Below are 57,671 nucleotides of genomic sequence, written 5' to 3'. Positions count from 1 at the left end.
CGTACAGTACAAGGTCGTGTGGTTAGCAACAAGATGGATAAAACCATCACTGTTGTAGTTGAACGTTTTGTTAAGCACCCAATTTACGGGAAGTTCATCAAGCGCTCTACTAAGCTTCACGCCCACGACGAAAACAACGTGTGCAACCAAGGTGATGTAGTAACAGTACGTGAATGTCGCCCGCTATCTAAGAACAAATCTTGGATGCTAGTTGACGTTGTTGAAAAAGCTGGCGTTTAATCGCTAACTTTTTTCAAAGTCTTAAAAAAGCCGCTTTCGAGCGGCTTTTTTGTGTCTGTTTAACTCGGCTGGACGAGATTTTTAACCGTCTTATTAGTATCTTTGTCACCTTGAGTAAGAGAGGTGTATAGGTTTACGTAGGCATTAGCCATCTTCGTTATGCTGAATTTCTCTGCTACATGTTGGTATAGCGCATTTCCATACTGATAACGTAAAGTCGGTTGCTCAATTAAACTCACAAGACTTTCTCCAATGGCATCAATATCCCCAGGCGCCACCATTAAGCCCGTTTCTTTATGGGTAACAATCTCAGGAATACCGCCTACGGGGCTAGTTATCACAGCGCGCTTACTTGCCCCAGCCTGCAGTAAAATAACGCCGAGTCCTTCGGCGTAAGCAGGATGTATAACAATATCTACATTGGGGAGTATTTTTGCCACATCAGAAGTGAAACCGCATAGTTTGACATTATCGGCAAGCCCGTGACGCTCAATCAACGATTGATAACTCTCTTCAAGCCCTCCTTTACCAAACAACAAGCACGTTACCTTTTTGTGTTTATGCAGAACGTCGTGCATTGCGAGTATCACGTCTGCTTGACCTTTTCGAGAAATATACTGGGCAAAATTAGCGATTACCGTGTGGTCGCTTGGAATATCAAAGGTATCGTGGAGCCACTGTTTGTTTTTCGAAAGAGAGTATTCGTCTAAATCCACGGCAGAATGTATTACGAGTTGATGTTTCACTCCTTCGCAATGTTTAGCCACCACGCTTTGTACGCCCTCTGAAATACTGATGACAGCATCGAACTGTTTGTATTTATAGTATGAGAAACGTGACTCTAAGTTGTCGACACGACGGGTACAGACAGAAGGAATGCCGGTCATTTTAGCAATTATTGCTCCCCATACGTCAGCGCCTCGTCGACTATGAATATGGATGATGTTGGGCTTAGCCTCTTTTACTATTGAGAGTAAACGTTTGATAAATAGAAAGTCCGTTTCACCCGAATACTTTAAGGCGTGCACGTTACAACGCCCAAGAGGTGCGTTCTGAATCTCACTGTCTTGTGTGCATACTAGATGCTGTCGAATGTTATCGTGCTGTTCTAGCGCATTGATAAGGTAAGTGACCTGTTTTGCACCACCGTATAAATGTCTGCCTAGTTCAACGTGTAAAACACAAGTACTCAAATGTTGTCCTTAAAATTTATTTAATAATTTATATACGGAAGAAGCCTATTTAAGACTTCTTTGGGCGTAACTTCCTTCATACAGTCGAATTTGCCGCCACAGGTTGGCCGCCTTTTACACGGCGCGCAGGATAATTCCTTATAAATAATGTGAGTGTTAGCGCTGTCAGTTTTTATATAAGGGCGTGTAGAGCCAAATATCGCCACCGTGGGTTTATTGAAAACAGTACCCAAGTGAGTGAGTCCAGTATCCACACCAACAAGGGCATGGCATTTCGATGCTATAGCGACCGATTCCTCTAGTGTCAGATTCCCTGCTAACGACACTATGTTTTCTTGTCCAAACGTTAAGCTTTCAGCGTGTGCGGCATCACTTGGTCCACCTAAAATGACAATGGGCATTTGAGTATGCTTTCTTATTTCCTCTAGCAATGTCTCCCAGTGCTCCATAGGCCAATGTTTTTGTGGTCGAGTTGTAAAGGGCGCAATAACCATAAAAGGCTGTGTAATCCCCCTTAATGACAACTTATCAAACGCAGAGGCATTGACCGAGCTTAAGACTCTTACTTGCAGTTGATAGGGCTTTACGTTGTCAGCATTATCTCGCTGTTGCGTATCCGCTATAAATTTGGCTAGGTGACCATATTCACTGCTTATCTCGTCAGACATTGGCTTAGCCGTCACGTGAGTCAGCAGTAAGTGACTATTCTCTTTACTTTTAAAACCAAAGCGAACGGGCGCGCCACTTAAGAAAGCCAACAATGCGCTTTTTAAGAGGCCTTGCGCTTCAACGGCCACCGTAAACCTGTAGCTGCGAAGTTCTTGTCTAAGTTTCCACACTGCCTTAACTAATTGCCAATATTGGCGCCGCTTTGCTAATGCTTTCCATTCGGATTTTGGCCAAGCAATAACATTGTTAACGTGTGGGTGTGCGCTTACTAGCCCAGTGTAGGGAGCTTCTACCAACCATGTTATCTCAATGTTGGGGGCTGTTGACGTGTAAATGCTATTGATACTAGACGGAAGGCCTGAAGCCATTACAATATCGCCAATTGCGCTAAGACGAATAAAGAGAATACGTTGAACCTGTTGCGGCATTAGAATAGGCTTTCAAACACAAATAGAGTTTACTTGAGCCTAGTCAATCATACGTTCACGACAGTTTAATGACAGGCAGTGATACTGACTAATACCAAGTACTCACGTTAATAAACCAAATAAATTTTACCCAAAGGAAGTATTTATGCCTGCTGCCAAACGCAGTGACTACAAACCTAAATTTGTTGAAACGCTTTGTCGGTGGGGGTATTCATGTGTATTAGCACTTCTTATTCCTTTTGCTATCGCGCAACTTGTTATGAGGGGCTCTACAAGGAATAAAGATTATAATCGTCGTCGTTTCGAACGCTTTGGATTTGTTCGCCGTCCACCCAAAGAAAATGGCTATCTTTTTCATTGTGTTTCAGTAGGTGAGGTTGTAGCCGCGTCGTGCCTTATCAAGCGCATAATGCGCCTAGAGCCGGATGCGCAAGTCACTATCACTACCACAACGCCCACGGGGTCAGCACGAGTTCGCGACATCTTCAAAGATACCGTTCATCACTTCTACCTCCCTTATGATCTGCATATGGCAATGGCCGGCATGTTGAAGCGGGTAAAACCTAAAATGGTAATGATTACCGAGGTAGAGCTGTGGCCAAACCTGGTTCATGCGTGCTGGAAACGCCATATTCCCGTCGTGGTCATTAATGCCAGAATGACCGACCGTTCTGCAAAGCGTTATAAGAAGATAGGAAAACTTTTTAATCCTATGTTAGGTAAGCTGTCTCACGTATGTGCGCAGGGACAACGAGATTTTGATAACTATTCCTGGTTGGGTATGGATAACAATAGGCTTACTCTCACTAACAACATAAAGTTTGATCAAGCGAGTTCTGAAATAAACACCTCGAGCCACTTTATTGGAATTAGCCGTGGTGAGCGGCCACTTTTGGTCGCAGGCAGTACACACGAGCCTGAGGAAAAGGCTATTCTTGATGCGGCTTTGGAAGTATGGAAAGTATTACCTTCATTTCGAGTTGTTATCGTGCCAAGGCATCCGGAACGATTCGATACCGTCGCTAAAATTATAGAAAAATACAATCTATCTTTTGCAAGGACTTCAGAGGTTACATCGGTACCTGATGATATCAACGTTATACTTCTCGACGAAATGGGAAAACTCAACCAAGCGTACGCCGTAGCAAGTTTTGCTTTCGTGGGAGGGTCAATTGCAGAACGAGGCGGTCACAATGCACTTGAGCCTGCAGCTTTTTCTTTACCTATTTTGATGGGCCCTCACACCTATAATAACCCTGTTATATGTGAATACCTTCAAAACTGCGGTGCGCTAACGATCGTTGAGAATAGTGCCAACATGGCTTCAGCTTTAACAAGGTGGCTTCAAAAGCCCGACGAGGCTAGTACAGCGGGTAGTGCTGGTAATAAGGTATTACTGGATAATAGCGGAGCGTTAGATGCTACGTTATCGTGTATTTCCAAGTATCTTAAATGACGCGAGAAAGCGTTTTAAATGCCAGGTAATTAACTGTAATTGAATGAAAAACGAACCCCTGAATGGTGCATGGTGTGCACCAAAAGGGATTTCGCAATGAACCAAAGTACAGGTAGAGTTAGTGGGTGAATGTCTAATCCATTGATTTAACTGAGTTAATAAAAGTTGGTGTACCGTTTGCTATAAAGCGTACGACAGCGTAACGACGGTAAAATCAAAATTAAAACGCCCTTGCTAAAAGAGCACTGGGTTACGCGGTTTTCCAGGGAGAGACCTCCTGCCGGTGGGCAGGAGGTTTTCTTACCTCACGACTCTATGTGGTGGCCTTTGTTTGCACTCTCAGTTGTCCCTTCGTCACGCTCAGGCTCAATCAAGCTAATTAAACGCCATCCCGCTTTCGGTTCAATACTGTTTCCATTGATAAATGTATAGCTCTTACCTTCAGCATTTATAGCAATTAGCGGCGTTGCTCTCTCACCATATTGTTTAATATATTGCTCATAGCTAAACTCCTCAGACAGACGCGTTGTCTTAACCTGCGACTCACGGGCTATTGCCGAGGCCAAGTAACCATAAGTGACACCCTCATCAAACAAGGTTAACTTCTTGGCGTATTGTTCACTCACTTGGTGACTAGGGCGCGTGGACTGCTCATTATTCGTCAATGCCCACACTTTATCTTTACCCATTGTATATTCAAAGTGATAAGCAATGAGTGGATTGAGCTGCTTATAGGGCGACATGATAAGAACAGTACCAAACGTGTTTAGGTCTAGGTGTCGGGCGGCATGATCTGACATGGGGTTACCGAAATAGACGGGGATGTCCATCATGCGCGCTTCGCGAATGGCATCCCAGTTAGTATCAGCAATCGTCACATCTAATTTTTGATTTAACATTTCACACGCCAAAGCGCGATTGAACTTGCTTCCACCAAATATTAAATAGCCGGTAGGTGCAGGGGCTCTCACTTTTAATAGTGATGCAACGGTTCGAGAAGTTAAGCTCTGCACCACAACCGTGGCGATAATGACCATAAACACGATGGGGACAATGATACCCGCACCTTCATAACCTATTTCTTCTAGTTTTAACGAGAACAACGCTGATACCGCCGCCGCAACAATACCGCGAGGAGCTATCCAGCTAAGCAAGGCTAACTCGTTTAATTTAAGGCCGGTACCAATGGAGGAGGCCATGACTGATAACGGTCTAGCTACAAACATGATGGCGGCCAGCACTACAACAGAGCCCCAACCAACGTCTATAACCGATTGCAAATTCAAACGAGTAGCAAGCAGTATAAATAGCCCAGAGATAAGCAAGACACTCAAGGTTTCTTTAAACTCAAGTATGTCTTCCACATCAACGTCTTTCATATTGGCAAGTACCATACCGGCAATAGTAACAGCCAAGAGGCCGGACTCGTGTGCTACATAGTTAGATGCAGCAAAGACACCGAGAATAATCGTTAATACGGCAGTGTTGAGTAGGTAATGGGGGATCCATTCTTTTCTGATAGATAGCCCCAGTAAATAACCGGCAGCAAGGCCGAGCACTGAGCCAATACCTACGGTTTTACCAAAGGCAATTAACGTATGTGTAATAGCGGTTTCTTGTGACGCTACGATAAACTCGAACACCAGTACGGCAAGTAATGCGCCGATAGGGTCGATGACTATTCCTTCCCAGCGCAAAATGTTCGCGAGATTGGTTTTAGGTCGAACCGTCCGCAACATGGGAACAATAACCGTAGGGCCAGTAACGGTTACAATTGCTCCGAACAAAAAGGAGAGCTGCCATGACAGGTCTAGACTGTAATGGGCAGCCGTCGCTGCAACAATCCACGTCACCACAACCCCAATGGAACAGAGGTTTCTGACCATATTACCGTGACCCGCAATGTCGCTGAACTTAAGCGTTAATGAACCTTCAAAAAGAATGATGGCTACAGAGAGTGAAACAACGGGGAACAGCAAGTCGCCAAATAAACTGTCTGCGTTAAGTACACCGAAAACGGGCCCCACCACAATGCCAACAATTAAAAGAGGTAGTATGGCTGGAAGTCTAATTTTGTATGCCAAGTACTGACAGGCAATAGACAACAGTCCTACTGAAACGAGAGATAGTAGTGGGTCTGACAAAGGTAAATCCTTAACGTATTAATATAATTCCATCGTATATCAGTCTAAGCATTTGTCATACGGTAATGTTAGGACTAATTTACGTGTAGCAAGATACGCATGATGATCAAGTTTAGACCAGTATGTTCAGGTGTGCAGCGGGTAAAAATTCATTTTCAAATGGGGCAATAAGAATTGCCTATGCTGTTAAATAAACGGTTGAGCTAATGAAGAAACAATATGAATTTACGTGAGTTAATTCTTTAGTTTGATATTATCTTTGACGTAGAGATTATTTTGGAGTGTCTCATTGAGCAATTTATATCGGTTCATGGTTTTATCATTGGCACTTTTGCTAATTACAGCCTGTGCCGTTAATTATCCAACGCCTTTAGCATCGTTGAAAATCAATACCATGGTAACCTTACCTGATGAGCTTGCAGAAACTTCAGGTTTGTTCTGCGAAGAAGAAGGTATGGTTTCGCTGAACGACTCGGGTAACGCCCCACTAATATATCATGTCAATTACCAAGGCGAAGTAACAAAGCGTACGCGGCTGGCGCTTACCAATAAAGATTGGGAGGCCATTACTGCGGATCCGGATTTTTATTATATCGCTGACGTTGGGAATAATAAGGGTAAAAGAGAGCAGGTTGAAATTCATAAAGTGAATCGCCGCAACGTGAATGATATTAAAACGATTACGTTAAAATATGCAGGCAACAACGCTGACAATAATATTCCTTACGCTCATGATTTCGACTCAGAGGCCATGGTCAAGCTTGATAACAAGCTACTTCTATTTTCCAAAAGCTGGCGCACGGGGATAACGCATATTTATGACGTTAACGAGGCAGAGCCGCTTCAGACGTTACGTCCTTTCGCATCTATCGAGGGATTACCTGGTGTGGTAACGGGGGTAGATTTTGACGAACTTCAGCAGCGATTTGTGATAACCGGCTATAAGTCAGACCCTTTCGGCAATTTTGCTACCTTTTTGGCGCAAGTTTCAAAAGCGTTTTTACTTCTTGATATTTGGCCTTTAGATGAATACAAGCAAGTTGAGGGCGTGTGTGTCGATGGACAAGGCCTCTACTGGTTCAGTGAGGAAGCAACCGAAGGGCGCAGAGCATCGCTTTCAAGCGCTCGGGTTGAAGCTAACTAACAAGGTATATCATCGTTATTACATTCCAAATGTAATTCACTCACTGTCCGTCATACTTTCTTCGTTATTTTTTATCGGGTGTTAGTAATATGGCTAATACCCAACCTCCTATTTTCTTGTCTATACTGAGATTGAAGACGTTAACGTTTTAACCAACGATATTTCAAGAGGCAGCGAAAATGCGACGATTTACTCAGTCACTGTTATCAGCATGTATTTGCCCTTGCTTGCTAATAGCGGGCCCGGCGCAAGCCTCTGTAGTTGAAAAAGCGCAAGAATGGTTAAATCAATACGCAGATAGCGACGATACTTTTTCGCTTACCCTTACGAAGAACAAGATTAAATTTGATGGCTGTAAGCAAAAGCAATATCAACTCGCGTTTAGTCAACAAATTGCCCCCATGTTTAATATTGAAGCCATAGTCCATTACAATAAAGGCCTGCTTGATAATGGCGTATTGTCTCAACGGGTAAGAAGTCATGAATTTGAACTGGTAAGTTGGTGGGACAGCGGCGATTATCGTTTGGGCTTAAGCCATAAAGTTAGACCTCGACATGAAATGAGCATACCAGTCGCTGATACCATCCGTCTTCCTACCAGCACATCGGCAGGCATTTATTTAGAAATTCCGTTTAAAGAAGATAAGCATGTGCTGACCATTGGCGCACTGAGGGAATCATGGGAAAGCGATGGTGCATCCTTTCAATTACCTTGGCGTTCTAGCAGAGACAATCAGGTAAAACTCCAATACGCTATCAACTTCTGAACACAATGCGAAGTGAGTTGATTCATCATTCCCAATTCGGGTGAGGGTAAAGCGCTCGTCGTCTCCAATAGTCCGTGTCGAGCGCGTTATTTATGTTGCTTACTTTGAACTCACGTCGCGGCTAATAGCCGCTATAGCTTGAATCTGCTTACTTCAGAGGATAGCTCCTGCGCTAACTCATCAAGCTTGTCGCTCACGCTCACTAAAATTTGTGTAGCATTAAGGGTTTCTTCGCTCGACGCGCTAATATCGTTGATATTGCGACTGATATCTTCAACCACGGTTGCTTGTTCTTCAGTTGCAGTAGCCACTTGCGTATTTACATCGTTTATATGTGCGATTTCTTCAGCGATGTTTTGCAGTAGCGTATCAATTTCAGTAGTGGCAGCAACCACATCTGTAGTGCGTTCACGGCTAGATTCCATCTGTGAAACGGCTGACTTGGAGTCTTGTTGGAATTTATCAATCTTCACCTGAATCTCGTCTGTGGCTTGAGCAGCACGTTGAGCTAGAGTTCGAACTTCATCAGCAACCACAGAGAAGCCTCTGCCGTGATCACCAGCGCGCGCAGCTTCAATAGCTGCGTTAAGCGCTAGCAAGTTAGTTTGCTCTGAGATGCCTCGAATAGTATCTAAGATACCGCCAATTGCCGCTGTATGCTCGTCAAGTGACTGAATCACGCTGGAAACATCTTGTATTTGCTCTGACAGCCCCTGTATTGCATGTACGGCGCGTTGAGTGATTTCTCTTCCTTGGGCCGAATTAGTCGTCGCTAGGTTAGCATTTTGTGCCGCAAGGGTAGCTGATTGCGCGACCTCATTAACCGTGCTGCCCATCTCGGTTAGCGCTGCAGCTGCTTGTAGAGTTTGATCGCGCTGACTTTTTGTTGAACTTTCTGTTTGATGGGATTGCTTGGCTACGTCTTGCGCTGATGTTTTAAGTGCATGACTTGTTTTCGCTACCTGAGAAATGGTGCCGTGAAGGTGGTCTATAAAGTTATTAAACCCTTCCACCAAGCGCGCAATTTCTTTTTGTTCTGGTGTGGGAATACGAGAACGCAAATCACCTTGGCCTTGTCCAAGCTGCTGAAACACATCAGCAAGGGATTCTAAAGGCTTAGTTAACGTGCCCGCAAGCCAAATTCCGATAAGCGCAAACGCTCCTGCAATCGCTAACGCCCACACAATGATCTGACGGCTGCCCGCGTTCAATGACGCATAAAGCTCATGCTCGGGCACTTGAGCAACAACATACCAGCCTGCTTTATCTACATAGGTACTTGCAAACAACTGGGTGTCACCCTTCGAGTCGCTAGTGGCCATAGCAAAGCCCTGGCGATTGAGAAGTTTTCCTGCAGTGTTTGAGTCGCTAAGAGACGCAAGTTTAGCTTTACCCAGCAACTCCGTATTTGGATGTGCGATGATAGTACCGCTGCCGTCAACTAAAAAAACAAAACCGGTTTGCGCAATTTTTACGGCGTTTATTATCCCCAACAATTCATCAACGGATTTAGCAACGCCCGACATACCTCTGCCGTTAATTTGCTGATAGTTCGCAAACAGGCGATAGCCCTGACCAGGCTCGTTATACAGGCTTAAAGAAATAGGCTCTCCGCTGTCTTTATAGGCAAAAAACCATCCGTCGAATTCATCGTTTTTGAGAACCCGTAAAAAGCCCTCTTGATTCCAATATTTGTACGTTGTTCTATCGACAAATGAGGCCACGGTTAAATCGTTGAATTCAACAATATTGTTCAAGTAGCCTAGAAGGCGACGTTCACCAGCGCTGTCGGCACCTGCTGTCGACCATGCAAGAATATCTGGATTTGAAGCGATGCTGTGAGCGACAGTTAGCATTACGCTCGCTTCTCTATCAACACGATTGCCAACTTGTTTGAGAAGTGATGGAAGCTGTAGCTCTTCCATACTTTCTTTAACTAGATCGCGGGCAATCCACTGACTAATTGAACCGACGAGTACGGCAGCCGCAAGTACTGCTACGATAAGAGAAATAATGAGTTTTTGTTTTATACTGAAAGTCATGACTTTCGACCACGTAAGTTAATGCTGAAACTATGAATAAAAGATGACGTGGCATTGCAGGCACAACGACGTCTAATACCGGTCGTTATTACGACGCAGTACGGCGATTTCAATTTAGCGCTGGTTTTTATTATTCTTTTGGCCAAACATGTTATCGGCCTCTTACCAACAAAGTTTATACTTTTTGGTGGTAAAGGGCGCACTAAGATTGTGAATGACAACTGACCAGAAGGTCAATGAAAAGATGAGTGCTTTGTCGCGTAAAGCAAATAAAAAGGCCTTCAATTTAATAAATCAAACCGAAGGCCAGTATTTTTACTGTGTGTTGAATAATCTCAACTACAGCCTAAAAGCAATGGTGTTTATTCTTTCGCTTCTTTTGGGATCGGGAAACCGCGGTCACGCATTAACGCGTCTACCTTAGCATCGCGCCCACGGAATTTGCGGTACGCTTCTGCCGGGTCCATTGCGTTGCGTACAGCGAATAGATATTTCACTAAGCGATCGCCTACTTCTTTATCGTAGAAGCCGCCAGGTGCTTCCATAAAGGCTTCTGCCGCATCAGCAGTTAAAACTTCTGCCCACATATAGCCATAGTAAGCCGCTGCATAACCTTCGCCAGAGAAGACGTGTCCAAAGTGTGGAGAGCGATGACGCATAACGATTTCTTCTGGCATGCCTAGCTTTTTAAGCTCTTCACGTTCAAAAGTATCAGGGTCAATCTTGCTGGGGTCGGTAGTGTGATACTTGAGGTCCATGATTGCAGAGGCCATGTATTCTGTGGTCTTGAACCCTTCATTAAAGGTTGAAGCCTTCTTAATCTTCTCAACCAATTCTGCAGGGATCGGCTCGCCAGTTTCGTGGTGTACCAGGTAGTTATTAATAACTTCATCGGTGGTTAACCAACGCTCTAGTAACTGCGACTGAAACTCGGTGTAGTCGCGCACGCCCGAATGAGAAGATGGGTATTCTACATCAGACGCTAAGAAGTGTAGCGCGTGACCAAACTCATGGAAGTAGGTTTCAGCATCGTCCCACGAAATAAGCGTAGCTTCGCCATCGGCCCCTTTAACGAAGTTCGAGTTGTTAGAAGATAATACGGTTTTTTTGCCATCGAACGTGGTGTAAGAGCGATACGTCGTTGCCCAAGCACCAGAGCGTTTACCTTGGCGTGAGAATGGGTCAAGGTACCAAAGACCGATATGCTCACCGCTGTCTTTGTCAGTTACTTCCCATACTTTCACGTCTTCGTGGAAAACGGGTACTTTGCCTTCTTCAACAGGTGTGAAGTTGAAGTTGAACAAGCGACCTGCAACGTAAAACATCGCTTCGCGCAGCTTATCAAGCTGTAAGTACTGCTTTACTTCGTTTGAATCTAGGTCGTACTTCGCTTGGCGCACTTTTTCTGCATAGAAGCGGTAGTCCCATGGCGCAATAGTAATGTCTGCACCTTCTTCATCGGCAATGGCCTGCATGTCGGCCACTTCTTCTTCAACGCGAGCAATAGCGGTAGGCCATACTTTCATCATCAGATCCATGGCGTTTTCTGGGTTCTTCGCCATACGATCTTCTAAACGCCACTGTGCGTAATTTTCGTAACCTAACAGCTCAACGCGCTCATCTCGAAGGGTTAGGATGCGCTTGATAATGTCATTGTTATCAAACTCGTCGGCATTGTCACCGCGGTTGTAGTAAGTACGCCATACTTTTTCGCGAAGCTCACGATTGGTTGAGTAGGTCAAGAACGGGTCCATAGACGAACGCGTATTGGTAATCGCATACTTACCTTCTTCGCCGCGAGACTCTGCTGCCGCTTTAGCTGCCTTTACAAACGAAGCGGGTAGGCCGTCAAGCTGGTCTTCAGTAATATAAGTCACATAGTTTTCTTCGTCGGCAAGAACGTTGTTTGAAAACTTAGTGTGAAGCGTAGCAAGTTCTTCGTTTATTTCTGCGTAGCGTTTCTTTGCTTCGCTATCAAGCGTTGCGCCATTTCGAGCAAAACTATTGTACGTCATCCACGTAATACGCTGTTCTTCTGGCGTAAGTGACTTCAGCTCATCAGACTCATATACCGCTTTTACTCTTTCAAAAAGTTTTTCATTTTGCGTGATTTGAGTGAAGAATGCCGACATTTTAGGCGACATTTCGGCCTGAATCTCGCGGAATTCAGGGCTAGATTTGTTAGAGCTCCAAATACCGTAGTAGGTAAACACGCGGCCAAGCTCAGCGCCTGCGCGCTCCATCTCTACAATAACGTTATCAAATGTCGGTGGCGCTTCGTTGTTCGCGATAGCTTCAATTTCTTTAAGATTCAACTCCATGGCTTTTTCTAGCGCAGGTTTCAAATCTTCTAAATTCATTTTATCGAAAGCTGGCACGCCGCCATACGGGCCTTTAAATTCTTGAAGCAGCACATTATCAAATTGTGCTTGCTGAGATGCCGTTGTAGTTTGTGCATCTGCGCTGGTGGTCTCAGGTGCTTTTTGTTCTGAACATGCACCCAGTGCAACCACAACCGCCATAGCGGTAAGTGATGATTTAAATTTACCCATGAGTTTTCCTGTCTGTTTTTATCTATACGTTTTTGACGCTTATCATCTTAAGATAATGTAAAAATAAGTTAAATGCTCTTTAACGTAATTCCTTGCAGTACAGCGGTTTAAAGAGAAATCGCGCTGATATGCAATTCATCGAAATTGGTCAAATTTTGATTGGCTTTATGCTGTATGGAATTTACACTGCGCGCGTTTTCAAATGCTGGCTTCAGCAACCCTTCAACCTTTTATATTTTAACGTGCTCACTATGTTCGAAATTCTACTTCACGCGTTTCCTGTCGCTTTTGCATTAGCCTCTTTTTGGTCGAATACTGAACGTAAATTATTGCTACTGAATTTAGGGCTATGTATTGCTATTGGCTCACTTTTGGTTTTCGAGCAAGCGTGGGGAGGAGCCGTTGTTATTACGGTGGCAGGGCTGAGTACCAGTTACCGTTTAATAAAACAAAAGCTACTGTCTCCTTTGGCAACCTACATCACATTAATTTCTATGATGGTTATTGTACTGACGGTGAATAACCTAACCGGTAAAAGATCGTTAGTTGAAGCTATGCCTGTGTTAACTTTTATGGCTTACCGATTTGGTGAGCTTCACTGTAAAGAAGCGGGTCTTCGTGTGTGTATGATTATTGGCTCCATCAACTTCACAGCGTACGGCATAATTACGCAAACATGGGGGCTAGCTATTACGGAGGCGCTATTTGCTGCATCAAACCTGTGGTATTACATGAAACTAAGACGTGCCATGCGTACTAGCCCTGTATGAAGCATAAAGTAGTTCATGTCAGACCGATAAATGCACAAACCTAATGACAAGAAAGTGGACGTTTTGAAGCCGTTGTTTGTATTGAAACCAAAGCCGCTTTGTGATTTATTGCGTCTTTAAAGGGAATCAAAATTTCACAGGGAAGGCGATGCAACGCAAACCCATCGACAAGGCACTACTTCTTGGTGTTCCCGCTTTTCTACTAGCTCTTTTTGTTTTAAATATCACTGCAGAAGGTGAAGTGAAACTAGGGGCGACCCTAGGCAGTGTAGGGCTATGTATTGGCTTTTTCTCTTATTTAAGAAGCAGGCGCTTCGGTAATAGATATCCCATTGAAAAATTGATAGAAAAAGATGGTGATTTTGTGGTGTTTCACTTTTTACATGGACTTGAACGCCACCCCCTCAGGGTTAACGCCAATACTATCTATGCGCTTAATTTCTCTCACCATTACCTTGGCGTTATCTTGGAAAGCGGCAACGGCAAAGGGTTTGACTTTCACTATCCTCATAAGGAAGCCGTAATAAAAGCGAGACTTCAAGAGGTGCTTGGCGATGATGGATTTAACAACGTTAAAAAGAATGTCTAAATAAAGCGAAAAAAGTGTAGAACGAAAACAGTGTAAGGAGAAGCCCGAAAGTAATGCTTACTAGCGGGCTTTTTTAATTTATCAGTGTGAAGACTTACGCAAACACCACGGTCTTGTTTCTGTGAATAATCACGCGGTCTTCTAAGTGGTAGCGCACGCCATGAGCTAGTGCCGTTACTTCACAATCTTTACCCTTACGCACCATATCAGCTGCACTGTCACTGTGACTAATACGCTTAACGCTTTGCTCAATAATAGGGCCTTCATCTAAGTCTTTAGTAACGTAGTGACAGGTTGCGCCAATTAACTTTACGCCGCGATCATAGGCTTGCTGGTATGGCTTAGCACCTGCAAAGCTCGGCAAGAAGCTGTGGTGAATATTAATGGCTTTACCTTGCAACTCTTGGCAAAGCGTATCAGGTAAAATCTGCATAAAGCGGGCAAGCACGGTCAAATCAATCTTGTATTCTTGAAGTAAGGTCGTGATTTGCGCAAATGCAGCTTCTTTGCCGAGCGCTTTAAAGTCTACCCAGTGAAAAGGCACCTTGTACCAGTCTGCAAATTGCTTCATTTGCGGGTGGTTACCAATAATTACGGGAATATCACAGTGTAGTTCGCCTGTATGCCAGCGGTGAAGCAGGTCAACTAAACAGTGAGACTCAAGGCTGGCTAAAAGAGCCACGCGTTGCTTTTTGTTTGAATCACTCAGTTTCCAATTCATTTGATATTCATTGGCAAGGGGAGTGAACTCTTCCACAAAGCTTTTATGGTCTAATTTTAGCGAGTCGGTACTAATTTCATGACGCATGAAAAAGCGACCTGTCTGTAAATCAGTGTGATGGTTCGCTTCGACAATGGTGGCATTGTGGTCTGCTAAAAATTGCGAAACGCTGGCAACCAAACCAATTTGGTCGGGGCAGTCTATAACTAATCTAAATGTTTGTTGCATGAAGGCAGAATGAATTAAAAAACAGGTCCTCTTTTTACCCGTGCCGCAGCGCGTTGTAAAGGTGATAGGCCTCTTTAACCCAGCTTAAATTGGCATAAGTCATAATTACTAACTGTGGTGCAGATGTTTTTGCTCATTCATCAGTTATCCCTCTGCGCAATTTCTCCCTAACAGACATGTTATGTTTTAAAGACCACGACTGGCGAATTGGATAAGTCACTCCCTGTGGCGTGGAGACTGATTCGAATAAGTGAAAGGCAGATACATGCATATCTACACTCGGGCTGTAAAGTGGCAGGGGCAACATTGACGTGGCTTTTCTAACGATTGTAACGTGAGGTTTGTATTCTTTTCCTTCTACCTCAATTGCTGCTTTTCGCGCCGCTTTACGAGATAGTTTAGCGAGTTCCATTAGTGCCTTGGGTTTATTGCTGGGAGCAGCAAATAAAATTTTAGGGCCATTCCATAACCCGGTAGTATCGAGCGTTAGAGAAAAAGGCTCACTCACGAGGTGGTCGAGTTCGTAAATAAGTGCTTCATGCTGTCGATGGCTTATTTCGCCTAGAAAGCTCAGGGTTATGTGAAAATTTGCTGCTGGCACTGCATAGGGCAGGGGAGAACCTTGATGAATTTGTTGATGCTTTGAAGATTTTCGGGATATCGGAGCGGCAGCTCCTGTCCATTGCCTTGGCATGACTTCAGGTAAGGCTTGCTGACGCCAGCTATCAAGGGCGAGCTTTTCTGAAGTGCTAAGATCTAATCCAATAAAACATCGCATAGCTTTACCCTCTAATATGCATTTTTACATCAGTTTCTCGTATAAAGCCGTTCTATAGCAATAGCCAATATGTTTTCACTAAACACATAAACAAAGCAAACATATTAGTAAGCATGTACTTATCATGTCTCAATGATGGAGTTCTGACACACATGATAGGGCTTATCGGGTACACTTACGGCATTAGCTTACAATATTTTTTTGCCCCTTATGTTACAGCCGTTTTCTCATTTACCCGCTTATGAACTTGCAACACCGCTACAAAATGCGATTGTTGATAATAATGTCATTATCGGAGCTCCACCTGGCGCAGGTAAGTCGACCGTGCTGCCCTTGTCGTTGCTGCATTCTTCCCTCGAAGGAAAAATATTGCTTATGCAGCCCCGCCGAGTTGTTGTAAGAAGCCTTGCCGATTATTTGGCCAGACAGCTTAAGGAACATGTGGGAGAAACGGTTGGTTATCGTATCAAAGGCGAGTCGAAAACATCGCCTTCAACAAAATTAGAGATTATCACTGAAGGGGTGCTGAGCAGAATGATTCAGCAAGACCCTGAGTTAAGCGGCGTAGCTGCAATTGTTTTTGATGAATTTCACGAACGCAGTATTCACAGTGACTTTGGTTTAGCGTTAGCTCTGGAGGTGCAGGCAGGGCTGCGCGACGACCTTCGGCTAATCATCATGTCGGCAACCTTAGAGGTAGAGCCACTTAACAAACTGCTGTCCGAATACAGTGCATTGCCCGTGGTAAATCTGAACACGCAAGGGCGTATGTTTCCTGTAGATATTCGCTATATGCAAGATGTCTCTGCTCACGAACTCGTTCCCAAAGTTGGCAATGTCATTAAGCAGGCTGTCGCTGAACACCAAGGTGATATTTTGGTGTTTCTGCCAGGAAGGGGGAGCATCAACGCCGTAGCGCGGGACATAAAACCTTTGGCTGAGAGTGCCGATATCGCTCTTCATATGCTTTACGGCGCGCTTAGCAAATCTGCGCAGCAAGAGGCTATCTCTAAAGACGCAACCGGTCGGCGTAAAATTATTTTATCTACCAATATTGCTGAGACGAGTTTGACAATTGAGGGCGTGACGGTCGTCATTGATAGCCTTTGGGAAAATAGTGCGCAATATCACCCATCAAGCGATATTACAGCGCTTACGCAGCAGCGTATTTCTCAGGCTTCTGCGGTGCAAAGGGCCGGGCGAGCAGGGCGCGTCGCGGCTGGAACTTGCTATCGCCTATGCAGTAAAAGCAGTTTTGAGCGTTTGGCAAAGCATAGTGCTGCTCAAATAGAAAAAGAAGATTTGAGCGGCTTCCTACTCGACACCTATGCGTGGGGAAGTACGCCCGATACGCTTGCATTATTAACGAGGCCTTCACCAGCGCAGCAGCGCACAGCCCATAGTAAACTTCGCCGCTTAAATGCAATTACAAGTAAAACCGATGGGGCAAAGGATAGTAAACCCGACGCCCATCGCGTGACCGAAAATATCAATATTACCGCCTATGGCCGTTCGCTTGCCAAATTGCCGTGTCAGCCTCACTTAGCACACCTTCTATTAACAGTGAAAAGCGGCTTTGATGCGTTTTCAGATGAAGAGAATAATGCATTAAAACAGGCTGCCATTTTTGTTGTTGCTTTGAGTGAAAGCAATATAGGTACAAGCGGTTCGACAAGTGTGATGGACACGTTACTTCATGCGAGTGGCAATACACGAAGCCAATTGCTACATCAGGCCTCTCGCTATTTGCGATATGTATACAATGAAGATACTGATACTCAAGTGCGCAATGCTGACGTCAACCTACTGGATGAGCACGCGCTAGGTTTATGTATTGCTATTGCGTTCCCGATGCAGGTGGGATATTTGCGAACGTCGTTGCCGCCGAATAACGGTAGCGCGAAAAAAGCCTCAGGTATCGGCAAGGCATCTACGGTGGGTAAGCGCGTGTCTGATTTGCTTGAATATAAACTGGCAAGTGGCAAAGGCGCAGAGCTTACGGCGTCAAACAGTGCTAATTTTGCTAGGGGAGAGGAGGGTGAAAGTACGCCATGGTTAGCAGTACTTGATGGGCAACTGATAAAAAGCACGGTAACGATTCGCCTAGCGCAGCCAGTACCAGAACACTGGTTGCGTGTAGCGTTTCCCAACGCGTTCAGTGAGAAGCGCAGTGTGACGCTCAATGGTGACACGGGCCAGATGGAAGCGCGGAGGATCACAGGCTTTTTTGCGATAACGTTAAGTAGCTTGCCTGTATCAGGGCAAGAAAAAGCACGAGATAGTGACTTTTGGGATGATGCCTTTACTGACGGGTGGTTTTCTTATCTTGAAACCTTGCCGCTTTCAGCGTGGCCTCTTTCACAGTCCGATTGGCAGTGGTGGCGAAGGGTGGAATTAGCCGCAACGCTCAATTTGCCTCAGGAAAAAGCGTTTAACGATCCAGAACCATGGCCATCTTCCCTCAGTGAGTTGGTGTATAAAGCGAGAGACAACTTAAAACCGTCATTGAAAAACTGTAAGAATATTAAGTCGCTGCAGCAGTTACCGTGGAAAACCGCGTTAAATAATGGCTTGTCGTGGCCTCAACAAGATGCGTTGGCAACACTTTTACCCACGCATTTAACCGTTCCGTCTGGAAAAAAGGTTGCTCTGGACTATCGCGACAACGGCGATGTGGTGTTGTCTGTTAGGCTACAGGAAATGTATTTGCAGCAAGCGCCAATCACACTTGCAGCGGGCAGCATAACCTTGGTGTGTGAATTACTGTCACCGGCAGGGAGACCTTTGCAAACCACAAGTGACTTAGGCATGTTTTGGCAAGGTAGCTTCAAAGAAATTCAAAAGGAAATGAAAGGCCGCTATCCCAAGCACAACTGGGAGTTACCGGATTAAAAACAAGGTTGAAGTCTGAGAATAGTGTCTATTAGTTGTAAAGGGAGCAGCCATTCCTGCATTCCCACGCTTCGCTAGGAAACTTGCCAGCGCATTCTGAGTGGGTAATTATCTATGCGGTTCGGTAAAATTACGTTAAGTTGGTAATTAAATTGTTAAAACTCTCTGAGGTAACGTGAAGCTATGAAATCAAACAGACTAGGCACTGCCGCTCTTTTTCTAATGACATCGCTTAGCGCTCAAGCGCATGATTTCTGGTTAGAGCCTACCCACTACCACACCAAAACACCCAGCTCAATTGCCCTGCAGTTTAAAGTAGGTCATAAGGAAGACACCTCTCATTGGAGTCTTGCTTGGAATAAAATAGTGGCACTACGAACTTACTCGTCAGACGGTGTTACAGATATGGGGGCAAGTGTAGTGCCTAGAACGGCACTACTACCTGGTATGGCAAAAACCACTGAGCTAGCTCCCGGCAGTCACGTTATTGGGTTTGAAAGTTATCATGCCACGAGCGTACTAGACGCGAAGAAGTTTAACCAGTACGCAAAAGACGAAGGTTTAGCGGAAATACTGGCCTATCGAGAGTCTAGAGGTCAAAACGATATTGCGGGAGAGGAACTCTACTCTAGAAAAGCGAAAACCATTGTTCAGGTGGGTGACACCTTTACGGATAATGTATTAAAGCCTATTGGTCATACGTTAGAAATAGTACCGCTGAATCACCCTTATAAGCTGGACGATAATACGCTGGTTGTTCAAGTATTATTTAAAGGGAAACCACTTAGCAACGCACTGATTGATGCATTATCGCTTGCAGATCACAACGCTCAGGCGCAAGCCTTAACTACTGATAAAGACGGCAAGGCGACGTTTAAACTCGATACCAAAGGGCCGATGATGCTAAATACCGTGTGGGGCGTACCGTTAAAAAATAGCTCAGCCGCAGACTTTGAAACGTATTTTTCAAGCCTCACGTTCGAGTATCTTCCTTAACCGACACGCTTATATGCAGCGTTTTTGTCAGTAAATGCCGCCAGTGTTATGCACTTCAATGGCGGCATGCTTCCATTAGGATTGCGATGTTGTGCCGTTTTCAATCGAGATATCTAACGCAGCCATCACTTCAAGCCCTGGAAACCCGTCAGCAATCATGTTGTTGCTAATTTGATAGTTGCGAATACCTTCACGTGTGGCTGGGCCTATAATGCCATCGGGTTTGCCCACATCAAAACCTAAGTCATTGAGCTTGCTTTGCAGGGCAATAATATCTTTGCGGTTATATGCCGGAAGGTCAGGCAATGTGGCTTTGATACCAGTAGCACCAGATATACGATCGGCAAGCACGCCAACAGCGATGGCATAAAACTCAGAATTGTTCCAGCGCATGATCACTCGAAAATTCTGATACGCAATAAATGCTGGACCATTATGGCCCGCGGGAACGATTACGTATGCTGTGGTATCGCCTTCACCAAGTTCGCTGCCATCAGCTTTTTTCACGCCTTGGGCGTTCCATTCACTAAGAGGCTTTCTATTTTTATAGCCCGATTCCTGATAATCAAAGTTTTCTGGCAATTGCACTTCGCGGCCCCAGCGAAAGCTTCTCTTCCAACCCAAGCTTGCTAAGAAATTAGCTGCCGACGACAGCGCATCTTCTTCGCTTGCCCACAGGTTTATCTGGCCGTCACCATCGCCATCAATGGCATAATGCGTATATGCAGAAGGCATAAATTGAGTGTGGCCCATGGCACCGGCCCAAGAGCCAATCATATCTTCTTTTTGTAGCTTCTCTCTTTCCATAAGTTTGACGGCAACGAGGAATTCTTGCGTAAAGTATTTGCTTCTGCGTTTGTCGCAAGCAAGTGTAGCCAGTGAATCAAGTACTGGCATCTTTCCTTTATAAGACCCAAAGTTGGTTTCTAGGCCCCAAAAGGCAAGAAGATAGTGGGGTGGAACACCGTATTTATCGCTTAGTTCATGAAGTAGTTTCTCATGTTTAGCGTACATCTCTTTGCCTTTTTCAGTGCGCCAGTCAGTCACTCGCTTACTGAAATACCCTGGAAAGGTTTGAACAAATTCGGGCTGGCTTCTGTCCAGCTCTATAACTCTGTCTTGATGAATAAGGCGGGGAAACACATCGTCAATAATCTGCTGACTGACCCCTTCTTGTTTAGCCTTGTCGGCAAGCGCAGCGGTACAACTAGCAAATTGTTCATTTGCAGAAGCATTACTTACTAAGGCGCCTGAGAAAAGAATTGCAAATGACGTACGCAACAAGCCACCTTTGAGTGAGAATGTTGATAAAAAAGAAGACTGAAATGAAGCTAAGCGCATAGTACGGTTCCTGTGTTACTTCCCTGCATGCTATCGCATTGTGACCGCGAAACGCGAGTAAAATTCATTCCAAGTAGACGGCTTTTATGATCAGCACGCTTTTTACAATGGAGTAAGGTTTACAGTGTGCCTAAATGGAAACAGTTGTTGAGAAGCGGCCTCAGTGGTAATGTTTATGATATCAAAAACGACGTTTTTAAAGGCGCGCGTTAATCAATATCGCAAAGAATGCGATGTCATTTCAATGATCTTCATGGCGTTTTCACGTGGCAAAAAGACAGACTAAAGACAATACATCTTCAAATAGCAAAGCATCGAAAACATCCGCAAAGGGTAAAAGCTCATCCAAACGTTCGTGGATGTTCACCCTGTTCTGGCGTGTTAGTCTTATTGGGCTCGTGGTGCTTGGCGCTTATGCTTTTTATCTCGACGCGCAAATTAAACATGCCTTTTCAGGAAATAAATGGGAAGTGCCGGCACAGATATTTGCTCGCCCTCTAGAAATAAGCAAAGGCGAAGAAATTACCCCGCAAGAAGTTATTGATGAATTAAATCTGCTTGGCTACCGAAAGGTGACTTTTGCCGATAGCAGTGGTGAATACAGTTATCAAAATAAGGTGCTCAATGTGCAGCGCCGTGGCTTTCAATTTCCTGAGGGCGCTGAGCCGTTACGCCATCTAGTCATCACATGGGAAGGCCCTCGTATTGGTGAAATATACGACAAGACTCAAGGTCGCCCTTATGGCGCGGTAAAGCTAGAGCCTTGGCTCGTTACGCGCATGACAAGCGGATCGCAAGAAGACCGTATGTTGGTCAAGTTAGATTCTATACCTGAAATGCTGCCCAAAGCCTTAACCTTGGTTGAAGACCGTAATTTCTACAACCATCACGGGGTTGCACCGCTTTCTATTTTGCGAGCTCTTATGGCGAATATTGCTGCAGGAAGAACGGTTCAAGGCGGCAGCACGCTCACGCAACAGCTGGTTAAAAATATGTTTTTAACCCGCGAACGTTCCATCGTTCGCAAAGCTAAAGAAGCCATTATGGCGGTTATTATTGACGCGCGTTACAGCAAGTCAGAAATTATTGAAGCGTATTTGAATGAAGTATTTTTGGGGCAAAACGGCGATATGGCAGTCCATGGCTTTGGGCTTGCCAGCTACTTTTACTTTGACCGGCCTGCAAATGAATTAAGTACGGTAGAAATTGCAACGCTGGTAGCTATTATTAAGGGGCCGTCTTACTACAATCCGCGTAAATATCCTGAGCGTACCAAAGAACGTCGTGATCTCGTATTGCGCATGTTGTTTGACGAAAACGAAATTAATCGAGATGAGTACGAGCGCTACGTCAATATGCCGTTAGGATTAGCCAGTGGCGCAAGCTTAGCAAGCGGTAAACACCCAGCATTTATGGAGCAGGTTCGCCGCGAGTTAAACGAAATCTTGGCAGAGCCAAGCTTAAGAGATTCTGGCGTTAAAGTGTTTACAACACTTGATATTGTAGCGCAACGACGAGCTGAAAAAGCACTGTCGACCACCTTAGACGGTTTACAAAAAGACAGAAAAGTACCGTTGCAAGGTGCCATGGTAGTAACAAACAGTGCAAGTGGTGAAGTACGCGCCATTGTCGGTGGAAAAGACTTTGAGTTTAAAGGTTTTAACCGAGCGCTTGATGCAAAACGTCCTATCGGCTCGTTGATAAAACCAGCGGTGTATTTGACTGCACTAGAAGATCCAACGCAGTTCAATCTGGCAACGCCACTTAAAGATGAACCTATTACCCTTGAGAGTAAAAATGGGACAACGTGGTCGCCTCAAAACTACGACAAGGAGTTCAGAGGGCAAGTACCTTTGCTTCAAGGGCTGGTTGAGTCTCTCAATGTTCCCACGGTCAACCTGGGTATGCAGATAGGGCTTGATGCTTTGGCTGATACGATTGCGCGCTTAGGTGTAACCACGCCAGTTGATAAAGTGCCATCGCTTACTCTTGGCGCGTTTGAGCTAACACCGTTTAACACCAATCAAATGTACCAAACCCTGTCAAACGACGGTCGCTATATTCCTCTTCATACTGTGACTTCAGTGGTAACAAATGATAACGCATTGCTTTGGAAGAAAGCCGAGTTTTATGCGCAGCGTGCAGATGAGGCGGCAACTTATTTGCTCAACTATGCGCTTTATAAAGTGACTACGGAAGGAACGGCAAAACGCATAGGCTGGAACTTTGGAAACGTGAATATGGCGGGTAAAACCGGCACTACTGACGACTATCGAGATAGCTGGTTCAGCGGTTTTGATAGAAATAACGTGGTCACAGTTTGGGTCGGCAATGATGATAATAAACCAGTAAACTTAACGGGTGCAGGAGGCGCACTACCTGTCTTTGTAAACTACATGAAATCTCAATCACCCAAGTCACTATCTAGACGTTTTCCTAAAGGGTTAGGCATAGCGCATTTTGATGCTAAAACCGGTGCAGTTGTTGTTGCTGGGTGTGCAGGAAGTTTGAGTGTGCCTGCTATTCTAGATGTGCTCCCTCCGCCTCAACAAGATTGCTCAGGCCGGCCGGTCGATAAAGATGGCAACACGAAAGAAAAAAGCTGGTGGGGAAAAATATTTGGATAAAAAAACTCCAGTAAGAAGATAGAAAACACAATTACATTAAACATAAACTCTGTGCTTTCTATCTCCCTCTGGAGCAAAGGCCCAGGGAAGGCAAATCAGATAAATGAGTTAACAAGGCACCTATTTATTTTTATCGCGATTTCAGTGGCTTTTTTGAAGAAAGGTGCGCGCAGTTGAAAAGACTAGCGCACTCACTAAAAACGCGATAACAGGGCCGAGTACTACCATAAACAGTGTAGCGGCAGTTAACATGTGCAATCTCCTTATGCGTCGTTATCGTCTGAGTTCACCGGCTCTATCGGCGTTATCGTAATCTCCGCTACCAAGGTTTCGGCTTCCTCTACCTCTGGCTCGAATGTATGGCTAGCGGTAAGCACGTCGTACGTTACGCTAAGCGCTAATTCCTGCTTTACCTCTGTCATGGCGTTTTGAACCATAAAGTCAGTATGCAAAGCAATGTTGTTTTGAGAGTCATCAGCAAATGCTTGTGTACTTAGCACGCCAGCAACGAAAGAAAGTGCAGTGAAAGTTTTGCGACCGATAAACATAGTAATCTCCTAAAAAGTTATGTTAGACACTGCACTGGGACATACTGCGTGGCAGCTATCATATTGCTAAAGGTTTCGATAATAAGTCGTTATCAATTAACAATTAGTTTATAGCGAGGGATGTGCCAGTTTTGTAAAATGGTTTAAGCTTATGAAAAGTAAGAATTTTTATTTAAGCTGAAAGAGTGTAACTAAACTTACGAACTGACGAAATACTAAAAAGTGGTGAAATTTAAATTTAAGTGGTCAAAATGACTAATGGGGATGGGTGAAACGTCGCGTAGTCGAACGTTCAACTACGCGAGTGGTCTAAAAAACATGTTTATGCGCTCAATGCGAGCAACAGTATGCGAAGAGTACAGTACCTAGCGCTTCTTGTTTTTCAGTTGAGAGGCTAATGTAACAGTAATAGCGACAATTACGCCGGCAGCAATACCTACCGCGCCATCCGCCAGTATAGACATAACTAACGATGCATCGGGAATGAGGCCGGTAAACCAGTCGGTGATAACGTGCAAGAAACCTATGCTATGGGTCAGTATGCCACCACCCACTAAAAACATAGCCACAGTACCTACTACCGCCAGTGTTTTCATCAAAGCGGGTGCGGCTACTAACAATGCCCTTCCAATAAAACGCTGCAGAGTATTCATAGACCCTGTTAACGATTTTCGTAGCATATAAAGCCCTACATCATCCATTTTTACAAGTGCGGCTACAAGGCCATATACGCCTAGCGTTATTGCCAGACTCAACGCCACTAATACACCTATTTGGGTGGTAAGGCTTGCATCTGTAACTGTGCCCAATGCAATCACAATGATTTCAGCAGACAGAATAAAGTCAGTACGAATTGCACCTTTAATTTTATCTTTCTCAAAAGCCACCATATCCACATCTTCGTGGGAAAGTGCCTCTATTCTTGCTTCCCGAGTTTTTTCATCATCTTCGTGAGGAAGGTACTTGTGCAATAATTTTTCTGCACCTTCAAAACAAAGGTAAAGCCCGCCTAATACGAGTAGCACTGTAATAAGTGAAGGAACAAATGCACTTATGGCCAATGCCGCAGGAACCAATATGGCCTTATTTAAAAGTGAGCCTTTTGCAACGGCCCATACCACAGGCAGCTCGCGGTCTGCTTTAACGCCTTGAACCTGGTCTGCATTTACAGCGAGATCGTCGCCTAGTACGCCGGCGGTTTTTTGTGCAGCGACTTTTGACATGGTTGCGATGTCATCCATTAACGTTGCAATGTCGTCTAATAGAGCAAGTAAGTTGGCAGCGGCCACAGTAATATTCCTTTTAATTTGTATATGGTTACAGCGTCTGCGCTGTCTTCATTCATAACGTTATGAAAAAGCAAACGCGATGTGCAAAGAATACGTGCAGCATCTGACTTTTGGCAACCCATCAATTCACGATATGTAAAAATAAGATGGCTTCCTGTACGGGATGCAATAAAACACTATAAAAGTACGATGACAGTTAAGGAAGTTCCTACACTCTTTATTCATTTTTATGCAAGCACGACAAAGTGCAACGCTCTTGCTAATTGTAAGTTGATGCTACGTATTTGTGGGGCATAGTGATTTATCACAAGATTGGCGTAGCGAGTAACACGACTTAATCGAATTTGCCTCAATGCGTGATAATTAACGCCTAATTGTTCGTCTCTTCTACAGGGCGTTTATTAACCCTAGCGTCAATAAAACGATCGTGGTCGCCCATTTTGGTGCATTCTAAGGTACCACCTGTGAAGCCGCTTAATAATGCCAGCGTTTTGTTTGCAGTGCTGCTGCAGTTAACGCGTTTGGACGGGCGTTTATTTTCAATCGCTTCCCGTTGTAGCGTGCTCGGGCCCTTCAATTCAGGGCTATTTTTACTTCGTTGAAAGGCAGCAGCGGCACGCTCGGCATCTTCTGAAATTTGGTTGTTGTGATAGTCGTGAAAATATTGCGCAGCGCCGTCTTTAACTGACAAGTTGAGCGAGCCTGCTCGTCTATTTGCATCTATTGAAAGTGAAGGGGACGTTAAGACGTTAGGTGGTTCAGTTACGTCCGTCTTCGGCTCAACATCAGCGTTCTTTTTTTCCTGCGATTGCTTTTCAGGTTGTGTGTCTATTGTCATCTCAGATGCTTTATTAGTTACTGAAGTATCGGGCTCATACTGTAATTCAGATGTTGTCTTCTGCTTTTCTGCGTTATCTGAATCAGCTAGGTCGCTGGTCGCTTCTGCTGCTTCAGGGGGCACAACATCTTTTACTTTTTGAGATTGTGATATCGGTGGGAAGTATAGCCTCGCGCTAATTTCAGGCATTGGCACAGTGGCTTTATGTCGCGCGTTTTGACTATCAATATTTAGCTGAGAAAGAACAACAACTAGCACTACCCCGAGCACGTGAATCAAGGCTGAAATTAATAGAGGACGCCACGCAGTTTTCTTAGCAGCATGGTGCTCATTTAGCCTGTCGGGCGCAAAAAAAGCTGGGGTGAGAGTCGTCATAGTAAACAACAGACCATGCACTCAAACGAATAGTTCCCTCCTAATTTCATCGTACTTATTAGTCGCCTCAACTCAACGTTAACCATCTTCGCTTCATTCGAGGGCATTTCTTTAGCTATGCACCAAAATTGTGCGTTAATTTTGTTCTAACATGATGCTTTTTATCATATGTCCATGAAATATATATAAAAACATTTGTGGCATGGCTCTTGGTATGTCTTTTTACAGTTGGAAACACGACCATAAATCACAGATTAATAAAAACGAACTGGGAGCAACACATGAAACTAGTCACAGCGATCATCAAGCCGTTTAAGCTAGATGATGTTCGTGAAGCCATTTCAGAAATCGGTATCGACGGCTTGACCGTGACCGAGGTGAAAGGCTTTGGACGTCAAAAAGGACACACTGAACTATACCGCGGAGCGGAGTATCAGGTGGATTTTCTACCTAAAGTCAAACTGGAAATTGCTGTTCAGGATGATCAAGTAGAACGCCTGGTTGAAGCCATCGTTGGCGCTGCCAAGACAGGCAAAATTGGAGACGGCAAGGTGTTTGTTTACGACCTTGAACATGCCGTTCGTATTCGAACTGGTGAGTTGGATAGCGACGCGCTGTAAGCCACAACGATATATTTGCGGAGAAAACAATAATGGAAATCACTTTTGAACTTGGGTATGCGCTAGATACCTTTTATTTTCTAATTTGCGGTGCATTAGTTATGTGGATGGCTGCAGGTTTTGCAATGCTTGAAGCAGGTCTTGTTCGAGCGAAAAATACCACAGAAATCTTAACTAAAAACGTCGCGCTGTTCGCTATCGCTTGCACCATGTACATGATTTGCGGTTACGGCATTATGTACGGTGGTGGCGATTGGGGTCCTTTCCTAAGCGGTATCATGGCTGACGGCGCAACCGGTGTTGCTGAAGAGCCTGCTACTTACGCACCTTCTGCAGATTTCTTCTTCCAAGTAGTATTTGTTGCTACTGCGATGTCTATCGTATCTGGTGCGGTTGCTGAGCGTATGAAGCTTTGGGCGTTTCTTGCTTTTTCTGTCGTAATGACAGGCTTCATCTATCCGATGGAAGGCGCTTGGACATGGGGTGGTGAAGCTGTATTTGGCATGTATACCCTAGGCGACCTTGGTTTCTCTGACTTTGCTGGTTCTGGTATTGTTCACATGGCCGGTGCAGCAGCTGCCCTTTCTGGTGTACTTGTGCTAGGTGCTCGTAAAGGCAAATACACAGCAGACGGTAAAGTAAATGCTATCCCTGGTGCAAATCTACCGCTTGCTACTTTGGGCACATTCATTCTTTGGATGGGTTGGTTTGGCTTCAACGGTGGTTCTGTTCTAGCAACCGCTACGGTTGAAAGTGCAAACTCAGTGGCTATCGTATTTATGAACACTAATGCTGCCGCTGCTGGTGGTGCTATTGCTGCGCTTATCGTTGCACGTATTTTGTTTGGTAAAGCAGACCTTACAATGGTGCTTAACGGTGCGTTAGCTGGTCTTGTTGCAATCACTGCAGAGCCTTCAACACCAACGCCACTACAAGCTACGCTATTCGGCGGCCTAGGTGGTATCTTAGTAGTGCTTAGTATTGTTGCACTAGATAAAGTAAAAATTGACGACCCAGTGGGCGCTATCTCGGTTCACGGTGTTGTTGGTCTTCTAGGTCTAATCCTTGTTCCTTTCACAAACGATGGTTCAAGTATTTCTGGTCAGCTAATTGGCGCCGCGACTATCTTTGTATGGGTATTCGTAGTGAGCCTAGTGGTATGGCTAGTGATTAAAGCGGTAATGGGTGTACGTGTAAGCGAAGAAGAAGAATTCGACGGCGTAGACATGAGCGAGTGTGGTTTGGAAGCATACCCAGATTTCACAAGCAGCCGTTCGTAATAAAGTCCCGATTAGGCAGAATAAAGCAATAATAATGCCTTGTTACCATGTTTAAGCCCCGCCTAGCGGGGCTTTTTTCGTTATCTTTATCAGTGTTTACAAACAAGAGCGTTAAGGAAAGAAGCCTAGGCGTAATGTGACAATGAAGCTACACTAGAGAGTATTGTAGCTCTGTACATTAACGCCATATAACGTTTTAGATAAAAGGAACACTATGATTGCAAATGCGCGACTTCTCCCCTTGATACTTATTTTATTTAGTGTCAATTGTTTCAGTTATGACAGAATTACAGGGCATACATTTGCAAGTCGCTCAGAAGTGATTGCTAAAAATGGCATGGTAGCCACGAGTCAGCCATTAGCCACACAAGCCGCGTTAGATATCTTAAAGCAGGGAGGCAGTGCGGTCGATGCCGCCATTGCAGCCAATGCCATGTTAGGTTTAGTCGAGCCTACGGGTAGCGGTATAGGCGGTGACCTATTTGCCATAGTGTGGGATGCAAAAGAAGAAAAGCTAGTGGGCTTAAACGCCTCGGGTCGCTCGCCTAGACAATTAACGAAAGCGGTGTTTGCCGAGCGTGGCTTGCATCAAATTCCTAAATTTGGTCCGCTTCCCGTTTCAGTTCCTGGCGCTGTCGATGGCTGGTTTGCGCTACACGAAAAATTTGGCAAGCTGCCCATGTCAGCGTTGCTTACGCCGTCTATCAAATATGCCCGCGAAGGGTTCCCTGTTTCAGAAGTTATCGCCTATTACTGGCAAATGAATTACGAGCGAATTGGTCATTACGATGGCTTCGCCGAGACCTTCCTTATCGATGGTAAAGTACCGCAAAAAGGCGATATTTTTAAAAATCCCGGATTAGCGGTGACGTATGAAAAAATCGCAACCGGAGGGCGAGATGCTTTTTACAAAGGCGATATTGCGCGCACTATCGATGCCTACATGAAGTCTCAACGCGGCTTTTTGTCATATCAGGATTTATCGTCACATACCTCTGAGTGGGTCGAACCGGTTGCAGCTAATTATCGCGGGTTCGATGTGTGGGAACTTCCGCCGAACGGCCAAGGTATAGCAGCACTGCAAATCCTTAATGTTCTAGAGCGCTATGATATCGAAGGAATGGGTTTTAATTCGGCTGACTATATTCACACTTTTGTTGAAGCGAAAAAGCTTGCCTTTGAAGATCGCGCCAAGTTTTATGCTGACCCAGACTTCAACGACATTCCTGTCGATTGGTTAATATCAAAAGAATACGCAGCCAAACGCCAAAAGCTTATTGATAACGAACGCGCGGCGAACCGGGTAGACGCTGGTATTTATGAGGGGGATACCATCTATCTGACCGTTGCTGATAAAGATGGCAACATGGTGTCGTTAATTCAGAGTAACTATCGCGGAATGGGGTCAGGTATGACGCCGCCGGGGTTGGGGTTTATTCTGCAAAACCGAGGCGAGATGTTCACCCTTGAAGAAGGGCATTTCAATGAGTATCGCCCTGGCAAGCGACCTTTTCACACTATCATTCCTGCCTTTGTTACCAGAAATGGTAAACCAGTGATGAGCTTTGGTGTAATGGGCGGCGGCACGCAGCCTCAGATGCATGCGCAAATCATTGTAAATATTTTAGATTTTGGAATGAATCTGCAAGAGGCAGGTGACGCCCCAAGAATACTTCACAGCGGCTCAAGCAGTCCAACAGGAGCATTGATGACAGATGGCGGCTATGTAAGCTTAGAGTCGGGCTTTAGCGAGACCGTCCAGCGCGAACTAATGGAGCGGGGTCACAAGCTTCAGCGGGTTGTTGGCGCATTCGGCGGATATCAAGCTATCGCATGGGATGAGCAAAAAGGCGTATATTTTGGTGCCTCTGAAAGTCGAAAAGATGGACAAGCAGCAGGCTATTAAGCACACTAGAGCAAATAATGAACGGTGTAATTAACCAGAGTTATTAAAAGCAGCTTCGCTTGAAAAGGTTTTTAAGCTTGAAGTAGTTGCTACAATTTGTAGAAAGATTCGCAACGCAAATCGCGGCGTATAAACGCCCTTAGCGAAACGTCATAACAAGGCGTTAATAACAACAAGAGCGGCAATGACACAACCACAAAAAGGCCTCTGCGCTGAGCCAAACTTACATGCACAGTATTTATTACTGAATGTGATTGACGACGATAGTGAAGCGGTACGCGCTAAACTATCGCGAGTACTGGATATTTTTGAGCATTTCGAAAACGAACATTACGAAGCGATGGTGACCGGTGTTATTGCAATCGGCACGAGCTATTGGCCTGAGGTATACCCAGGCTTAATACCCGTAGAGCTCGCCCCTTTTCCAGACATGCAGTGTGAAGATAGAAGTGCGCCTACTATGCCATGCGATCTCTTCATTCAAATTCGCGCCGACCGTCTTGATATTTGTCATGCCGTGGGAATTGAAGTTATGGACCTTCTGCGCATCCACGTAGAGCTTGTTGAGCAGATTAGAGGGTTTAGATATTTAGATGGTCGTGATCTTAATGGCTTTCTCTACGGTGCCGATAACCCTCGCGGCATGAAACGCCGTCAAGTGGGCATAGTAGGAGAGGATGACCCTGATTTTAGCGGCGGTAGTTATGTTCATATTCAACGTTACCGGCATGACCTGCGACGCTGGAATAGCCTGTCTAACCGACAGCAAGAGCAGGTGATGGGTACGACCCAAGAACATAACTTAATTAGCAGTGAACAATCCCCTTCGTCTCATAACGTTCGAGCAAGCAGTGTCGCGCCAGATGGAGACGAACCAAGGTTGATTAAGCAGGGAATGCCCTATGGTGACATGGTCTGTCAGGGATTGTTTTTTGTAAGCTGTAGTGCAAGCTCGCGCCCTTTTAAGCAAATGCTTCATAGCCAAATTTATGGCAATGGTGAAGGTGACTATGATCGCTGGTTAGATTTCACCAGTGCTGAAACTGGCGCCGCGTTTTTCGCACCTTCCATCAATTTTATTCGTCAGCAAGCTAAGCTATCAGAAAGCTGACTTCGTAAGTTAGGTACAATAAATCAGCGACTTACTAATAAATTAATGCGCCGTCCCAATCGTCTTCGAGGTCCCGATTCTGATAGATCCTACATACATCTAAATGATGGTGGGCAAGGGGGTCATCTGGACTTATCGCAATAGCCGCTTCAAAGAAAGAAATGGCATCGTCCCACTGCTGATTGATGCGGCAGGCTACACCTGCTGCAATTTTAGCTTGTGACGCAAGTCTGCGCTCTTGCTCTTCCTGCGAAAGATGGCTAAGCACTTCATAAATCTCAATGGGTGTCTTTCGTCCTTTTACTCTTACCCAGTCAAGTAAGCGCGTTTTGATAGGGTATCCTGAGCCGATGGTTTTAAGTACTTGGGCGCTAACAATAATGTCTGCTTTATACTTAGGGCACAATGCCTCAAGTCTTGATGCGATGTTTACACTATCGCCGATAACGGTAGTATCCATCCGGTCTTCCGAACCTACTGTCCCCATAATCACTGGTCCAAAATGGATACCGATGCCCATATTGATTGCTTCGTAATTACTGTTTTTTCTGTGGCCGTTGTATATAACGAGGGCTTTGCGTAAATCCAGGGCTGCATTTACTGCATCCATCGCTTTCTGCTGAGGCGTACCGCCGGGATGATCAAAAAGCGACATAATAGCGTCACCCATGAACTTATCGATAAAACCATTGTTTTGATGAATAGGGTCATTCATCCTGGTGAAATAAGAGTTAAGAAAGTTCATTAACTCCTGTGGCGTTATACGCTCAGAAAAGCCTGCGAAGCCGCGTATATCGCAAAACATAATAGCCACATTGTTTTCAGCAGCATAGCCAAGACCCAGGGAATCCACATCCGAGTTTGCCATGTGTTCAACGAATTGTCGGGGTACGAACTTTTGAAAGGTTTGAGTTAACCGGAGAGCTTCGTCAGCGGCAGCTTGAAAGCGCGCATCGTCCTCTGTTTTCAATGCAGAGCGGTGAACGTCCACACGACGTGAGAGAGCCTTTCTAAATCGGTACTTTAGACGTCGACTACGCCTAACGTAAAGAATCGTAATGACAGCGCTATAAATGAAGAGCGCGCCCAATGCGCCTGTTTGCCAATCCATTGTGAATCACACCTTTCAACGTCTTTGTTTTTAAGGCTATTTATCTAGCCAAAGAGAATTTCCAGATACGTGTGAGAAAAGTATAAAGGAGATGGCGGCACTAACACATTACTTTTAATTACATTTACAAATATGTGAGTGCCGAACGTTAATTAGCAATTAATGGACATCAGCCTATAAAGTTGAGAACACTTTATCGGCCGCTGCAAGTGTCTTTTCAATGACGTCAGCATTATGCGCTTTTGAAACAAAGCCAGCTTCATAAGAAGCGGGGGCTAAATAAACACCTTGCTCTAACATACCGTGATAAAACTTATTGAACTGCTCGGTATTACAATTAATCGCTTGCTTGTAATTGGTAACTTTCTCAACCTCAGTAAAGAATATCCCAAACATGCTGCCCGCAATATTAGTAGTTAGGCTAATATTGTGTTTGTTGGCAAGAGATTGAAATCCGTCGACCAACGCTTGAGTATTTTCAAAAATTGAATCGTAGAGGCCGGGCTCTTTAATTTGCGTTAATGCAGCAAGGCCTGCAGCCATGGCTACAGGATTACCCGATAAGGTGCCCGCTTGGTATATTGGGCCAGTTGGCGCGATATGCGTAATAATATCTCGTCTGCCACCAAAGCAACCCACAGGCATACCGCCACCAATCACTTTTCCAAGACACGTTAAATCTGGTTTTACATTATAACGCTCTTGTGCACCACCGCGAGATACGCGAAAGCCCGTCATTACTTCATCGAAAATCAATACACTGCCGTACTGGTCACAGACGGCACGAAGCCCTTCTAAGAAGCCTTCTACAGGAGGTATGCAGTTCATATTACCTGCAACCGGCTCTACGATAATACATGCAATATCATCACCGTGAGCTTCGAAAACCTCTTTTACACTCTCGATATTATTGTATTCGACAGTAAGCGTGTGTTCTGCCACATTAGCCGGTACACCAGGCGAACTAGGTACGCCAAGTGTTAGTGCACCAGACCCTGCCTTTACAAGTAATGAGTCTGCATGGCCATGGTAGCAACCCTCGAATTTAACGATTTTATCTCTACCGGTGTAGCCACGGGCAAGACGTATTGCCGACATGGTGGCTTCGGTTCCAGAGTTCACCATACGTACCATTTCCATTGACGGTACGATTTCGCTTACCAACTCAGCCATAATAACTTCAGCTTCTGTTGGTGCGCCGAAAGAAAGGCCGTTGTACGAGGCCTCAATAACCGCTTCGCGGATCTTCGCGTTATTGTGACCGAGAACCATCGGCCCCCAAGACTGAATATAGTCGATGTATTGCTTTCCATCCGCATCCCACATATAAGCGCCGTCCGCTTTAGTAATAAAGCGTGGCGTTCCGCCAACCGCTTTAAAAGCGCGAACTGGTGAATTTACGCCACCTGGAATGGTTTTTTGGGCGCGGGTAAAAAGGGCTTCAGATTTTTGCATGTAATTACTTACTCTTATTGCTGAACCAAACCACATCACGCTCATACTTGGTTAATAGATTTTCTACCCCAAGGGTTAGCGCGAATAAAGCCATTCTTACCAACACACCGTTATCGGTTTGTCTGAAAATAGCGAGGTTCGGGTTAAGGTTTAGATCGTTATCCAATTCGTTGGCTTCCATACGTGAATCTCTTGGAAGTGGATGCATGATAACGGTCTTCGACTGAAAGTGTTTTGTGTAAATCGACTGATTGAGTCTGAATTTACCACGATACTTATTGGCTTCTTCTTGTGATGGGAAGCGTTCTTCTTGAATGCGAGTTTGATAGCAGATATCCGCATCCATATTGCCTTCGAGGGTTTCAGTAATAGTAAGCTGATGGCCCGCGTTTTCTATCGCATCAATAATGGGCTGTGGCATGGCTAATTCTTTGGGCGAGATCAGCGTAAATCGAATGTTTTTAAACAAACAAAGAAGGCGTGACAGGGAATGCACGGTTCGTCCGTAGCGTAAATCACCAATCATCGCGATGTGAAGCCCATCAATACCTTGGCCATTGTATTCAAGTTCGCTTTTGATAGTGAACAGGTCGAGCAATGCTTGCGTTGGGTGCTCGTTTGCACCGTCGCCACCGTTTATTACCGGAACTCGGCTTCCCTCTGCAAACTCGGCAACAGATCCCGCCGCGGGGTGACGCATCGCAATTATGTCTGAATACCCACTTAACACACGTGCTGTGTCGTATAAGGACTCACCTTTGGCAAGTGCTGAGCTAGACATTCCCGTGGTTTCTCTTACTTCGCCACCGAGAAGGTTAAAGGCAGTGCCAAAGCTGACTCGTGTACGGGTACTTGGCTCAAAAAACAAATTACCGAGAATAGCACCATCAAGCACCGTGGTTCGCTTCTGGCGCCTAGCATAGGGCTTCATGGAGTTGGCGACGGAGAATACTTTCTCGATAGCCTCGCGCTCGAATTGATTAACCGAAAGAATGTGGTTACCGGTAAAGTCAGACATACGCTTCTCAATCATCAACGAAAACGGCGCTAGTGTATAATACCGCTTCATTTAAGTCATTAGAACAAGACGAACTTTGCACTACGTTTTTGTAAGGTTACCGGATGGTAGCGACGCTTTTTCTGGTAAGCGCGCTTGCGGCAATTCTTCTAAACCGCAAAGCAATCTATGTAGTGATATTTTGCAGCGGTAACCACCTTAGCGTTCGGGCTTGTGTCGGCTGAATATGTGGGTTTATTAAAGGCTGGGTTTACCTTCGTGAGTAATGGGTAAAGAGTAACAGTATCTTTTCGGCAGCGCGCCTCACATGTGCATCAATTTCTATATCTGAAAGTGGTGACTGTATGCCACAAAGCATCATAGTATGAAACTCACCTTTCAGCAGTGCACAGTAATCTACCGCGAGTTGCTGCGCTATGTGTCGGTCTAAGTTGCCTTCGCCAAATTTTTCAATGACATTGCTTAAGGTTTCGAGTGACGCTTCGGGACCAGCTTGGTAAAACAGTGTTGCCACATGAGGGCTATGCACAGCCTCTGCAATAATAACCCGAAAAATGGCGATGGCTTCAGGGTCTTGTAACAAGCGCATAAACTGGCTACCAACTTTGATTAAACAATCAGTGAGTGAAAGCGCGTGCGCCGTTGAGCTAACAAGTTGCTGAGTATCAAGTTGATATGAACGACATTTTGACGTGATTGCTGCCTTGAACAGTGCATCTTTACTATCAAAGTGTGAATAGACGGTTTGTTTAGACACACCTGATGCTTTTGCCACAGTGTCCATTGACGTATTAGCAAACCCTTCTTTTAGAAAGAGACAAGACGCCGCGTGCAAAATCAAGTGATATTTCTCTTCGCTTTTTGGACGGCCTTGTTTTTTTGTAGTAGCCAAATGAACACTCGCTTAAAAATAGATATATCAAACTGGACGGTCTAGTATTTATATACTAGCATAGCACAATAAGTATGCAAATATAGCCTAGGGTGCGCTCTAGAACGGTAAAGGGACTCGTTATGACAGCTTCAGCGTCGGCCTCAACAAAAAGTGGCAAACTCACGCTTATTATTTCCATCGTTGGTTTTACCGCGGCTTTAATCATTCTGTTAACAACAGCAGGCCTCGGCAATGCGACGCAAAGCCCAGAGGCAAGACTCCCCGTTGCAGTGTCTACAGGAACTATTAGCATACAGTCGGGCTTCGAAACGCCAGTCAATGTTTTTGGTCTCATTGAATCGCCAAAGGCCACCACACTTTCTTTTGATGTGGCAGGACAGGTCACAACCCTTCTTGTTGAGGAAGGGGACGTGGTTCGCCAAGGCGATAAACTTGCCTATCAAGACGTTAAAAGACTGAGCGCAAGACAGCGAGAGCTTCAGGCTTCACTTGAACGAGCTAATGCTGATCTGGCACTTGCTAAAGTGAATAACGAACGCACTATTTCCTTAGTTGAGAAAAAACTTGAGTCTGCACAACGTCTTGATGAAGCAAAAGCAAGCTTGAATGTGGCAAAAGCGCAGGTGAGCGAAATTAAGGCTGCACTTAATTCCCTAGATGTGGAAATAGAAAAAGCTACGCTAATTGCTCCGTTTGAAGGCGTTGTAAATCGTCGCTTTTTCGATGAAGGGAGTGTAGTGAGTGCAGGCAGCCCAGTTTTTGGCATTACAAGTATAGACAACTACCAAGCTCGTTTTGCTGTACCCGCTGACGTGGTCGAGCAGTTCGATATAAACGAACCTGTTCTTGTAAAAGTCGGCGACATAAACGTAGCAGGCACCGTCACTCAGCGCCTTCCTGTTCGTAATGTTCAAACCCGTACCATTGATATTCTTGTTACATTGAACAGTAATGAACGTGTCCGACCGGGCGATATGGCTATTTTATCTGGCTTTCGTTCTCATACTGAGACCGGAGCTTGGCTCCCTGTTAATGCGTTAAGTAACGGTTTACGTGGGTTGTGGCGCGTATTTGTGCTAACCAATCAGCAGAACGCCCAGCTTGAGGCTCGAGTTGTTGAGGTGGTATATACCGACGGAAACAAAGCATTTGTTCGTGGTGCACTTAAAGACGGTGAAATGTATGTGAGTGAAGGCACCCATAAATTGGCCCCTGGGCAAATGGTATCAGTGCCCAGTCAACATCAAGCCGGAGCGCGCTAGTGAAGACGTTCAATTTTGATAACGATAAGCCGTACCCTTGGTATACACTCTTTTATCGAAGAGGGCACCTGCTTGTATTAAGTCTGCTTATTCTGATCACCGCTGGCCTTTCCGCTTTAGGTTCACTGCCTCGAATAGAAGACCCCCGAATAGATACGCGCAACGCCTTAATTATTACGCAGTACCCAGGCGCATCTGCTGAACGGGTTGAAGCGTTAGTAAGCGATGTACTCGAAGACAGGCTAAGAGAAATTTTTGAGATCAAAGAAGTTAAGTCTACATCGCGTGCCGGAATCTCTATTATTCTAATTGAGACACAAGATTGGATTGATAACACCAGTAACGAGCAGCTGTTCAGCGAAATACGCGATGCTATTGGCGCGGCAGCAGAGCTGTTTCCTGAAGGTGCAATGGCGCCAATTTTCGACGAAAAACGGGGCGCTACTGCGTTTACTTTGTTGCTCTCTGTTCGTGCCGACCATTTCGAAAACACCCCTATGACCCTTACCGCGCGCTTGGCCCAGGAATTAACCGACAGATTGCGAAACGTAAATGGTACTGAATTAGTGCGGGTTTACGGTGCACCGCAGGAAGAGATAAGCGTTAATATTGACCCCGTTAAACTGGCGGCAACGGGCCTTAATCTGCAGCAAGTGAGTCATCTGATTAGTCGGGCGGATCCCAAACTACCTGCAGGTATGCTGAATTCAAAACAAAGCAACCTGCGTTTTACGGTCGGCGAAGGCCTTAACGGTGTCAACATGATTGCTTCCATTCCGCTCGTAAATATCGAGGGGCGCTATTTGCGGGTTGAAGACGTAGCAACGGTAGAAAGGAGTTTCACAACCCCTCGAACTGAAGTGGCGTATTTAAATGGCGAAGAGTCTATTTTTGTAGCCGCTCGCATGCAGCCATCCCTTCGTTCCGATGTTTGGACAAAAAACGCCCTTAAGGTAGTGGAGCAATTCAACCAAGACTTTAGCGGCACGCTGACGGCAACGATTGCGTTTGAACAGAATGAGTATACCACTACACGGCTTGCCGATTTATCCACAAACCTTTTAATGGGTTGCGCCGTGGTTATGATGGTTATATTGCTGTTTATGGGGTTTCGCGCAGCGTGGATAGTTGGTTTAGCGTTACCTTTGTGTGCTGCTTTTGCCCTTTTTTCGTTGAGTTTCTATAACGAGCAAATTCATCAAATGTCTATCTTTGGCATGATCATCGCCATTGGCCTACTCATAGACAATGCAATCGTAATTACCGATGAAATTCGAATCAACCTTCAGGATCCAGACTTAACGCGGGTGGGCGCGATGGCAAAGAGTGTTTCTCACTTATTTGCACCGCTTTTGGCATCAACGCTGACAACCATCTTAGGCTTTATGCCAATCTTTTTGCTAAACGGAAACATCGGTGATTTTGTAGGGCCTATTGCGATAAGCGTGGTCATGGCGCTCATTGGTTCACTGTTTATTTCGTTAACCATAATAGCGGCTTTAGCCGCTCGCTTTTTGCCGAAAAACGACGGGACTTCACGACAAAGCATAGGGTCACAATCATGGTGGAAAGTTGGTCTTCAAGCGCCAGAGCTCAGTCTTGCGTTTAAAAAGCAATTAGGACGATGGATTAAACAGCCTATTCTTGTATTGCCTGTTATCGCTCTGCTTTGCTTATCAGGCTTCGTCCTATCTACCACACTTGCTAACGTGTTCTTCCCAAGCGCAGATAGAGATCAGTTCGAGGTCTATTTATGGACAAAGGAAGGGAGCAGTATCGACAACACGACCGAATATGTGCGGAAAATTGATAGTGCGATACGCAGTGAAGAAGGGGTTGAGCAAGTGAGTTGGCTTGTAGGAGGCTCTGCCCCCTCGGTGTATTACAATCAAATGATGACCCGAGACAACATGCCTTACTTTGCCAATGCGGTAGTATCCACCGCTACCGTAGAAAATGCGGCCTCTCTTGTTGGTAAACTCCAGCGAAAGCTCGATATCAGTTATCCAGAAGTTCAGATAGTAGTGCGGGCATTCGGACAGGGCCCGCCAATTGCGGCACCCGTCGAAGTCGAGATTTTCGGTCCAGATTTAAATATCTTGAACGAGCTTGGCGATCAAGTGCGTATGTTAATGTCTGAAGTAGATGGCATATCGCAGTCAATCACCAGTATCTCTATGGGAGAGCCTGAGTTAAAGATTAACGCAGACAGTGACAGCTTATCCTATTTAGGTTTGACCCTTTCAGAATTAGCTAATCAAATGCAAATTAACTTTTCCGGTATAACGGGCGGCTCGGTGCTAGAAAGCACAGAGGAGATTCCGGTTCGCGTCAGGTTAGATGAAGCCTTCAGGCAAAATGTAACAGGTGTGGACGCCATGCCTATTCCTGTAGCAGGTGATAATGCTATTTCTTGGTCGCCACTTGCAGCGGTGACCAACTTAACACTTGAGCCTGCAACGAGCAGTATTACGCGAGTGGGCGGTGAACGACTTAACCGGATCCAGGCTTTCCTACTGCCAGGCGTCCCCCCCATAGATGCAAGTAATCACTTAAGAGACTTACTGGAATCCCGTTTGATTTTACCCGAAGGTTATCGCATTCACTTAGCGGGTGATGCTGATGAACAGCAGCAGGCGTTAGGACAACTGGCCACTTATGCGCCTGTACTTTTAGTCTTGATGGTGACAACGCTAATTCTAACTTTTACCAGCTTACGCATGGCTGGCGTTATTGGTCTTGTCGCTATTCTTTCGGTAGGGCTGGGCATGTTCAGTTTATGGATATCCGGATTGCCGGTGGGCTTTAACCCTTTACTGGGCTGTGCCGGTCTTATTGGTGTAGCTATTAACGGCTCAATTGTTGTCATTGCCGCAATCAACGCGAATCCCAAAGCAAAACAAGGCGACACCAAAGCCATTGTTGAAGAAACCATGAGCTGTAGCCGCCACATCCTATCAACAACCTTCACTACTGTTGGGGGCTTGATACCTCTTTTACTCTTTAGTGAAGGAAGCTTTTGGCCTCCGCTGGCCGTTGTTTTAGCTGGAGGGGTGGGGTTCTCAGTTATATTGTCGTTGGTATTTACGCCCACGTTAGTGGCTGCTTTTCAGCGATATCGATATAGAAATCACGCCATGGCATAATTTTAAGGGTAAACTATCCCCTTTTAATAAACGTATTAATTGAGCTAGTTAGCGTATGCGAAAAACAAACCCATTACTGCGCTGGTGGCATACTGACTGCGTTAAGTGCAAACGCACGCGACTCTATATTGTTTGGGCCCTAATTATGTTGGTGGTGTATCTTTATGTCTGGCACTAATGTTGAACCTATTTTTATTCGAGCTGCGTCAAAAAGTAATGGCATTACTAGCTTGATTATGGGGTGCGTTGGGCTAATAGTGTCTGCTTTGTGGTTGGTGTTTTTACCAGACTGGCTTTTTTTAGCCGGCATTTTTCTAACCAGCGCCGCATTAGTTTGCTTGTTGGTGGGTTATTTTAAAATTCGTGAGCCAGACTTTAGCCTGGAGATAGCCAAAGACTTTATTACCTATCGTCATCGATTAGGAAGCTGGCGTATACACTGGGATAATCTTCAGCGAGCAGATTGTCCGCGTGTACGTCATGGTCTGGACCATGTTCCTCTTGAAACAGTAGGGTTTAAACTTAAAAGTTACACCGACTTTCTACACACTATTTCGCCACGACTTGCCACACATTTATTGATGGAGCAGCGTCCGCTTCTGATGCAAAACACAGATGGGAATTGCGCATCAGGGAGCTGCTATGAGCAATCAATGTTCGACGACAAGCAGTATGTAATGGAAGATGGCACCGTCATAAAAGGCATTAAAGCAATGTTAGCTCACCGCATGGTAGAGCTGAGGAAACGACTTGGCTATGACATTTTTATAGCGAGTTCAGAGTTAGATCGTGACGCCAGTGAGTTTGCTGCTCTTATCGCGCGATGCCAACGAGCTCGACAAATAGACGAGGCTCAGTGAGTAGTTATTTCTTATGCTCACTCTCTTTTACCACTTTCTTTGCTTCTTCGATAAGCGCGGGTAAGTGCTCTTTAACTAACTCGTGTTGACCTAATTTAAGGGCGCTTTCTGTCTCGTTGGCCAAATGCTGAAATCTCGGTAGGCCAGTGTAACAACATGCGCCATGCAGCTTATGCACCTCAGATTTGAGTTCGTTATAGTCTTTTAATTCCCAAAGTGTAGTGAGAAGCTCAATTGTTTCTGGCAGCAAGTCAACGAAACTTTGAAGCATTTCTTCTGCCGTATCTTGATTTTGATTAGCCCGTTTCAGTGCAAGCTGCCAATCTATAGACGGGAGCGCTATCTCTCCTGGCTCTATATTAATACACCACGACTTAATCAAATTAATAAGTTGTTCAACTTCTATGGGTTTAGGCAGATAGTCGTCCATTCCTGACGCGAGCAGTCGCTCCTGTTCTTCTTTAAACGCGTGAGCGGTAACCGCCACAATTGGCGTGCCCATGTTCAATGGTGATTTACGGATTTCTCGGGTCGCTTGTAAGCCGTCCATGCCCGGCATCTGCACGTCCATTAGGATTAGGTCAAACTCTTGGGTTTGGCATTGATTAACGGCATCCTGACCGCTAATTGTGGTTACCAAATTGACCGGAGATTGATCAAGCCAAGTATGTAATAGCTTAAGGTTCATTTCCATATCATCGACCGCTAACACTTTGATTTTTGGCAGGCTTGCTATTTTTTCGTGTATTGCATTTTTCACCGGCTTCATTTGATTGTGCACTAAGCTGTCGAGCTTAGTGAGCGTCATCGGCATACGTATTTGAGAATGGAAGTGCTGAGATAAGCTTGGATATTGTGCAAATGGTTCTGGGCCTGAATACCAGAGAATACGTTTTTTGGCAGGAAACTGAACAAATTGGCTAAGAAACGTGTCTCGCTCCGCCATTTTACTTACAGGTACTGTCGCCATAAAGAAATCAACCTGTTCTGTAAGTGTAGAAAGGTACGCTAAGGATTCAACAGAGGTAACGGCCGCGCCAAGTGTTGCCATAATTTTTACGCTTGCACGTCGGGTTGTTGGAACCGGGTCGAAAATGACCACGCTCTTGCCCGCCCACTCTTCTGAAGGTGAAAGTGAAAATTTTTGGCTTAACTGGTTCATCCTCAACGACACGTTAAAGGTCGAGCCTTGGCCAACGACACTTTTAAGCGATAAATCACCGTTCATTAATCGCACCAATTCTCGGCTAATGACGAGCCCCAACCCTGTCCCTTGATAGTTGCGATTAAGCGCATCGTCTACCTGAGAAAACGCGTTAAACAATTTTTTCCTGTCATGCCGGCTGATACCAATTCCCGTATCTTCCACCGTTATATTCACTTCATGAATACCGTGAGATAGGGAGCGCCCGCTCACTGCTAGTGTGATAGTGCCGCTAGATGTAAATTTTAAAGCATTGCTAAGAAGATTGTTCAGCACTTGCTTTATGCGAAACACGTCGCCGATTAACTTTTCAGGCAAGGGGTTTAAATCGAAAACGAATTCAATGCGTTTACTATGGGAAGATTTAGCCATTATGGTGACCATTTCTTCTAGCAGTTTATTGGGTGAAAAGGGCTGGTTATTTATTTGTAGCTTACCCGCTTCAATCTTTGAAAAATCCAGTATGTCGTTAACAATGGTTAGCAGGTTGTCAGCGGCGGTACTAACAATTCTTACTTGCTCCTGCTGATCGCTTGGCAGTGAAGCGTTGTCTAGTTCTCGGCTAAAACCTAAAATGGCGTTAAGTGGTGTACGAATTTCATGACTCATGTTTGCAAGAAACTGTGATTTCACATTACTTGCTTTAATGGCGTCTTTTCTGGCGATATCTAATCGCGCATTTTGCTCTTCAATCAGTTCAACGTTATTGCGCAAATCATTCGTCGCTTGTTCTACTTCGCTTTCAAGCTGTCTTCTGCTTTTCTCCATAAGCGCAAACGAGAATAACCCTGCTTCAAGAAAGACGCCTACCTGGAAACAGTATGTGGTGAAATCATTAGTTGGCAATATACCAACCAAGCTAAGCATGCCAATTATTGCGCCGCTAGCCAGCATGCCCCATGCAAAAATAAAGTACCGCGCGGGCTTAAACTTGTTGATGAACGCTTCGAAACCCGCGTAAATATAACTTAATATTGCAACTAGCCCCAGCCCATAAACCAGATTGTTCTTCCACATTGATGGCAAGACATCAGCAAAACAGATAAAGCCAGTTAATCCCTGGCCAATCATGAGTACTTTTATCACAGGGTGGGCGGTAGGCGAGTTTTTCCTGGTGTCTAAAAACATGATAGTAAATAGGCCCGAGCTAAGACCAATAATCACAAAAATAAGCTCTGAGTGACCCACTATCCATGACGGGATACCCTCGATAAACAATAATTGCGTATGACCGCCCCATACAAACTGCCATAAGATGACCGCAAAAATATAGCCCACATAGGCGAGAAGACTTTTTTCTCTTACGCCAAAAAACAGCACTAAATTATAAATAGCGAGAATAAGTAAGCCACCATAAAAGAGGCCCCACAACAGACTATCGACTTGATAAGCGAGGTCGTGAACTGGTTCAGCTTGAATGCGAATAGGGGCGATGAGACTGGATGACTGGCTTTCTATGCGTATATAGAGATCAGCGGGCTTGCTATCAAGCAGTTCTACACGAAAGGTGGGTACGCGAAACTTTTGCTCTTTCTGTGCTTTACCTTGATGACTCTGTGCCAACACCTTGCCGTTTTGCACCAAGTAAAAATCGACGTTATCAAGCTGGCTAAAGTTTATCGAAAAGACCCAATTCGTCTCGTTAGAAACATTAGCGACACTGGTTAGCAGCCACATGCCGTTATTGCGAAAACCAAAATTTGGATTGTGATGAGGATGCATTAGAAAGTCATTTCGCCTTCTTGATACATCACTTATGGTCAGTTGGTAATCGGTTTCAAATAGATAAAATAAAGAATCAGATAAATCTAGCGTACTCTTTTCATCGAAAAGCTGTTCGATATGCTGAGCCTGGGCATTCGACCCTAGGCAGCTGCCCAAAAGACAAAATAGAAAAAAGAATACGCGAAAGATAGCCATATATATCTGTACTTTTTATTGTTTAGGTAAGGTCTACTGTTTTAATCGCAACTGAATAATAAGCGGTAGTATTCAATCTGCTCTATTTAACCACTGTCTTTGAAGAATAACAAAACAAACGCTTAGGACGTTAAATCGCCAAACAAACATACCGCAATGGTTTTCAAAGATTGCACACAATAGCGGTTTACCCCACAATAGCTTGTAACGTTCACGTGATTCTTTTAAGTCGTGCGCTAATATCCGACAACGACTGCCGTACTATCACGAGCGAATTGGTATTAATAACAAAACGAAAAAATTATCATGAGTGACGAGATCATTATTAATCGCGATGGGGTAGAGCAACTTCCTCTTCGACGTTTCACCGAAGACGCTTATCTTAACTATTCCATGTACGTCATCATGGACCGCGCATTGCCGCACATTTCTGACGGCTTAAAGCCAGTTCAGCGTCGTATTATTTACGCAATGTCTGACTTAGGGCTAAGCGCTAACGCCAAATATAAAAAGTCAGCCAGAACCGTGGGGGATGTTTTAGGTAAGTTTCATCCTCACGGCGACTCAGCGTGTTATGAAGCAATGGTACTTATGGCGCAGCCGTTTTCTTACCGCTATCCGCTGGTTGACGGGCAAGGAAACTGGGGAGCGCCAGATGATCCTAAATCCTTTGCTGCCATGCGTTATACCGAAGCTAAGCTCTCTCGTTTCGCAGAAGTCCTGCTCAATGAGCTGGGCCAAGGCACAGTGGATTGGGTGCCAAACTTCGATGGAACACTCGAAGAGCCGAGTGTGCTTCCAGCGCGCTTGCCGCACATCTTACTTAATGGCGTTACCGGAATCGCGGTGGGGATGGCCACTGATATTCCGCCTCACAATGTAAGAGAGTTGGCCAATGCCTGCGCTATGCTGTTGGATAATAGTAAAGCCGAATTGAGCGATGTGTTAGAGCACGTGAATGGGCCAGATTATCCGACGGAAGCGGAAATCATTACGCCAAAGTCTGATATTCAAAAGCTGTATGAGACGGGGCGAGGCTCCATCAAAATGCGAGCGGTATATACAGAAGAAAATGGTGATGTAGTGATTACAGCGCTGCCACACCAAGCGTCTGGTGCAAAAATTCTGGAGCAAATTGCAGCGCAAATGCAGGCTAAAAAGCTGCCGATGGTAAGTGACCTTCGCGATGAATCTGACCACGAAAACCCAACGCGATTAGTCATTACGCCACGTTCAAATCGCATTGATGTGACTCAGTTGATGCAGCACTTGTTTGCGACCACTGATCTTGAAAAAAATTATCGCGTTAACTTAAACATGATTGGGCTAGACGGCCGTCCTCAGGTTAAAGACCTGCGCACTATATTATCTGAGTGGTTGCAATACCGGAAAGATACGGTCACTCGTCGCTTGCAATATCGACTCGATAAAGTACTGGCGCGCCTTCATATTCTAGAAGGTTTACTCATCGCATTTCTAAATATCGATGAAGTTATCGAAATTATTCGAACTTATGACAAACCTAAGCCGGAATTGATGTCGAGATTCGGGTTGAGCGACAAGCAAGCAGAAGCCATTTTAGAACTTAAGCTAAGGCATTTAGCGAAGCTAGAAGAAATGAAAATTAAAGGCGAGCAGGACGAGCTTGCCGAAGAACGGGACAAGCTTCAGCAGCTGTTGGGGTCAGATCGCCGTCTTAAAACTCTCATCAAAAAAGAAATTCTTGCTGATGCCGAAAAGTATGGCGATGACAGGCGTTCACCTATCGTTGAACGTGGTGAGGCTAAAGCACTGTCTGAAAAAGAGTTGGTTCCTGCCGAGTCAGTAACAGTCGTGCTTTCAGAAAAAGGCTGGGCACGATGCGCGAAGGGCCACGATGTTGATGCAGAAGGTCTCAGTTATAAAGCTGGTGATGGTTATCTATCAAGTGCAGAGGGAAAGAGCAATCAGCCCGCGGTCTTTATGGATAGCTCGGGTCGTACTTTCTCTTGCGATGCTCATGGACTCCCTTCTGCTAGAAGTCAGGGCGAGCCACTAACAGGCCGTTTTAGTATTGTGGGTGGAGAATCGTTTCAGCATGTCATCATGGCTCAGGACGAAAGTAAGTTTTTGGTTGGCTCTGATGCAGGCTATGGCTTTGTTGGTACCTTTAAAGACATGGTAAGTAAAAATAAAGCGGGTAAAGCCTACTTGTCGTTACCTACTGCGGCGAAAGTAATGAAGCCAATGCCTGTTACTAACCCTGACTCAGATTGGTGCTTAAGTATTTCTAACGAAGGGCGTATGTTGATGTTCCCGCTGCGCGACTTGCCAAGCTTGGGTAAAGGTAAGGGAAATAAGCTAATTAATATTCCTTCAGCTAAATCCCAGTCTCGTGAGGAGTATGTGAAAGTGCTTGCAGTTGTTCCTGATGGTGCTGCCATTAAGGTTGGTGCAGGAAAACGTAATATGACGCTCAGCGCGGCTGACTTAGCGCATTATCACGGTGAAAGAGGCCGGCGCGGTAACAAGCTTCCACGAGGGCTCCAACGGGTAGACTCTGTTGAAGTAGTTTTGCCAAATAAGGATGAGACATCCGAAGATTTGTCATGAAGTTTAGTTTGTTCTTAAGCCTGGTTGAACTAGACTCACTATAGGATTTGCTGAGGATTTTTTATGCTAGGAATAGTTTTTACGTCGTTTATCGATATGCTAGAGGAGAAAGTGTCTCCTGATTTCGCAGACGACGTTATCATGGAGGCTGAATTAGAAAATGACGGTGCTTATACCGCTGTTGGCTATTACCCATTTGAACAAATGGAGCGTTTGGTAGGTGTGCTGGTAGAAAAAACGGGTAAATCGGCCAACGAATTGCTATATGATTTTGGCTATTATCTGTTCGGGAAGCTTGGTGCAGTGCATGGAGATGTGCTTGCAAACACCACTGATATATTGCAAATGTTAGAGCATTTAGATAGCGATATTCATGTTCAGGTTAAAAAACTTTATCCCGATGCCGACTTACCGCGATTTAAAGTGCTTTCTCGCACAGACACGACCATGCGCTTACAGTATTACTCCGAAAGAGAGCTATATCCGCTAGCTGAGGGTTTGATGGACGCTGCAGCAGAGTATTATAACTGCCAATTAGAAAGAGAAACCCACCAGCTCGATATTCCTCACACATACGAGTTTAGTATCTCTATCGTTTAGCTGGAGGCGTAATGGCGCATGACACTTCGCACGATTCTGTTAAGCAGAAAGACCGTACTGCAATTTTAGAACGGCGGTTAAAGCGTGAGCGCAATTCTAGAGAACAGGCGGAGCAACTATTACGAGAAAAAACTCAAAGCCTCTATGAAACTCTCAAAGAAAGCCAAGCTGTTCAAAAGGATTTAGAATTAGCGTTATGGGCGTCTCAAGAATCGTTTTGGAGCTGGAAAGCCAACACAGACATAATGGAAATTCGTTCATTCTCACTGCATAGTGAGAATGAGATAACGTGGTCTGGAACCTTAATTCATATGATGGAGCGCGTGCATGAGGATGACCTCGATGGTCTTCAATTTCACTGGACCATGGCGCTACACGGAAACCGCGATCGCATTGAATTTTCCTTTCGATTAAAGCTAGAGCGTGAATATCAGTGGGTGCGGTTGAGAGGGCGTGTACTCAAACGGGGTCAAAATGGTGAGGCCTTGCATATCGTAGGTACCACCAAAGATATCACCTCTCAGCGTAAGGCTGAACATTCCTTTCATCTGATGGCGTCGGCCTTTGCGAGCTCAAGAGAGCCTATGCTCGTCCTATCGCCAGAACTTGTTATCACAGAGTGCAACGATGCATTTATTCAATTAATGGGCGCATCGGTAAAAGAACAGTGCATTGGAATGGACTTTAATCGGATATTCATTTCCGAGAAAGTGAACAGAGAACTGCTGGGAATAAACAAACAACTACGCTTTGAATCTTCAATAAAAGCAAAAGGTGAGCAGGTTAAAAGCGTCGATATTTCGATAGCTTTGTTTGAAACGTACCAGCAAACGTCATCTTATTTGATAGCGACAATGCGGGATATCACGGATAGGAAGCGCAATGAGGCGAAGCTGCGTCAGCTGGCCCTTAGTGATGAATTAACGGGTCTTTCAAATAGAAACTCCCTACGAGAGTTTATTTCAACGCTGGTTAAAAATAAGCAGCAATTTGTACTAGCTTTTATCGACTTAGATGGTTTTAAGGCGATTAACGATACGGCGGGACATGATCAAGGCGACATCGAACTAAAGCGCGTCGGCACATTATTGACTGGTATATTCGACAAAAGTGGCAATGTCGGCCGGTGGGGTGGCGACGAGTTTATCGCAGTGCTGCCTGGCCAAACAGTTAAAGACGTGGCAGATAAATCTACGCAGCTTATTCAGAAAATTGAAGAGAACCTTGTACGAGCAAAATCTTCAAAGCTTAGGCTATCGGCCAGTGTAGGTATAGCTGAGTTCCCAGAACATAGCGACAATATAGAGAGCCTTCTACAGTGTGCAGATGCCGCCATGTACAGGGCCAAAGAGCTTGGTAAAGGGCAGGCATTCATTTATGAAGTAGGGCTATATGAAAGTATGACCCAACAAGTAAGTATGGTGAATGATTTGCGCAGAACTGTAGAAAACCACCTGTTAGATTTCTATATCCAGGGGAAATATGATCTTCGAGGTGAACTGAAAGGTGGGGAAGTGCTATGCCGATGGATATCTGGTCTACATGGTGTGGTATCGCCCGCCATTTTCATTCCTATTGCTGAAGAGCACAAACTAGATAGCGCAATAGGCTTGCAAGCTCTTGATGCGGCCTGCGATTATATTTCGATCATGGAATCTCAACAGGGAGACGCCATTCCGCTGTCGGTCAACATTAGTGCTAATCAGATGCTCGACCCGCTATTTCCAGAACAAGCGGCGTCTATCTGTGAAAACAATCACGTATCCCCCGAATATATTGAGTTGGAGCTCACAGAGTCCGTTTTTGTAAAAGATGAAAAAAAAGCACTGAGAGCATTAAACCGTTTACGTGACTACGGCTTCAGGCTTTCCCTCGATGATTTTGGCTGCGGCTTTTCTTCGCTTAGCTATTTGCGAAGCTTTCAGTTTGAAGTGGTTAAAGTGGATAAAAGTCTGGTGCAGGGTATTCATCAAGACAGTAAAGCAAATGCACTATTCATGGGGTTAGTTGCGATGCTGAGAAGCCTCAAGATAGACATAGTAGCTGAGGGAGTTGAGCTGGAATCTTATCTTCCTTTTATGGAACACGCCGAAGTCCAACTGATGCAGGGATTCTATTTTGATAAACCCATGCCTTATGATCAATTTCTGGCAAGGCATACCACTGAGCCAGAGCGGTAAGTGAACGTAAAGAGCATTTGTAGCTATTTTTGGCCAAAGCTCAAAATCATCCATTAGCCCGGAACAGCAGATACAAAAAAAGCCCAGCAAAGGGCTTTTTTTATCTAGGCATTTACGTTATTTAGCATTCGTACTTTCAAAGATTTTATCAGCCGATGCGGCAACAAAACCCGTGTAAAGCTTTCCATCAGGCATTTCATATCGTTGTGCAAACTCATAAAAGCAGCTTGGGATCGATAATGTTTCGTCGCTAAATGCAACGTCGGCACGATCAGCCATGGTTGACGATTGGGCTAAGAATACATCTGGGCCACCTTTAATTTCGCCACCTGAAGTATTAAGCACAAAGCCTGCTTCTTTTAGCAGCATATTTACGTCTGAAAGTTCGTCGGTACGGCTCAAGTGATTTACACTTACAGTAAAATGATTCGCGCGAAAGCCCCACGCTGCCATCCATGCAGCGTATTCAGATTCATTAAGTAATGTGTCATATTCCGACTTAGACACTTCCCAATGCTTGCCTGAATATAAAAAGTTATCGGCTTCCACCACAGATTCGGGCATTTGCTCCACTAGCTTTTTAATAATGCGCTGTGCGGTTTCAGAAAGTTCATCTACGCGCAGCTCGCTAATGAATACTTTTGGCTTAGTATCGTCTGGGTGTTCAAAGTGCTTCGCAGTCAGCTTCTTCGCTTCAAAGTCATAGTCGCCTTTCGCTTCGTAACCAAGCGCTAAGAAGTGTGCAGCAAGCTTATCTAAGCGGGTTTTATCAAGAGCAAAAGTTCGAAAAGCTACATGATCGTTAACGATGTCGCTGGTGTTTTCTTCACCTGCAAGAAGGGCATGAATTTTGTGTGCAGAGGGCGTGATACTAACGTAATCGTCCCACATGTTGCTAAACAACGTATCAATGTTGCTATGCATGGCGGTAGGGTCCTTTCTGTCATCGACTATTTTACATGAATAGTTCGTATAGGGTTGGTACTAAAGGGGCCGATACGTAAGTAGCATCGGCCTTTCGTGTATTGTAAAAAACGCTCGCGAAACGTTTAAGATTGATTACATCGACAAGCCTGGACTTAATTTGCCAGGCATGGTGACTTTATCAAGCTCAACCGATGCAACAGGGTACGCACAGTAGTCCGCCGCATAGAACGCGCTTGCTCTGTGGTTGCCGCTGTCACCTACACCACCAAATGGCGCAGCACTGCTTGCACCTGTTATAGGTCTGTTCCAGTTTACAATACCAGCGCGAATACGGGCAAAGAAGTAGCGATAGTCTTCTTCATTGTCACCTAAAAGGCCTGCCGACAAACCAAAGCTGGTGTTGTTCGCCTCTTCAATGGCAGCATCAAAGTCGCTGTAGCGGATCACTTTAAGCAGCGGGCCGAAATGTTCTTCATCCGGCAGTGACGCAAGCATGTCAGTAACATCGATAATACCTGGAGTCGCGAAGCCTTTGTTTTCGTCTTGTTGCACAAGGCGAACCAATACTTTACCGCCAAGGTTTTCAAGCTCTTGCTGCGCTTTCACCATAAGTGCTGCAGCGTTGCTCGAAATCATAGCGCCCATAAAAGGCTGATCTTCAGCATCATAATCGCCAACTTTGATATTTTTCGTAACCTCAATAAGGCGAGCAAGGATAGCATCACCTTGCGCGTCGGCTGGCAAGAACAAGCGGCGAGCACAAGTACAGCGCTGACCTGATGTTATGAAAGCAGATTGAACAATATCGTGAACCGCTGCATCTACATCGGCGACATCTTTTACGATTAGCGGGTTGTTGCCGCCCATTTCCAAAGCCAAAATTTTGCCAGGATGGCCAGCAAACTGCTCGTGTAAAATTCTTCCCGTGCGTGAGCTACCCGTAAAGAAAAGGCCATCGATGTCGTTATGCGACGCCAACGCCTTGCCTGTTTCAACCTCACCTTGTACCAGGTTAAGTACGCCTGCCGGAAGACCTGCTGCATCCCACAGTTTCACCATCTCTTGTGCAACCATAGGGGTCAAATCGCTTGGCTTGAATACAACCGTATTGCCGGCAATAAGCGCAGGAACAATGTGCCCATTGGGAAGGTGCCCCGGGAAATTGTAAGGGCCGAAAACTGCGACAACACCGTGAGGCTTGTGACGAATGAATGCTTTACCTACGGGCATTGGGTTTTCTACGTTTCCAGTACGCTCAAAGTAGGCCTTTTCTGAGATGCCAATTTTACCCATCATGGCACCCACTTCAGTGGCAGTTTCCCACTCTGGCTTGCCGGTTTCTTTTGCCATTACCTTCGCAAGATGCGCTTTAGCTTCTTCTAGCTTGGTGCCGTAAACCTTGATGATTTCAAGGCGCTCTTCTACGGTTTTCATGCTCCACGCTACAAGCGCGGCACGAGCGGCTTTAATCGCATCATCGATTTGAGCGGCAGTCGCAGACTTACCTTCCCAAATTACTTCGTTTTTTGCAGGGTCAATTGACGCTAAGTCGTGACCTTGTCCGGCAACCCATTCACCGTTGATAAAATGTGTATGTAGCATAGTGGGTGTCCTTTTTAGTCTCTGAATGTAACCGGGGCAAAGCGAACGTACTCGCCCTCTTTGACATTCAATGCAGCAGCCGTTTGGCGAGATAGCACAGCAACGTGCTTTTCTTCGCTCACCGTCATCTCGGTAGCGACTGCACGAAAATCGGATATTGATGTGTTGATTATATAGTGAGTCTGACCTTGTGCTGCCGCACTATCATCAATAACAACAGGAAGTTTTAAACTCGCCTGAGCGGTGCGGATATGGCTTAAGTTCGCTTCAACCGTTGGGCCTGCATCGAAAATATCTACATATCCACGGCAAGAAAAGCCTTCCTCCTCAAGGAGCTGAAGGGCAGGGCGAGTCTTTTCATGTACCTCGCCAATTACTTCCTGCGCTTCTTTGCTAAGCAGGTTCACGTAAATCGGATATTTCGGCATTAGCTCAGCAATAAATACTTTATTGCCAATACCCGTTAGATAGTCAGCAGTGGGGAAGTCCATAGAGAAAAAGTGGTTTTCTAGCCATTCCCAAAACGGAGAGCGACCCTCTTCATCACTTACACCGCGCATCTCTGCAATCACTGTTTCAGAAAAGCGCTCGCGATGCTCCATCATGAACAAGAAGCGAACCTTTGAAAGAAAGCGGCCGTTAATGCCGCCTCGGGCTTGTTCGCGAAGGAATAGCGTGCATATTTCCGTTACCCCGGTGTAGTCATTACAAAACGTAAGAATGTCTACTGTGTTGTGAATGTTTAGCTCGCGAGATGCATGGACGACCTTACTAAGGTGATAGTGATAAAACGCGTCTTCAATGCCAACAGCAGCTTCAATACCGGTTGTCCCTACTACCGTGCCGGTAGTGGTATCTTCCATAACAAACAGGTATGACTCATCGCCAGGTTCAGTTACATTAGGTTTGTTGAACGCAGTTTCTGCACGATCAATTTTGCGCTGTAAAAGTTCGTCGTTAACGGGCAAAGACGTGAAGCCAATACCCGATTCAACGGCAATTTCTTTTAGCGCGTTATAGTCGGCCTTCGTGATAGGGCGAATGATATTCATGTTCGCTACTCGTGTTGTAATTATTCGGCGTTTACAACGGCAGCAACGGCGCGCTCAAAACGTGCAAGACCTTCTTTGATATCCTCATCAGGAATCACTAATGAAGGCGCAAAACGAATAACATTCATGCCGGCTACCAAGCACATAAGGTGCTCTTTTGTCGCCGCCATCATGAAATCGCGAGCGCGGCCTTGGTATTTTTCATTTAACGCGCAACCAAGCAGCATGCCTTGACCACGAACTTCTTCAAATACGTTGTATTTATCGTTAATTGCACTTAGAAGCTCACGGAAAAGCGCTTCTTTCTTAAGCACGCCTTCAAGTACTTCTGGCTGGTTAATAATATCGAGGGCTTTCTCTGCAACTGCACATGCTAGTGGGTTACCGCCATACGTGCTACCGTGCGTGCCGGGTTTAAGGTGCGCCGCAATGTCTGCTGTCGTAAGCATGGCGCCAATTGGGAAGCCACCACCAAGAGATTTCGCAGTGGTCAAAATATCAGGTGTTACGCCAAGACCCATATACGCGTATAGGTGACCTGTGCGACCAACCCCCGACTGAACTTCGTCAAAAATAAGTAATGCGTTATGCTTGTCACAAAGCTCGCGTACACCTTTCACGAAGTCTACATCAGGTGGAATAATACCGCCTTCACCTTGAAGAGGCTCCATCATAACAGCACAGGTTTTGTCAGAGATAAGTGCTTCAAAGGCTGCTAGGTCGTTATAGTCACAGTGGTCAACTGCGCCAGGTTTAGGACCAAAGCCATCAGAATAAGCGGCTTGACCACCTACTGTTACGGTAAAGAAAGTACGACCGTGAAAACCTTTGTTAAACGCAATGATTTGGTTCTTGTCTTCGCCGTGCTTATCAAGTGCCCAACGACGGGCTAGTTTTAATGCTGCTTCGTTGGCTTCTGCGCCCGAATTAGCGAAATACACTTTGTCAGAAAAGGTAGCATCGTTTAGCTTTTTGGCCAGGCGAAGCGCGGGTTCATTCGTAAATACATTACTTAGATGCCAAAGCTTATTGCCTTGGTCATTAAGCGCCTTAACGAGCTCAGGGTGGCAATGACCAAGAACGTTTACTGCAATACCGCCTGCAAAGTCGATGTACTCAGCCCCATCTTGGTCCCAGACTCGAGAACCTTCACCGCGAACAGGCACCATGTCTGCTGGGTTATAGTTAGGAACCATTACATCATCAAATGTAGCGCGAGTTACGTTCATCTTTGTTACCTCTGCATTGGGCGCTAAATCACACTATGTCAGCGTGCTCGTCAAGAATAGCCGTTAATTTCGACCTAATTTCATTCTCGAAACATCGTTTCAGCGCGTAAAAACTAATCGGATTTGATTTACAGTATGCCATTTCTTTTAACATTTGTCTTCTTTCAAAAAGGCTGCAGCCCTTTATTTATAAGGACTGTGGCTTAATTTGCAGGAAAAGTGAATAACTATTAACTACTGGGCTATATCATTTAGTAATAATCGTTAATCAGCTCTTGAAAAGGGTGACATGCGGGTTTTAGCAGGCTGTTGAGTAGGCAAATCATAGGCGTCCGCGACGAGTGACCCATCGAATCGATAAGCCTCGAGCAGGCAATAGTATAAGAAAACGCGTATTTTTACTTTAAAAGGAGTAAGTGGATACGTGATTGCATAATGACTGCATGAATATCCACTAAATTTTTAATGATTTTCTTCATTTTTAACTAATTGCAGAGTGAAAATATCAATGGATTTGAGTTTTTCGAGGGCGCCATTAGGGAATTTTTGCTCGTTGAAAAGTGGCTTAACGTCTTTCATTTCTACCAGTTTAAGCTGGTGCAACATTCTTATTTGCGTATACGTGCGCGATTGATATAGCGCTTTACAAAGCGTTCCCCGCTCTGCGGGCGTTTTGTTTGCACATGCGCGCATGGCAGAAGCTATTGGCAACCTTTTTAAATGCATCCATTCTAGTATGTCAGCACTCACTGCGTCGGCAAACTCTTGTTGCATAGCGATGAGGTGATTGGCTGAGGGAACGATTTTAAGCAAGGCTTCATGTCGTTTCTGCTCTTTATCTTTTTGACACTCTTGTAAAAGATGAAGTTGAATTTTATCAAATAGTTTGAAATAAAGCCGCGTTACTGCACAGCGACCCAAGTTGCTCAATACGCCTAATGCGTAGGCTTCGTTTTTACTGCCTCCACTTATACTGGCTATCCGCTTTGCTGTTAGGGCAACACCCGTGGCGTATTGGGTCAGCTTTTGTTTGATATGTGGGTGAGGATCGGTAATTTGCGGCATTGCGCGCTTCAATATAAGCGAAGGTATTAACGTGCGCAGGTTCTCAATGCCTAAGAAGCTGAGTGCAGTGCGAAGCGTTTCAACGATAATAATGCGACCGCGCGAGTCTTTGCGTCTGAACTGAGGCGTGTTCACAATGACGATAAGTTCATCGTAAAGCCATGGCATAGTGGCTGCGATTGGTTCTAATTTGGATACAGAGCACGCTTTAACAGCAAGTGCGTCAAGCAGTTCACCGATGTTTTCTGGTAAATTAAGAACGGTTTGAACCAGCTCATCAGTGGCACTTAATTGTTCGGTAAGTTCACCAAGTAGTACTTCATGAAGCTGGTGGCTAACCGATTCTAGGTAGGACGCTTCCGTTTTTTCTTGCAGGCGTTTATTTTCAATCGCAATTTTTTCAACGTTTAAAAGTAATCTGCGCGCATCTCCTTGTTCAGATTGCTCAAAACTTACTTCACCAACTCGACGCTTTCCTAGCATTTCAAACACCCGTTCAGGCGATATGAGCAAATTTTCGATACGATCATCTATCGTGGGCGATGTCGTTGCCCCCATTGTCATTGTAAAAGCTCTCCTGCTCATAACTTTTTGGTGAACGGAAATATTATCGTACATCAGGGACCTTATCGTTCTCGCAATAGCAAAACTTTAAATAACGGTTTTCTTAAGAGGCAATAGAGTTTGTACGAATTACTGATAAATTATTACGTTTAAATCTATTGTCTAAATAAATAGTCAATATCAAACATATTTAAGAAAGTTAAACGAAAAATCAGTGAATTGCGAGTTTTACCGGCCTTCAAGCGTAACCTTTTACACTTATGAAAGCGTATCGGCTTTATTGAAATTTTCTTAAGGTGTTTTGAACTGTAAAAACGCATTTAATACGCTGTGGCCGTGTTCAGTGAGTAAAGACTCAGGGTGATATTGTACGCCCCAAATAGGATGATACTTATGAGAAACTGCCATTATTTCTCTAGTACCATGGGCGGTTTTACACCAAGCATCAATCCGCAGTGAAGTAGGCACGGATGCGGGTTCTAAAACCAACGAATGGTAGCGTGTTACGTTGAATGTTTCAGGTAACCCTTTAAATAGACCGGTATTGTTATGTGTTAACGTAGATACTTTCCCATGCTTAATTTCTTGCGCGCCTACCACATGAGCGCCAAATACTTGCCCAATGGCTTGGTGACCCAGGCAAACGCCAAGAATAGGAATTTTACCGGCAAAGTGTCTGATTGCGTCTAAGCTGATACCGGCCTCGTTAGGCGTGCATGGGCCCGGAGAGATAACAAGCTGAGTTGGCGATATGCGTGAGATATCGTCAATGCTAAGCGCGTTGTTTCGCACTACCTCAACGTCAGCACCAAGCTCTTTAAAGTATCGAGCAAGGTTATGGGTAAACGAATCGAAGTTATCAATTAACAGCAACACAGCAGTGCTAATCCTTGGTGTTTCTAACGTGCGAGGGTTATGCTCATGAAGAGCTCTAAGAACTCTTCATGCTTATTGTTAACGTTTTGCATTTACTAAAAGTTTATGGCTTGGGAATAAAGCCCACAGCTTTGTAAACTTTCGCCAGGGTCTCAGCGGCTCGTGCAGACGCTTTTTCTGCACCTTGGCGCATAACATCATCAAGATATGCTCTATCTGCTCGAATTTCAGCGTAGCGGTTTTGAATAGGTTCAAGCAGGGCAACCACTGCATCTGCAACGTCACCTTTTAAGTGACCATACATTTTATCTGTATATTCAGGCTCAAGCGCTTTCACCGATTTCCCAGTTGCAAGAGAGAGAAGGGTAAGCAAGTTCGATACGCCAGGTTTCTCTGTTGGGTTGAAATAAATGTTGGCCTGTTCGTCAGAGTCGGTCACTGCGCGTTTAATCTTCTTAGCCAGCTTTTTTGGGTCTTCTAATAATCCAATGAAGTTATTCGGATTGCTGTCTGACTTTGACATCTTCTTTTCTGGCTCTTGAAGACTCATGATACGCGCGCCAAACTCT

Annotated in this window: 42 protein-coding genes (2 of these 42 cut by a window edge); 19 read left to right on the top strand and 23 right to left on the bottom strand. The window is 45.1% G+C overall.

Translation table 11 applies throughout. From position 1 onward, the window contains the following. Positions 1 to 240, top strand: the 3' portion of a protein-coding gene (gene rpsQ / locus C6Y39_RS07010; RefSeq protein ID WP_012516966.1) for a 30S ribosomal protein S17. 18 nt of this gene lie to the left of the window's left edge; 240 of the gene's 258 nt are visible here — the last part of the coding sequence; its start codon lies beyond the left edge, outside the window; its stop codon occupies positions 238 to 240. Positions 241 to 299: 59 nt separating this feature from the next. On the opposite strand, the gene C6Y39_RS07005 is transcribed toward rpsQ, so the two are convergent. Next, positions 300 to 1,433 carry a glycosyltransferase gene (locus C6Y39_RS07005; RefSeq protein ID WP_105930583.1) on the bottom strand — a complete coding sequence of 378 codons (1,134 nt, stop codon included), beginning with the start codon at positions 1,431 to 1,433 and terminating at the stop codon, positions 300 to 302. A gap of 20 nt (positions 1,434 to 1,453) precedes the next feature. Then, entirely contained in the window at positions 1,454 to 2,530 is a 1,077-nt protein-coding gene (locus C6Y39_RS07000; protein WP_105930582.1) for a glycosyltransferase family 9 protein, read from the bottom strand. 145 nt (positions 2,531 to 2,675) lie between these two features. Here C6Y39_RS07000 and C6Y39_RS06995 point away from each other — a divergent pair, with 145 nt between their 5' ends. Next, positions 2,676 to 3,986, top strand: coding sequence for a 3-deoxy-D-manno-octulosonic acid transferase (locus C6Y39_RS06995; protein ID WP_105930581.1), 1,311 nt, complete (start codon positions 2,676 to 2,678; stop codon positions 3,984 to 3,986). A 305-nt stretch (positions 3,987 to 4,291) separates the two neighbouring features. On the opposite strand, the gene C6Y39_RS06990 is transcribed toward C6Y39_RS06995, so the two are convergent. Beyond that, positions 4,292 to 6,130: a cation:proton antiporter gene (locus tag C6Y39_RS06990; RefSeq protein WP_105930580.1), complete on the bottom strand. Its 1,839-nt coding sequence runs from the start codon at positions 6,128 to 6,130 to the stop codon at positions 4,292 to 4,294. A gap of 289 nt (positions 6,131 to 6,419) precedes the next feature. On the opposite strand from C6Y39_RS06990, the gene C6Y39_RS06985 reads away from it, so the two are divergent. Continuing rightward, a complete protein-coding gene (locus C6Y39_RS06985; RefSeq protein WP_105930579.1) occupies positions 6,420 to 7,274 on the top strand; it encodes a hypothetical protein in 855 nt (284 codons plus the stop codon). A gap of 179 nt (positions 7,275 to 7,453) precedes the next feature. After that, positions 7,454 to 8,041 (top strand): hypothetical protein, encoded by a 588-nt coding sequence (locus C6Y39_RS06980; RefSeq protein ID WP_105930578.1) that lies wholly within the window; start codon positions 7,454 to 7,456, stop codon positions 8,039 to 8,041. A 131-nt stretch (positions 8,042 to 8,172) separates the two neighbouring features. On the opposite strand, the gene C6Y39_RS06975 is transcribed toward C6Y39_RS06980, so the two are convergent. Both C6Y39_RS06975 and C6Y39_RS06970 read right to left on the bottom strand, forming a co-directional pair. After that, positions 8,173 to 10,083 carry a methyl-accepting chemotaxis protein gene (locus C6Y39_RS06975; RefSeq protein WP_105930577.1) on the bottom strand — a complete coding sequence of 637 codons (1,911 nt, stop codon included), beginning with the start codon at positions 10,081 to 10,083 and terminating at the stop codon, positions 8,173 to 8,175. 362 nt (positions 10,084 to 10,445) lie between these two features. Beyond that, a complete protein-coding gene (locus C6Y39_RS06970; RefSeq protein ID WP_105930576.1) occupies positions 10,446 to 12,635 on the bottom strand; it encodes a M3 family metallopeptidase in 2,190 nt (729 codons plus the stop codon). Positions 12,636 to 12,886: 251 nt separating this feature from the next. On the opposite strand from C6Y39_RS06970, the gene C6Y39_RS06965 reads away from it, so the two are divergent. Then, positions 12,887 to 13,405, top strand: coding sequence for a YgjV family protein (locus C6Y39_RS06965; protein WP_105930575.1), 519 nt, complete (start codon positions 12,887 to 12,889; stop codon positions 13,403 to 13,405). Positions 13,406 to 13,553: 148 nt separating this feature from the next. Beyond that, a complete protein-coding gene (locus C6Y39_RS06960; protein ID WP_105930574.1) occupies positions 13,554 to 13,994 on the top strand; it encodes a hypothetical protein in 441 nt (146 codons plus the stop codon). 94 nt (positions 13,995 to 14,088) lie between these two features. Here the strand turns inward: C6Y39_RS06960 and purU are convergent, their stop codons facing one another. Both purU and thpR read right to left on the bottom strand, forming a co-directional pair. Next, a complete protein-coding gene (gene purU / locus C6Y39_RS06955; RefSeq protein ID WP_105930573.1) occupies positions 14,089 to 14,943 on the bottom strand; it encodes a formyltetrahydrofolate deformylase in 855 nt (284 codons plus the stop codon). 133 nt (positions 14,944 to 15,076) lie between these two features. Next, entirely contained in the window at positions 15,077 to 15,721 is a 645-nt protein-coding gene (gene thpR / locus C6Y39_RS06950; RefSeq protein WP_105930572.1) for an RNA 2',3'-cyclic phosphodiesterase, read from the bottom strand. 210 nt (positions 15,722 to 15,931) lie between these two features. Here thpR and hrpB point away from each other — a divergent pair, with 210 nt between their 5' ends. Both hrpB and C6Y39_RS06940 read left to right on the top strand, forming a co-directional pair. Continuing rightward, positions 15,932 to 18,613 carry an ATP-dependent helicase HrpB gene (gene hrpB, locus C6Y39_RS06945; RefSeq protein WP_105930571.1) on the top strand — a complete coding sequence of 894 codons (2,682 nt, stop codon included), beginning with the start codon at positions 15,932 to 15,934 and terminating at the stop codon, positions 18,611 to 18,613. Between the two features lie 183 nt (positions 18,614 to 18,796). Further along, positions 18,797 to 19,609 (top strand): DUF4198 domain-containing protein, encoded by an 813-nt coding sequence (locus C6Y39_RS06940; RefSeq protein ID WP_105930570.1) that lies wholly within the window; start codon positions 18,797 to 18,799, stop codon positions 19,607 to 19,609. Between the two features lie 75 nt (positions 19,610 to 19,684). Here C6Y39_RS06940 and C6Y39_RS06935 read toward each other — a convergent pair whose 3' ends face one another. Next, positions 19,685 to 20,950: a lytic murein transglycosylase gene (locus tag C6Y39_RS06935; RefSeq protein ID WP_105930569.1), complete on the bottom strand. Its 1,266-nt coding sequence runs from the start codon at positions 20,948 to 20,950 to the stop codon at positions 19,685 to 19,687. Positions 20,951 to 21,216: 266 nt separating this feature from the next. On the opposite strand from C6Y39_RS06935, the gene mrcB reads away from it, so the two are divergent. Then, a complete protein-coding gene (mrcB, locus tag C6Y39_RS06930) occupies positions 21,217 to 23,577 on the top strand; it encodes a penicillin-binding protein 1B (protein ID WP_105930568.1) in 2,361 nt (786 codons plus the stop codon). Between the two features lie 263 nt (positions 23,578 to 23,840). Here mrcB and C6Y39_RS06925 read toward each other — a convergent pair whose 3' ends face one another. The 3 genes from C6Y39_RS06925 to C6Y39_RS06915 all read right to left on the bottom strand — a co-directional run bounded on the left by C6Y39_RS06925 (position 23,841) and on the right by C6Y39_RS06915 (position 26,627). After that, positions 23,841 to 24,125: a hypothetical protein gene (locus C6Y39_RS06925; protein WP_105930567.1), complete on the bottom strand. Its 285-nt coding sequence runs from the start codon at positions 24,123 to 24,125 to the stop codon at positions 23,841 to 23,843. A 365-nt stretch (positions 24,126 to 24,490) separates the two neighbouring features. Further along, positions 24,491 to 25,414, bottom strand: coding sequence for a DUF808 domain-containing protein (locus tag C6Y39_RS06920; RefSeq protein ID WP_105930566.1), 924 nt, complete (start codon positions 25,412 to 25,414; stop codon positions 24,491 to 24,493). Positions 25,415 to 25,784: 370 nt separating this feature from the next. Next, the gene (locus tag C6Y39_RS06915; protein WP_105930565.1) at positions 25,785 to 26,627 is read right to left on the bottom strand and encodes a hypothetical protein; all 843 of its coding nucleotides are present in this window, start codon (positions 26,625 to 26,627) and stop codon (positions 25,785 to 25,787) included. Positions 26,628 to 26,908: 281 nt separating this feature from the next. Here C6Y39_RS06915 and glnK point away from each other — a divergent pair, with 281 nt between their 5' ends. The 4 genes from glnK (at position 26,909) to C6Y39_RS06895 (ending at position 31,544) form a co-directional block, all read left to right on the top strand. After that, a complete protein-coding gene (gene glnK, locus C6Y39_RS06910) occupies positions 26,909 to 27,247 on the top strand; it encodes a P-II family nitrogen regulator (RefSeq protein ID WP_105930564.1) in 339 nt (112 codons plus the stop codon). Between the two features lie 32 nt (positions 27,248 to 27,279). Further along, positions 27,280 to 28,527: an ammonium transporter gene (locus tag C6Y39_RS06905; protein ID WP_105930563.1), complete on the top strand. Its 1,248-nt coding sequence runs from the start codon at positions 27,280 to 27,282 to the stop codon at positions 28,525 to 28,527. A 214-nt stretch (positions 28,528 to 28,741) separates the two neighbouring features. Further along, a complete protein-coding gene (ggt, locus tag C6Y39_RS06900) occupies positions 28,742 to 30,433 on the top strand; it encodes a gamma-glutamyltransferase (protein WP_105930562.1) in 1,692 nt (563 codons plus the stop codon). A gap of 184 nt (positions 30,434 to 30,617) precedes the next feature. Further along, the gene (locus C6Y39_RS06895; protein WP_105930561.1) at positions 30,618 to 31,544 is read left to right on the top strand and encodes a Dyp-type peroxidase; all 927 of its coding nucleotides are present in this window, start codon (positions 30,618 to 30,620) and stop codon (positions 31,542 to 31,544) included. A gap of 34 nt (positions 31,545 to 31,578) precedes the next feature. On the opposite strand, the gene C6Y39_RS06890 is transcribed toward C6Y39_RS06895, so the two are convergent. The 4 genes from C6Y39_RS06890 to C6Y39_RS06875 all read right to left on the bottom strand — a co-directional run bounded on the left by C6Y39_RS06890 (position 31,579) and on the right by C6Y39_RS06875 (position 36,020). Further along, the gene (locus C6Y39_RS06890) at positions 31,579 to 32,655 is read right to left on the bottom strand and encodes an adenylate/guanylate cyclase domain-containing protein (RefSeq protein ID WP_105930560.1); all 1,077 of its coding nucleotides are present in this window, start codon (positions 32,653 to 32,655) and stop codon (positions 31,579 to 31,581) included. 174 nt (positions 32,656 to 32,829) lie between these two features. Further along, positions 32,830 to 34,110, bottom strand: coding sequence for a glutamate-1-semialdehyde 2,1-aminomutase (hemL, locus tag C6Y39_RS06885; RefSeq protein WP_105930559.1), 1,281 nt, complete (start codon positions 34,108 to 34,110; stop codon positions 32,830 to 32,832). 4 nt (positions 34,111 to 34,114) lie between these two features. Further along, positions 34,115 to 35,128, bottom strand: coding sequence for an aspartate carbamoyltransferase (locus C6Y39_RS06880; RefSeq protein ID WP_105930597.1), 1,014 nt, complete (start codon positions 35,126 to 35,128; stop codon positions 34,115 to 34,117). 250 nt (positions 35,129 to 35,378) lie between these two features. Next, the gene (locus C6Y39_RS06875; protein ID WP_105930558.1) at positions 35,379 to 36,020 is read right to left on the bottom strand and encodes a TetR/AcrR family transcriptional regulator; all 642 of its coding nucleotides are present in this window, start codon (positions 36,018 to 36,020) and stop codon (positions 35,379 to 35,381) included. A 122-nt stretch (positions 36,021 to 36,142) separates the two neighbouring features. Between C6Y39_RS06875 and C6Y39_RS06870 the strand changes: the two genes are divergently transcribed. The 3 genes from C6Y39_RS06870 (at position 36,143) to C6Y39_RS06860 (ending at position 41,291) form a co-directional block, all read left to right on the top strand. Continuing rightward, a complete protein-coding gene (locus C6Y39_RS06870; protein ID WP_105930557.1) occupies positions 36,143 to 37,285 on the top strand; it encodes an efflux RND transporter periplasmic adaptor subunit in 1,143 nt (380 codons plus the stop codon). Further along, on the top strand, positions 37,285 to 40,431 hold the full coding sequence (locus C6Y39_RS06865) for an efflux RND transporter permease subunit (RefSeq protein WP_105930556.1): 3,147 nt from the start codon (positions 37,285 to 37,287) through the stop codon (positions 40,429 to 40,431). The genes C6Y39_RS06870 and C6Y39_RS06865 overlap by 1 nt, the downstream gene beginning before the upstream one ends. Positions 40,432 to 40,595: 164 nt before the next feature. Continuing rightward, positions 40,596 to 41,291 (top strand): DUF2982 domain-containing protein, encoded by a 696-nt coding sequence (locus C6Y39_RS06860; RefSeq protein ID WP_105930555.1) that lies wholly within the window; start codon positions 40,596 to 40,598, stop codon positions 41,289 to 41,291. 4 nt (positions 41,292 to 41,295) lie between these two features. Here the strand turns inward: C6Y39_RS06860 and C6Y39_RS06855 are convergent, their stop codons facing one another. After that, a complete protein-coding gene (locus C6Y39_RS06855) occupies positions 41,296 to 44,415 on the bottom strand; it encodes a hybrid sensor histidine kinase/response regulator (RefSeq protein ID WP_105930554.1) in 3,120 nt (1,039 codons plus the stop codon). A 306-nt stretch (positions 44,416 to 44,721) separates the two neighbouring features. Between C6Y39_RS06855 and parC the strand changes: the two genes are divergently transcribed. The 3 genes from parC (at position 44,722) to C6Y39_RS06840 (ending at position 49,787) form a co-directional block, all read left to right on the top strand. After that, positions 44,722 to 47,007 (top strand): DNA topoisomerase IV subunit A, encoded by a 2,286-nt coding sequence (parC, locus tag C6Y39_RS06850; protein ID WP_105930553.1) that lies wholly within the window; start codon positions 44,722 to 44,724, stop codon positions 47,005 to 47,007. Between the two features lie 63 nt (positions 47,008 to 47,070). Continuing rightward, positions 47,071 to 47,607 (top strand): heme NO-binding domain-containing protein, encoded by a 537-nt coding sequence (locus tag C6Y39_RS06845; protein WP_105930552.1) that lies wholly within the window; start codon positions 47,071 to 47,073, stop codon positions 47,605 to 47,607. 11 nt (positions 47,608 to 47,618) lie between these two features. Continuing rightward, the gene (locus C6Y39_RS06840) at positions 47,619 to 49,787 is read left to right on the top strand and encodes a putative bifunctional diguanylate cyclase/phosphodiesterase (protein ID WP_105930551.1); all 2,169 of its coding nucleotides are present in this window, start codon (positions 47,619 to 47,621) and stop codon (positions 49,785 to 49,787) included. A gap of 117 nt (positions 49,788 to 49,904) precedes the next feature. Here the strand turns inward: C6Y39_RS06840 and C6Y39_RS06835 are convergent, their stop codons facing one another. The 7 genes from C6Y39_RS06835 to trpS form a co-directional block, all read right to left on the bottom strand. Beyond that, positions 49,905 to 50,711 (bottom strand): DUF1338 domain-containing protein, encoded by an 807-nt coding sequence (locus C6Y39_RS06835; RefSeq protein ID WP_105930550.1) that lies wholly within the window; start codon positions 50,709 to 50,711, stop codon positions 49,905 to 49,907. Positions 50,712 to 50,846: 135 nt separating this feature from the next. Beyond that, the gene (gene astD / locus C6Y39_RS06830) at positions 50,847 to 52,316 is read right to left on the bottom strand and encodes a succinylglutamate-semialdehyde dehydrogenase (protein WP_105930549.1); all 1,470 of its coding nucleotides are present in this window, start codon (positions 52,314 to 52,316) and stop codon (positions 50,847 to 50,849) included. Between the two features lie 14 nt (positions 52,317 to 52,330). Beyond that, positions 52,331 to 53,368 carry an arginine N-succinyltransferase gene (gene astA, locus C6Y39_RS06825; protein WP_105930548.1) on the bottom strand — a complete coding sequence of 346 codons (1,038 nt, stop codon included), beginning with the start codon at positions 53,366 to 53,368 and terminating at the stop codon, positions 52,331 to 52,333. 20 nt (positions 53,369 to 53,388) lie between these two features. Then, positions 53,389 to 54,597 carry an aspartate aminotransferase family protein gene (locus C6Y39_RS06820; protein WP_105930547.1) on the bottom strand — a complete coding sequence of 403 codons (1,209 nt, stop codon included), beginning with the start codon at positions 54,595 to 54,597 and terminating at the stop codon, positions 53,389 to 53,391. 462 nt (positions 54,598 to 55,059) lie between these two features. Further along, entirely contained in the window at positions 55,060 to 56,226 is a 1,167-nt protein-coding gene (locus C6Y39_RS06815) for an HDOD domain-containing protein (protein ID WP_105930546.1), read from the bottom strand. A 291-nt stretch (positions 56,227 to 56,517) separates the two neighbouring features. After that, positions 56,518 to 57,102 carry an anthranilate synthase component II gene (locus C6Y39_RS06810; protein ID WP_105930545.1) on the bottom strand — a complete coding sequence of 195 codons (585 nt, stop codon included), beginning with the start codon at positions 57,100 to 57,102 and terminating at the stop codon, positions 56,518 to 56,520. Positions 57,103 to 57,205: 103 nt separating this feature from the next. Next, positions 57,206 to 57,671 carry the end of a tryptophan--tRNA ligase gene (gene trpS, locus C6Y39_RS06805; protein ID WP_105930544.1) on the bottom strand. 542 nt of this gene lie beyond the right edge of the window, so the window shows 466 of its 1,008 coding nt (coding positions 543-1,008); the start codon falls outside the window, past its right edge — the gene reads right to left on this strand; the stop codon is at positions 57,206 to 57,208.

Origin of the sequence: Alteromonas gracilis (assembly GCF_002993325.1) — a bacterium.
In the GTDB taxonomy this organism is placed as follows: Bacteria; Pseudomonadota; Gammaproteobacteria; order Enterobacterales; family Alteromonadaceae; genus Alteromonas; species Alteromonas gracilis.
Note: the sequence above shows the minus strand (reverse complement) of the source record. Positions and strands in the feature narration are given on the sequence as shown.

What these genes read in the sequence shown, in the direction of transcription:
- C6Y39_RS07000 (WP_105930582.1), bottom strand. Translation starts at nt 2,530, where the DNA reads ATGCCGCAACAGGTTCAACGTATTCTCTTTATTCGTCTTAGCGCAATT.
- C6Y39_RS06995 (WP_105930581.1), top strand. Translation starts at nt 2,676, where the DNA reads ATGCCTGCTGCCAAACGCAGTGACTACAAACCTAAATTTGTTGAAACG.
- C6Y39_RS06980 (WP_105930578.1), top strand. Translation starts at nt 7,454, where the DNA reads ATGCGACGATTTACTCAGTCACTGTTATCAGCATGTATTTGCCCTTGC.
- C6Y39_RS06975 (WP_105930577.1), bottom strand. Translation starts at nt 10,083, where the DNA reads ATGACTTTCAGTATAAAACAAAAACTCATTATTTCTCTTATCGTAGCA.
- C6Y39_RS06970 (WP_105930576.1), bottom strand. Translation starts at nt 12,635, where the DNA reads ATGGGTAAATTTAAATCATCACTTACCGCTATGGCGGTTGTGGTTGCA.
- C6Y39_RS06965 (WP_105930575.1), top strand. Translation starts at nt 12,887, where the DNA reads ATGTTCGAAATTCTACTTCACGCGTTTCCTGTCGCTTTTGCATTAGCC.
- C6Y39_RS06960 (WP_105930574.1), top strand. Translation starts at nt 13,554, where the DNA reads ATGCAACGCAAACCCATCGACAAGGCACTACTTCTTGGTGTTCCCGCT.
- purU (WP_105930573.1), bottom strand. Translation starts at nt 14,943, where the DNA reads ATGCAACAAACATTTAGATTAGTTATAGACTGCCCCGACCAAATTGGT.
- thpR (WP_105930572.1), bottom strand. Translation starts at nt 15,721, where the DNA reads ATGCGATGTTTTATTGGATTAGATCTTAGCACTTCAGAAAAGCTCGCC.
- hrpB (WP_105930571.1), top strand. Translation starts at nt 15,932, where the DNA reads ATGTTACAGCCGTTTTCTCATTTACCCGCTTATGAACTTGCAACACCG.
- C6Y39_RS06940 (WP_105930570.1), top strand. Translation starts at nt 18,797, where the DNA reads ATGAAATCAAACAGACTAGGCACTGCCGCTCTTTTTCTAATGACATCG.
- C6Y39_RS06935 (WP_105930569.1), bottom strand. Translation starts at nt 20,950, where the DNA reads ATGCGCTTAGCTTCATTTCAGTCTTCTTTTTTATCAACATTCTCACTC.
- C6Y39_RS06925 (WP_105930567.1), bottom strand. Translation starts at nt 24,125, where the DNA reads ATGTTTATCGGTCGCAAAACTTTCACTGCACTTTCTTTCGTTGCTGGC.
- C6Y39_RS06915 (WP_105930565.1), bottom strand. Translation starts at nt 26,627, where the DNA reads ATGACGACTCTCACCCCAGCTTTTTTTGCGCCCGACAGGCTAAATGAG.
- glnK (WP_105930564.1), top strand. Translation starts at nt 26,909, where the DNA reads ATGAAACTAGTCACAGCGATCATCAAGCCGTTTAAGCTAGATGATGTT.
- C6Y39_RS06905 (WP_105930563.1), top strand. Translation starts at nt 27,280, where the DNA reads ATGGAAATCACTTTTGAACTTGGGTATGCGCTAGATACCTTTTATTTT.
- ggt (WP_105930562.1), top strand. Translation starts at nt 28,742, where the DNA reads ATGATTGCAAATGCGCGACTTCTCCCCTTGATACTTATTTTATTTAGT.
- C6Y39_RS06895 (WP_105930561.1), top strand. Translation starts at nt 30,618, where the DNA reads ATGACACAACCACAAAAAGGCCTCTGCGCTGAGCCAAACTTACATGCA.
- C6Y39_RS06890 (WP_105930560.1), bottom strand. Translation starts at nt 32,655, where the DNA reads ATGGATTGGCAAACAGGCGCATTGGGCGCGCTCTTCATTTATAGCGCT.
- hemL (WP_105930559.1), bottom strand. Translation starts at nt 34,110, where the DNA reads ATGCAAAAATCTGAAGCCCTTTTTACCCGCGCCCAAAAAACCATTCCA.
- C6Y39_RS06880 (WP_105930597.1), bottom strand. Translation starts at nt 35,128, where the DNA reads ATGTCTGACTTTACCGGTAACCACATTCTTTCGGTTAATCAATTCGAG.
- C6Y39_RS06870 (WP_105930557.1), top strand. Translation starts at nt 36,143, where the DNA reads ATGACAGCTTCAGCGTCGGCCTCAACAAAAAGTGGCAAACTCACGCTT.
- C6Y39_RS06860 (WP_105930555.1), top strand. Translation starts at nt 40,596, where the DNA reads ATGTCTGGCACTAATGTTGAACCTATTTTTATTCGAGCTGCGTCAAAA.
- C6Y39_RS06855 (WP_105930554.1), bottom strand. Translation starts at nt 44,415, where the DNA reads ATGGCTATCTTTCGCGTATTCTTTTTTCTATTTTGTCTTTTGGGCAGC.
- parC (WP_105930553.1), top strand. Translation starts at nt 44,722, where the DNA reads ATGAGTGACGAGATCATTATTAATCGCGATGGGGTAGAGCAACTTCCT.
- C6Y39_RS06845 (WP_105930552.1), top strand. Translation starts at nt 47,071, where the DNA reads ATGCTAGGAATAGTTTTTACGTCGTTTATCGATATGCTAGAGGAGAAA.
- C6Y39_RS06840 (WP_105930551.1), top strand. Translation starts at nt 47,619, where the DNA reads ATGGCGCATGACACTTCGCACGATTCTGTTAAGCAGAAAGACCGTACT.
- C6Y39_RS06835 (WP_105930550.1), bottom strand. Translation starts at nt 50,711, where the DNA reads ATGCATAGCAACATTGATACGTTGTTTAGCAACATGTGGGACGATTAC.
- astD (WP_105930549.1), bottom strand. Translation starts at nt 52,316, where the DNA reads ATGCTACATACACATTTTATCAACGGTGAATGGGTTGCCGGACAAGGT.
- astA (WP_105930548.1), bottom strand. Translation starts at nt 53,368, where the DNA reads ATGAATATCATTCGCCCTATCACGAAGGCCGACTATAACGCGCTAAAA.
- C6Y39_RS06820 (WP_105930547.1), bottom strand. Translation starts at nt 54,597, where the DNA reads ATGAACGTAACTCGCGCTACATTTGATGATGTAATGGTTCCTAACTAT.
- C6Y39_RS06815 (WP_105930546.1), bottom strand. Translation starts at nt 56,226, where the DNA reads ATGACAATGGGGGCAACGACATCGCCCACGATAGATGATCGTATCGAA.